Here is a 49889-nt window from a genome sequence, read left to right as displayed (position 1 = left end):
GAAGTTAAGCCTTTCAGCGCCGATGGTACTGCAACCGAGAGGTTGTGGGAGAGTAGGACGCCGCCGGACATACATTGTGGAAGTGGGGTCACCTTCGGGTGGCCCCACTTCTGCATTTCCTGACCTGGTGCGGCGCCGGTTGCTGTGGCATTCCGTGCCCACTGGCCGTCCACAGGGAAGCGCTTCCGGACGTCGTCCACAGGCGCGTGATGCCGAGCTGCGCGGGTGTCGGTCTGCGCCGCGAGCCTTGGTCCCAGGAGGTGCACTGTGGCCAAGACACAGAAGAAGGAAGTGCAGGACCAGGTCGATGACGAGGTCGCCGCGAACGACGTACGCCTGGTGGGCCGGCTGACGGCTGAGCCCGTGGTCGTCGAGCTGCCGAGCGGAGACACCCTGGTGACGTTCCGGGTCTCGGTGCAGCGTGGCGCTGCACCTGGGAGCGCGGTGGCAGGACGAGCCGCGGGCCAGCGGGTCGACTCAGTGCCGTGCACCGCGTGGACCCCGCGTCTGCGGCGTAGCATCGTGGCCTGGCGCCCCGGCGATCTCGTGGAGGTCTCAGGGTCCGTCCGGTGCCGGTTCTACCAGGCGGGCGGAGCGACCCGCTCGCGCGTCGAGGTCGAGGCGTCGGCGGCCAGGATCATGCGTCGGTCAACGGCCGCATGATCGCGCCGAGGCTCGGCTTCGGCTGGAAAGACGTGGCCTTCTCGGGCAGGAGCCCGCCCGACTCTACGAGCGCGCGGACCTGGTCGAAGTCCGGGCTCGGCAGCAGCACGGCCGGTGACGAAGCGCTGGTGGCCGCCAGCGCGTCGTCGACGTTGTGGTGGTGGTCGACGCGCATCGGCTCGCGCGGCAGTCCCGGGAGGACCCGGTCGTGCAGCCAGGACACTGCGGCGTCGCGGTCGAGGTCACCCGGGCTGACGGTGTGCCACGTCGCCCCGTCGGTCAGGACCAGGTGGGTGCTGTCCAGGGCACCCAGCGCCCGTCGCCGGCCGTGCTCGGCGACGCTGGCACCGGCCGCCCTGGCGGCATCCACGAGCCCGTCGAGGGTCGTGCCGGGAAGCGTGCGGTGGATGGCGCCGAGGAACAGAGGAGTGTCGTCCTGGTCGACCAGCATGGCCAGCCCGGTGTCCCATGCGGTGCCGGGGTGCTCCTGCTGGAGGCGGAGGTAGGCGGCGTAGCGGTGGTGCCCGTCGGCCAGGAGGCAGCGGGTCTCGCTCAGCAGCTCGCCGATGCGGGCGAGCAGGTCGGCGTCGCGGATGGCCCAGATGCGTTGACGCTGCCCCGAGCGGTCGAGGTAGCGCCACTCCGGCCTGGCGCGCGTCACGCCGGCCAGCAGCTCGCGCAGCTCGGCGACGCCGTGGTGCACGAGGAGGATGGGCGCGGGGTTGAGGTCCATCTGGTGCATCCGGTCGGCCAGCTCGCCGGCCTGCTCGTGGTGGATGGCTTCGTGGGGCCAGACGGCGCGGTCGGCCATCGACGCGGAGCGCCGCGACATGGCGAGCGCACCGACGAGACCCCGGACGGTGAGTCCGCCAGCGGTGTACTCGTGCACGTAGAGCGCCGGCCCTGAATCGGCGATGGCGCGTCCCTGTTCGATCCAGTCGAGCAGCCGGGCAGCGACGTCGCGATAGGGTCGCGCGAGCGCTCGTGCAGACGCAGGATCGCCGACCCGGGCCGGTGCCAGCATGAGGGCACGGAACGGGAGGAGCTCGAGGGGCTTCGCGACGTACGGCGGTACGTCCCGGGCGAAGTCCATCGGAGCATCGTAGGGGGACACGCGTCCCAGTCCGGAGAGGGGTGGAGCATGCTCGAGGAGACGACGACTCCGATCGTGGAGGCGCACGACCTGGTGATGTTCGACCTGGACGGCGTGGTCTACGTCGGCGACACCGTCGTCGACGGAGCGGCCGAGCACATCGACCGGGTCCGGCAGGCCGGGTGCCACGTCGCGTTCGTCACCAACAACGCGTCGCGTACGCCGGACAAGGTGGCCGCGAAGCTCGAAGGCGTCGGTGTCGCCGCGACCGCCGGTGACGTCGTGACGTCCGCCCAGGCGGCTGCCCGGGTGCTGGTCGACGAGCACGGTGCGGGCGCCAAGGTCCTGCTGCTGGGCGGCGAGGGGCTGCGGGTCGCGCTGCTGGAGGCGGCCCTCGAGCCCGTGGACGAGCCGGACGGCGCGGTCGCGGTGGTCAGCGGCTACGGGCCGGACGTGCGGTGGCGCGACATCATGCGGGTCTCGACGCTCGTGCGCGACGGTCTGCCCTACGTGGCCAGCAACGCCGACATGACGATCCCGACGCCGTACGGTCTCGCTCCCGGGCACGGCGTCCTGGTGCGGACCATCTCCGGCTTCGCCGGAGTGGACCCGGTGGTGGCGGGGAAGCCGGAGAAGCCGCTCATGGAGGAGACGGTGCGGCGCGTCGGTGGCGACCGGCCGATCATGGTCGGCGACCGGCTCGACACCGACATCGAGGGGGCGCACGCGATCGACGTACCGTCGCTGCTGGTGCTCACCGGCGTCAGCTGGCTCGACGACCTCGTCGCGGCCACGCCCGAGCTGCGCCCGACGTACATCTCTCCGACGCTGGAGGGGCTCTTCGAGCCGCACCCGGTGCCGCAGGCTGTCGAGGGCGGCGGAGCCGAGCTCAACGGGTGGAGCGCGGCCGTCGTCGACGGTCGCCTGACGGTCAGCGGGGACGGCGCCGACGCCGACTGGTGGCGGGTGGTCGCCACCGTGTGCTGGCAGCACCTCGACGCGTCCGGGTCGCCGGTGGACCTCGGCGACACGACGCCGCCCGGGCCTGTCCGGCGCCTCGGTGCCGAGTAGGCTCGCCGCCATGGAGCAGCGACCGGAATCCACCGCGGACGGCGCCTCGACGGGCGTCGCGGCCGTCGATCGGGTGCTGGTCGACGTCGCGGCCGCCGCCGGCACGCCGGTGGCGGGACACGTTGCCGTCTTCGAGCGCGCCCACGAGCAGCTGCGCCGCGCCCTCGACGCCCAGCCGGACGCCCAGTCGTCGGCCGACGACACTGCCGACGGCGAGCAGGGCGCCTGAACCGACCGTGCCCCCTCGACGACTTCGACTGGACCAGGAGCTCGTCCGACGCGGCCTGGCCCGTTCACGCGAGCATGCGAGCGAGCTCGTCGCGGCCGGCCGGGTGACCGTGTCCGGAGCCCGCGCCACCAAGCCCGCGACCGGCGTGACGACCGACGTGGCGATCGTCGTACGCGAGGACCCGACGTCGGTGGACTACGTGTCGCGGGGTGGGCACAAGCTCGCGGGGGCGCTCGACGCCTTCGCCGCGCACGGGCTCACCGTCGCGGGCAAGCGGTGCCTCGACGCCGGCGCCTCCACCGGCGGCTTCACCGACGTGCTGCTGCGGGCCGGTGCCCGCGAGGTGGTCGCGGTCGACGTCGGCTACGGCCAGCTCGCCTGGTCGCTGCAGAGCGACGAACGGGTGCACGTGCACGACCGCACCAACATCCGCGAGCTCACCCTCGAGGTCATCGGCGAGCCCGTGGACCTCGTGGTGGGCGACCTGTCCTTCATCTCGCTCGCCCTCGTGCTCGACCCGCTGCTGTCCGTGACGCGCGAGGACGGCGAGCTGGCGCTGATGGTGAAGCCGCAGTTCGAGGTCGGCAAGGACCGCGTGGGCAAGGGCGGCGTGGTGCGCGACCTCGCGCTCCGGGCAGAGGCCGTGACCGCCATCGCCGACCTCGCCGCCGCGCGCGGATGGGGCGCGGTCGCGGTGACCGTCAGCCCGCTGCCCGGGCCGTCCGGCAACGTCGAGTTCTTCCTGCTGCTGCGCCGCGGGCCGGCTGCCGTCGATGCCGACGACATCCGCGCCGAGGTGGAGAGGGCGGCCCCACTGGGGGTGGCGGGTGAGAGGGTGGAGCCGTGACCCTCGAGACCCCTGATCCAACCGGTCGACGGGTCCTGGTGCTCGCCCACACCGGCCGGGCCGAGGTGCGTGAGGTCGCACGCGCGTGCGTCCAGCGGCTCACCGAGCACGGCATCGCCGTACGCCTCCTGGCGGCCGAGGCCGCCGACCTCGGACCGGGCGGCGGCGACGGCCTGGTCGAGACGACGCAACCCGACGACCTCCCGGGCGAGGGCTGCGAGCTGGTGCTGGTCATCGGAGGTGACGGGTCGATCCTGCGGGCCGCCGAACTCACCCACGAGACCAGCACGCCGCTGCTCGGCGTGAACCTCGGGCATGTCGGGTTCCTCGCCGAGGCCGAGCCGGAGGACGTCGAGTTCACGATCGCGGCGATCGTCAACCGCACGTACACCGCTGAGGACCGGCTCACGCTCGGCGTACGGGTGCTGGTGGGCAAGGAGGTCGTCTTCGAGACCTTCGCCCTCAACGAGGCGAGCGTCGAGAAGGCGGCCCGCGAGCGGATGCTGGAGGTCGTCGTCGAGGTCGACGGACGACCCCTGTCGAGGTGGGGCTGCGACGGCGTGGTCTGTGCCACCCCCACCGGATCGACGGCCTACAACTTCAGCGCCGGTGGCCCGGTGGTGTGGCCCGAGGTCGAGGCGTTGCTCATGGTGCCCCTGAGCGCGCACGCCCTCTTCGCGCGCCCGATGGTGGTGGCGCCGACCTCGGTGCTCGCAATCGAGGTGCTGTCCAACACCAGATCGGGCGTGCTGTGGTGCGACGGTCGGCGCACGGTCGACCTGCCGCCGGGTGCGCGGATCGAGGTCCGCCGCGGAGACCGCCCGGTGCGCCTGGTGCGCCTGCACGAGGCGCCGTTCACCGACCGGCTCGTGGCGAAGTTTGGCCTGCCCGTCGCGGGCTGGCGCGGTGCCGCCGAGCGGCGCTGGCGCGACGGCGGCGACCACGATGCTTGAGGAGCTGCGGATAAGTCAGCTCGGGGTCATCGACTCCTCGACCCTCGAGCTCGGTCCCGGACTGACCGTCATCACCGGTGAGACCGGCGCCGGCAAGACCATGGTCGTCACGGCGCTGGGCCTGCTGCTCGGTGGTCGTGCCGATCCCGGCGCCGTCCGCACCGGGGCCAAGCAGGCGCGCGTCGAAGGCGTCGTGTCGACGACGTCACTGGCCGGGTTCCGCGAAGCCGTGGAGGAGTCGGGAGGCGAGATCGAGGACGACCGGGTCGTGCTCGCGCGCAACGTCGCAGCACAGGGCCGCTCGCGTGCCTGGGTCGGCGGCGCGTCGGTGCCGGTGACCGCGCTGGCCGAGATCGCCGAGCCGCTCGTCGCCGTGCACGGCCAGTCCGACCAGCACCGGCTGCTGCGTGCCGGCGCCCAGCGCGCGTCGCTCGACCGCTTCGGTGGTGCGGCGCTGGCCACGACGTCGGAGGCGTACGCCGGTCTCTGGGCCGAGCTCGCCGCGACCGAGCGCACCCTGGCCGAGGTGCTCGGCTCCACCCGCGAACGTGCCCGGGAGGCCGACCAGCTCCGGTTCGGGCTGGAGGAGGTCGAGGCCGTCGACCCCCGGCCGGGGGAGGACGTCGAGCTGGCGGCCGAGGAGAGCAGGCTCGGGTTCGCCGACACCCTGCGCACCGCCGCCGAGACGGCCCGGGAGGCGCTGTCGAGCGAGGAGGGCACCCCCGACGCGCTCGGCACCACCAGCACGGCCCGCCACGCCCTGGACGGCGTCCGCGAGCACGACGCCACCGCGGGCGAGCTGGCCGACCGGATCACCGAGCTCGGCCACCTCCTGGTCGACGTCGCCGGCGACGTGGCGTCGTACGCCTCGAGCCTGGACACCGACCCGGCCCGCCTGGCCGGCGTCTCGGAGCGCCGGGCTGCGCTGACCGCGCTGACCCGGAAGTACGGCGAGACGATCGACGAGGTCCTGGCGTGGGCCGAGGACGGCGCCAAGCGCCTCCTCGACCTCGAGGACGCGGACGGCCAGGTCGGCGAGCTGGAGGCACGGCGCGACCGACTGCGCGCCGAGCTGGGTGTGCTGGCCGCGACGCTCAGCGGGCAGCGGGCGGAGGCCGCGACCCGGCTGGGTGTTGCCGTCAGCGACGAGCTCACGTCGCTCGCCATGCCCCATGCGACCGTGACGATCGCCGTCTCCCAGCAGGAGGCACCCGTTCCGGAGACGCCCGGGGGACCGGTGCTCCGCGTGGACGGTCGCTGGTTGCGGGCCGCGTCGCACGGCGTCGACGACGTCGAGTTCCTCCTGGCCGCCAACACCGGCGCCGATGCCCGCCCGCTGCACAAGGGCGCGTCCGGCGGTGAGCTGTCCCGCGTGATGCTGGCGCTCGAGGTGTCGCTGGCCGAGACGGGCTCGGTGCCGACGTTCGTGTTCGACGAGGTCGACGCGGGCGTGGGCGGCAAGGCGGCGATCGAGGTCGGTCGACGGCTCGCCGTGCTGGCCCGTACGTCGCAGGTCCTGGTGGTCACCCACCTGCCCCAGGTGGCGGCGTACGCCGATCGCCACGTGGTCGTGCACAAGTCCAGCGACGGGTCGGTCACGACCTCCGGCCTGGTGACCCTCGACGAGGCGAGCAGGGAGCAGGAGCTGTCCCGGATGCTGGCCGGCGTCGAGGACTCCGACAGCGCCCGCGCCCATGCCCGTGAGCTCCTCGCCGCCGCCGCGCCCGAGCGGGCGTGCCTCCCCGAAGGGCACCGAACCGGCTGACACCATGGCTCGGTCATGAAGTTCGCAGTCCGCTCCCGCCCCGCCCCCACACTCCCCGGTGTCCACGGTCCCGCCCGGCTCCACCGGCGTACGGCCAGCCTGCTGCCTCGGCTCCAGGCCGGTGACGTCGCCTTCCTCGACCACCTCGACATGGACCGCGACACCGCCCAGGCGCTGATCGACGCCGGTGTCGTCGCCGTCGTGAACGCGAGCCCGTTGATCTCGGGGCGCTACCCCAACCTGGGGCCGGAGCTCCTCGTCCAGGCGGGCATCACCGTCGTCGACAGCGCCGGGCTCGAGGTGTTCGACCGGCTCGAGGACGGGACCGCGGTCCGTATCGATGCAGGCGTGGTGCACGCTGGCGAGACGCTGATCTCGCCCGGCCGTGAGCTCACAGCCGACGTCGTGCGCGCCGAGATGGGCAAGGCCCGCTCCGGGCTGACCGCCCAGCTCGAGAGCTTCACGCACAACACCACCGAGTTCCTCCGTCGCGAGCAGGACCTGCTGCTGCACGGCCATGGGATCCCGCGGACCGCCACCGACATGGCCGGTCGCCCCGTGGTCGTCGCGGTGCGCTCCCACGGCTGGGAGGAGGAGCTGCGCGGGATCCGACCGTTCGTGCGCGAGCAGCGTCCTGTCCTCATCGGGGTCGACCGCGGCGCAGACGCGCTCGCGGAGGCGGGCCATCGACCCGACGTGGTCGTGCTGACCGGTGACGGCGACGACCAGCCCGGCGCGGCCGTGCTGCGCAAGGCACGTGACGTGGTGGTGCTCGTCGAGCGCGGCTCACCCCGGAGCGCGACCGAGCACCTGGAGCGGATGGGCATCCGCCCGCTGCGCTTCGAGACGACAGCGACCACCGAGGACGCCGCCCTGCTGCTGGCGTCCGGGCACCACGCCTCGCTCATCGTGGGCGTGGGCATGCACGCGACCCTCGCCGAGTTCCTGGACCGGCGCCGGGTGGGCCTCGCGAGCACATTCCTGACCCGGCTCAAGCTCGGCCCCGACCTGGTCGACGCGACCGCCCTCCCGCGGCTCTACGACGGCGCCGTACGCCCCCGACACCTGCTGGGCGCGCTGGTCGCCGGGGTGCTGGCGGTCGGCGCGGCCATCAGCGTGACGCCCGTGGGGCAGCAGTGGGTCGACGACGTCTCGCCGGTCGTCTCCCGCACCACCACCGACCTGATCGACAACGTCCGAGGAATGCTCCAGTGATCACCCTGCGTCACCACGTCCTGACCATCGTCGCCGTCTTCCTGGCCCTTGCGGCCGGGATCGTGCTCGGCGGCGGACCCCTCTCAGACGTCGGCCCCGCCGTCACCGCTTCGAGCAACGACCGCGCGGCCACCCCTGCCGACGGCAGTGCCGGGGCCGACTACACCGAAGCCTTCGTCTCGGCCCTCGGTCCGCCGATCCTCAGCACGCGGCTGGCCGAGCGCTCGGTGGCGATCGTCACCGTGCCGGGCGCCGACGAGCAGGTGGTCACGGCGCTGGCCGGGCAGGTGGAGGCCGCCGGCGGCACGGTCACCGCGCGCTACGACCTGGGCGCGGACCTCGTGGACCCGGCCCAGAAGTCCCTCGTCGACACGCTCGGCAGCCAGCTGCTGACCCAGCAGGCCGCCGACGCGGTCACCGCCGACGCGTCGACGTACGACCGCATCGGGCAGCTGATCGGGCTCGCAGTGGCCAGCAAGGTGGCGGAGGGCGAGGACCGCACCCGCAAGGCACGGGCCATCGCCGACGCGGTGAGCGGCGCCGGACTGATGACGCAGCCCGACGACGTCTCGCGGCGCGCCCCGCTCGTGCTGCTCGTGCTCGGCGACGACGCCGGCGACGAGGGCTCGGACGCCATCCTGGCGGGTCTGGCCGAGGGTCTCGCGGCCCAGGCCACGGGCGTCGTGGTCGCCGGCACCCTCGCGGACGGGGGCTCCGGACAGCTCGGGCGGCTCCGCGCCGACCCGGCCGCCGCCAGCGTCGCAAGCGTGGACGGCGTCGACACCGTGGCCGGTCAGGTGGCCGCGATCATGGTCCTCCAGCGCTCGCTCACGACTCCCGGCGGCTCCTTCGGTGCGTCGGGTGCCGACGGCGCCGTCCCTCTCGGGTAGGATCGAGGCCCGTGAAGAACCCCACGCCGACCAAGCACGTTTTCGTGACCGGAGGCGTCGCCTCCTCCCTCGGCAAGGGGCTCACCGCCTCCAGCCTCGGCAACCTGTTGAAGGCGCGCGGACTGCGCGTCACGATGCAGAAGCTCGATCCCTATCTCAACGTGGATCCGGGCACGATGAACCCGTTCCAGCACGGCGAGGTCTTCGTGACCAATGACGGCGCGGAGACCGATCTCGACATCGGGCACTACGAGCGGTTCCTCGACACCGACCTCAACCAGATCGCCAACGTGACGACCGGCCAGGTGTACTCGACCGTCATCGCCAAGGAGCGTCGCGGCGACTACCTCGGTGACACCGTGCAGGTCATCCCGCACATCACGAACGAGATCAAGGACCGGATCCTCGCCATGGGCGGGCCGGACATCGACGTCGTGATCACCGAGGTCGGTGGCACGGTCGGCGACATCGAGTCGCTGCCGTTCCTCGAGGCCGCGCGCCAGACCCGGCACCAGATCGGTCGCGGGAACTGCTTCTTCATCCACGTGTCCCTGGTGCCCTACATCGGCCCGTCGGGCGAGCTGAAGACCAAGCCGACCCAGCACTCGGTGGCCGCGCTGCGCTCCATCGGCATCCAGCCAGACGCGATCGTGTGCCGGGCCGACCGCGAGCTGCCCGACAGCATCAAGCGCAAGATCGCGCTCATGTGCGACGTCGACGACGACGCCGTGGTCACCGCCGCCGACGCGCCGTCGATCTACGACATCCCGAAGGTGCTGCACCGCGAGGGCCTCGACGCCTATGTCGTACGACGCCTCGACCTCCCGTTCCGCGACGTCGACTGGACCACGTGGGACGACCTGCTGCGCCGGGTGCACCACCCGTCGGAGGAAGTCACGGTCGCGCTCGTCGGCAAGTACATCGACCTGCCCGACGCCTACCTCTCGGTGAGCGAGGCGCTGCGCGCCGGCGGTTTCGCCCACGAGGCCAAGGTCAACATCCGCTGGGTCGCCTCCGACGAGTGCGAGACCGAGGCCGGCGCCGCCAAGCAGCTCGCCGACGTCGACGCCGTGCTCGTGCCGGGCGGCTTCGGCGTACGCGGCATCGAGGGCAAGCTCGGCGCGCTGCACTACACCCGCACCCACGGGATCCCGACGCTCGGCCTCTGCCTCGGCCTGCAGTGCATGGTCATCGAGTACGCCCGCAACGTCGCCGGCCTGGGCAAGGCCGGGTCGACCGAGTTCGACCCCGACACCGTGGAACCCGTCATCTCGACGATCGAGGAGCAGAAGAAGTTCGTCGACGGCGCCGGCGACCTCGGCGGCACCATGCGCCTCGGCCTGCAGAAGGCCACGCTCGCCGCCGGCAGCGTCGTGCGGGCGACGTACGGCGCCGAGGTCATCGAGGAACGCCACCGCCACCGCTACGAGTTCAACGACGCCTACCGCGAGACCCTCGCCGAGGCGGGCCTGGTCTTCTCGGGCATCAACCCCGAGCTCGGGCTGGTCGAGTTCGTCGAGCTGCCGGCCGACGTGCACCCCTACTACGTCTCGACGCAGGCGCACCCCGAGCTCCGCTCGCGGCCTACGCGCCCCCACCCGCTCTTCGCGGGACTCATCGGTGCCGCGATCGAGCGGCAGCGCTCCGAGCGGTTCCCGATCGACGAGACCGGGCTCCGCCGCAAGGACGACGAGGACTGACGCGGACGGGCACGAAGCGCCCGGTCAGCCCTTTCTAGCGCGAGGAAGTGCCCGGTCAGAGCTGGCGGGCCTGCAGGATCCGGCGCAGCACGAACGAGTTCGCGCGGAGCTGGTTGCGGGCGTACGCCATCAGGCCGGTGTCGTCCGCGGCCGCCTCGGCGGCGGCGAGGAACGACGCGTCGCCCGCACCGAGGGGGAACATCGACCGGATCGTGAGGCCCTGGTTGAGCAGCCCGCCCTTCAGCGTGTGGAGCTCGTCGAGGTAGCGGTGCGTGTACGGCGCGAGCAGCTCCGCCTGTCCGGGGCGCCAGAAGGTCGAGCCGAGGACCAGGGTCTCGCGGCTAGCGGGCACAGCGTAGTCGACGAAGAACGCGCGCCAGACCTCCTCCTTGGCCTCCGCGTCGGGGCGGGCGGCCAGCACCGCGAGGCGGCGCATCCCGGCGTCGGGGTCCGGGTCGGACTCGAGCAGCCGGGCGACCCGGTCCTCGTCGTGGTCGCCGAGCTCGGAGCGGCGTACGAGGATCCGCCAGGCGAGGTCGAGGTCGGTCGCCTTCGCAGCGGCCTCGTCGAGGACGGACCAGTGCGCGTCGGTGGACGCGGAGGCGGCGAGCGTACGGAGGGCGGCCTGCCGGGCGTCGGGGAGGTCGACGAGCCCGACGACCGTGTCGGCGAGGCTCCGCAGCAGGCCGGGGGACTCGGCGGCCGGCGCCCATCGGTCGGCGACCAGGAGCGCCTGGCCGAGGAACGGCTCGACGAGGGCAGGGCTGGTCTCCGAGGCCAGCGCGCGGGTCAGGGCCGCCGAGACGTCGCGCGGGGCGACGTCGCCCAGCAGCAGCAGCTGGCCGGCGGTCGCGCCGACGAGGGCGCGGTCGAGCGGGTCGGTGAGCTGGTCGATCCGCGTGAGCATCTGCTCGAGCGAGGTGGCGTCGGGCTTGACGGCCGCGAACGTGAAGTCGCCCGCGTTGACCAGCCGCAGGTCACCGGCGGGGAGCTCGACGGGGGTGCGCGAGCCGGTGACCTCGTGCGAGGAGCGGCCGACGGCCACCAGCTGGTCGCCGGACGTGTCGAAGACCGCGATGTCGAGGTGGTGGGGCCGCGGCTCCTGGTCGTCGGTGGTCGTGACGACGAGCTCGTCACCGACGAGCGAGATCACGTCGGCACCGGCCTCGTCGAGCCAGGCCTTGGTCCAGGCCGAGAGGTCGCGACCCGAGGCACGGGCGTAGCAGTCCATCAGGTCGTCGAGGCGAGTGTTGGAGAAGGCGAAGCGGCTGAAGTAGTCGCGCAGTCCCTCCACGAACGCGTCCTCGCCGATGTAGGCGACGAGCTGGTGCAGGACGCTCTGGCCCTTCACGTAGGTGATCGCGTCGAAGTTGGCCATCGCGGCCGAGACGTCGGCGACCTCGCTGCGGATCGGGTGGCTGGCCGGGCTCATGTCCATCTCGTAGGCGGTGCGCTTGGACACGGCCAGGAAGGTGGCCCACTGATCGGTGAACTCCGAGGCACCGGCCATGCCCCAGTTGGCCGCCCACGACGCGAACGCCTCGTTGAGCCAGAGGTCGTCCCACCACTGCATGGTGACCAGGTCGCCGAACCACATGTGCGCCATCTCGTGAAAGATGAACTCGGCGCGGACACTGCGCTGGGCGTGGGTCGGGGGAGTGCGGAAGAGCTGGCCGTCGCCGTAGGTCACGCAGCCCCAGTTCTCCATCGCGCCACCGAGGTTGGGCACGAAGACCTGGTCGTAGCGCGCCTGCGGGAACGGGAAGGCGAAGCGCTCGCCGAAGAACGCGAGGCCCTGGCGGGTGAGGGTGACGAGCTCGTCGAGGTCGCGCTCCAGGACGGGCACGAGCGACTGGCGGCAGTAGAACCCGAGGTCGTAGCCGTCGTGCTCGCGGCGTACCTCGTGGAACGGACCGGCGTTGACCACGACGACGTACGTCGACAGGCGCGGGGTGTCGGGGTAGGTCCAGACCTTGGCGTCCGAGGACTCGGCGTCCTCGATCGACTCGGGCGCGCCGTTGGAGGTGACGACCCACGAGGACGGCGCCGTCACCACGAAGCGGTGCGGTGCCTTGAGGTCGGGCTGGTCGAAGCAGGCCCAGACACGCCGGGCCTCGTCGGGCTCGAGGCTGGTCCAGACGTAGACGAGCTTGTCGGTGGGGTCGACCGTGCGCAGGATGCCCTCGCCGGTCGCGGTGTTGGTGGTGCTGGCCTCGACGACGAGGACGTTGTCGGCAGCCAGTGCCGGCAGCGGCAGGCGCCCGTCGGCGGCCTGCGAGACGTCGACGTCGGCACCGTTGAGGGTCGCCCGGCTGACGTCCATCGCGACGTCCACGAAGGTGGTCGCTCCGGGCTCGCTGCACGTGAAGGTGATGGTGCTTGTCGAGGCGAACACCTCGCCTTCGAGCAGGCCGGTCATGTCCACCGCGATGTCGTAGCGCTGCACCTCGAGGAGGGCCGAGCGGGTCGCTGCTTCGTGCTGGGTGAGGCTCAAAAGGCTCATGCACGTACTCGCTTCGCTCCGTGCGCGCATGAGGCACATGTCGCCCTGGACTGGATGATTCGCTCGCTGCGCTCACTCATGCGCCTGACCGTACCTACTGTGTCCATCCGCGCTAGCGTGCGGGGCATGTCGACCCCGCCCGCAGCCGGGCCCGCAGAAAGTCCTGTCGAACCGCTCGCCGACCGGCCGATGTCCTGGCCCGTGGTGTCGAGCCGGGACCTGCACCGGGACGGCTGGGTGGTCGCGCTGCGCGAGGACGTGATCACCCGTCCCGGGCACCCCGAGGAGTTCAGCCGGCTCAGCCTGGAGCACCCCGGAGCCGTGATCGTGCTGGCCGTGGACGACGAGGAGCAGGTCGTGCTGCTGCGGCAGTACCGCCACACCAGCGGTCACGAGTTCGTCGAGCTCCCGGCCGGCCTCAAGGACGCGGGCGACGAGCCGGCCGTCGAGACGGCCAAGCGCGAGCTGCGCGAGGAGGTCGAGCTCGAGGCGTCGGACTGGCGGCTCCTGCTCAGCACGTACGGGAGTGCCGGGATCAGCGACGAGGTGCATGACATCTTCCTGGCCCGCGGACTGTCCCACGCACCGCGCGGCGACTTCGAGATGCGCCACGAGGAGGCCGAGATGCAGCGCTTCCGGGCACCGATGGCCGACCTGCTGGAGGCAGTGCTCGAGGGCCGCGTACGGCAGGGTCCGCTGGCCCAGGCAGTGCTGGCCTACGCCGTCCTCCGGCAGCGCGGGGCCCTGGACGGCGGCTGAGCGCTCCCGGGAGTAGTCTCGCTCCCGCTGTGAGGCGAGCCACACCCGTGGCCCCTCTTTCATCACGTAGGAGCAAGGTATGAAGGTCGGCGTACCCAAGGAAGTCAAGAACCGCGAGTACCGCGTGGCCCTGACCCCCATCGGCGTGCACGAGCTGGTCCAGCACGGGCACGACGTGGTCGTGCAGAAGACCGCGGGCGAGGGTTCGCTCATCCCCGACGCGGAGTACATCGCGGCCGGCGCCACGATGCTCGACACGGCAGACGACGTGTGGGGCACGGCGGACATGATCATGAAGGTCAAGGAGCCCGTCGCCGAGGAGTACCACCGGATGCGGGAGGGCCAGACCCTCTTCACCTACCTCCACCTTGCCGCGGACAAGCCGCTCACCGAGGAGCTGATGGCGCGCAAGGTCACCGCCATCGCGTACGAGACCGTGCAGCTGCCCTCCGGCGGGCTGCCGCTGCTCTACCCGATGTCCGAGGTTGCCGGCTGCCTGGCACCCCAGGTCGGCGCGTACTCCCTGATGAAGGCACAGGGTGGTCGCGGTGTCCTGATGGGCGGCGTCGGCGGCGTCGCCAACGCGAAGGTCGTCATCATCGGTGCCGGTGTCTCGGGCCAGAACGCGGCCAACATCGCGCTCGGCATGGGTGCCGACGTGACCCTGCTCGACACGGACCTCGACAAGCTCCGGATGTCGTTCTGGCGCTACAACAACCGCGTCCACGGCCTCGCCTCGTCCAAGCTCGCGGTCGAGCAGCAGGTGATGGAGGCCGACATGGTGATCGGCGCTGTCCTGATCCCGGGTGCCGCGGCTCCCAAGCTGGTCAGCAACGACCTCGTGTCGCGGATGAAGCCGGGCTCGGTGCTCGTGGACATCGCCATCGACCAGGGCGGCTGCTTCGAGGACTCCCACGCCACGACGCACGACGACCCGACGTACGAGGTCCACAACTCGGTCTTCTACTGCGTGGCCAACATGCCGGGTGCGGTGCCCAACACCTCGACGTACGCGCTCACCAACGCGACGCTGCCCTATGCGGTGGCACTCGCGGACAAGGGCTGGGCGCAGGCCTGCCGTGACGACGCCAGCCTCGGGCTCGGCCTCAACACCCACGCCGGCCAGCTGACCTACGCACCCGTCGGCGAGGCGGTCGGTATCGAGTCGGTGGGACTCGACAGCGTCCTGGGGTGACATCCAGTTGACTGGCGGGGTGACGCTGGGCCGCGCCGTACGCACGTATCTCGACCACCTCACGGTCGAGCGCGGCCTGGCGGTCAACACGCTCAGCTCCTACCGGCGTGACCTGGGGCGCTACGACGAGTTCCTCGCGACCCAGGGCATCGACGACCTGGACGCGGTCACCGAGCAGACGGTGGCCGCGTTCCTGGTCAGCCTCCGGGAGGGGAGCGAGGGCCACCCGCCCCTGAGCGCCACCTCGGCCGCCCGGACGGTGGTCGCCGTACGCGGCTTCCACAAGTTCGCCGTCTCCGATGGGCTCGCCGTCGCCGACCCGGCCGCGGCGGTGAAGCCACCCACGCCTGCCAAGCGGCTGCCGAAGGCGCTCCCGCTGTCCGACGTCGAGGCGATCCTCGAGGCGGCCGGCGCCCCCGATACGCTCCTGGCGCTGCGCGACCGGGCGCTGCTCGAGCTGCTCTACGGGACAGGTGCCCGCATCTCGGAGGCGGTCGGCCTCGACGTCGACGACCTCGACGCGGTCGACGGCACGGTGCTCCTGCGCGGCAAGGGCGGCAAGGAGCGGCTGGTGCCGGTGGGTGGCTATGCGCGTGAGGCGGTCGCCGCCTACGTCGCCCGCGCCCGTCCGGAGCTGGTCGGCACCGGACGCGGGGGGCCGGCCATGTTCGTGAACTCGCGCGGCGGCCGGCTCTCGCGCCAGAGCGCCTGGGCGGTGCTGGTGAAGGCGGCGGAGCGGGCCGGGGTGACGGCGTCCGTGTCACCCCACACCCTGCGCCACTCGTTCGCGACGCACCTGCTCGACGGTGGTGCCGACGTACGCGTCGTGCAGGAGCTGCTCGGTCACGCGTCGGTGACCACGACGCAGGTCTACACGCTCGTCACGGTCGACAACCTGCGTGAGGTCTTCGCCACGGCCCACCCTCGGGCACGAGAATGACGATCCGCCTGCGGTTGCTCGGGCCGCCCACCTGGGACGGCGCGCCCCTGGTCGGCGCCCGCCCGCAGGCGCTGCTCGCCGCGCTCGTCCTGGAACCACGGGGCCTGGCCGTCGCCCAGCTCGTTGAGCAGGTCTGGGACGACGAGCCGCCGGCGACGCCGGGCAAGGCCCTGCAGGTGCTGGTCTCCCGGCTCCGTGCCGCGACCTCGGCGCGGGTGGTCGACCTGACGGAGAGCGGCTACCGCCTCGGGCTGGAGCCCGAGGAGGTCGACGTGCTGGCGCTCGGCCTGCAGGTCGCCGAGGCGCGTGAGGCGCTCCGGTCGGGCGACGCGGTGCGGGCGGCAGAGGTGGCCGAGCGCGCCCGCTCGTGGCCCGAGCCCGCGCAGGACGACACGACGGGCCCTCTCGCCCGGCTCCGCGCGCTCGCCGCGCGTACGCTCCTGCCGGCCGACGACGTGCTGGGCCGGGCACTGGCGCGCCAGGGCCGCCACGGCGACGCCCTGCCCTTCCTCGAGGCGGCTGCCGAGCGCTGGGTCGACGACTCCGGCGTGCTGGTCGACCTGCTGCGCACCATGGCGGCGATCGGCGGACCCGCCGTCGCGCTGGGCCGCTACGAGACCTACCGCGAGGACCTGGCCGACCGCCTCGGGGTCGACCCCGCGCCTGAGCTCCAGCACCTGCACCGCGAGCTGCTGGCGGCCGACGACCCGGTGCGTACGGGGCTGCGCTACGACGGCGCCGGACTGCTGGGGCGCGAGGCGGACCTGAACCGGCTCCGCGCAGCCCTCGCGTCGTCGCGCCTGGTGACCGTGCTCGGTCCGGGAGGGATCGGCAAGACCAGCGTGGCCCAGGCGCTCGCCCGCGAGTCGGCGCTGCCGAACGTACGCGTGGTCGAGCTGGTGGGCGTGGGCGCAGGGGACGACGTCGTGGCGGCTGTCGGTGCGGGTCTCGGCGTGCGTGGCTCGGTGACGACGAGGCCGGTGCTCACGCCCGCGCAGCAGGCCGACGTACGCGGTCGCATCGCGCAGGAGCTCGACGCCGGGCCGACCCTCCTTGTCCTCGACAACTGCGAGCACGTCCTCGAGCCGGTCGCCGCCCTGGTGGCGTTCCTGCTCGCGACCACCCGCGACCTCCAGGTCCTCGCCACCAGCCGGGCGCCTCTGCGGCTCGCGGCCGAGCGCGCGATGCCGCTCAGCCAGCTCTCCGCGACCGATGCGGAGCTGCTGTTCGTCCGCCGCGCCTCGGCCACCCGTCCGGACGCGGTGCTCGACCCGGCAGCCGTGCGCGAGGTCGTCGCCCGGCTCGACGGCCTGCCACTGGCTGTCGAGCTGGCGGCCGCCCGCGTGCGCTCGATGACCGTGAGTGAGGTCGCGGCCGCGCTGGACGACCGGTTCGCGGCGCTCCGCAGCCGCGACCGCAGCACCCCCGAGCGCCACCGCACCCTCGAGGCGGTGATCGCGTGGTCGTGGGACCTGCTGGCAACCGACGAGCAGCGTGCCCTCGCCTGGCTGTCGGTGTTCCAGGACGGGTTCGACCGGTCCACCGCGACCGCCGTCCTCGGACCCGGTGGGCCCGACCTGGTCGACGCGCTCGTCGAGCAGTCCCTGCTGGTGATGGGCGAGGACAGAGGGAGCTCCCGGTTCCGGGCGCTGGAGACGATCCGGGAGTACGCCGCGTCACGGCTGGCCGCGGCGGGCGAGCACGACGAGGCCATCGCAGCCCAGCGGCGCTGGGCGGTCGACCTTGCGGACCGGTCCGCCGACCTCGTCATCGCCGACGACCAGGTCGAGCTGGTGGACGTCCTGGTGCGGGAGCAGAACAACCTCACCGACGTGCTGCGCCACGGCCTCACCGTCGGCGATCGCGAGGTGGTCGCGCGGCTGGTCGCCCTGCTCGCCAGTCTCTGGACGATCACGGGCGACCAGCCCCGCGTCTTCGCGATCTGCGACCCGTCGACCGAGCTGCTGAGCGGCTGGGAGGTGCCCGACGGGCTGTTCGACCAGGCCGACGAGGCGGCCGGTGTGCTGATGATCCACCTCAGCTGGATGCCGGGCGTCGACCTGGGCGGCCTGCGCGACCTGCTCCTGCAGGGAGACCAGCCGGTCGGCACGTGGGGCCTCATCGCGCACACGGTCCACGTCACCACCGAGCCGCCCGACACTGCGACCCGCCTCGCCGAGGTCGCCGCCCGGCAGTCGCGGCCGGCGCAGGCCGGGGCACTGCTGATGTGGGCCTCGATCGTCGCGGAGAACGTCGGCGACGTCGAGGCCGCACGGGCCCGCGCGGAGGAGGCACTGGCACTCGGGCACCTGCCGCCGTACATCACGGCGTCGCTCCACGCCGAGCTCAGCCAGCTGGCGATGGCCGTGGGGGAGCACCGCCGGGCCGCCCAGCACGCCGAGATCGCCTGGCCGCTCCTCGAACGGGTGCACTCGGTGACCGACGCCTACAGCTTGCGGATGGCCACGGCGATCTCGCCGTTGCTCGACGGCGACCTCGATCGTGCCGAGGCGATGCTCGCCGAGTTCGGCGAGCCCGACGGGGAGACGGCCCAGATGGGCGCCCGGCTGACCTGGCAGACCGCGCAGGCCGAGCTCGCACTCGCGCGTGGCGACCACGCGGGCGCGATCCGGCGCTACGACGCGATCGTCGAGATGGTGGCCGAGGCCGACCCCGAGGCCGGGATCAACCCGTGGCTGATGCTGTCGGCCTCGGCGGCGCTGGTGGCGCGGGCGCGGCACACCACGCATGCTGCGGACCCACGGGCCGAGGAGCTGCGCGACACCCTCGTGGGGACGGGGAACGGGTTGCCCGCGGGGTCGCTGTGGTTCGCCGACCTGCCCCTCAACGGAGTCATGCTGGTCGCGTTGTCGGCCTGGATCCTGCGGTTCGGCCCGCCGGAGCGGCACGAGGACGGCGTACGCCTCCTGGCGATCGCGCACCGGTGGGCCTACAACCGCAGCATCCCGGTGATGTCGTGGGAGTCGATGGTCGAGCTGGCGGAGGCCGTGCTGCCGGGGCGGATCGGCACGCTCGTCGAGGAGCTCGCCGACCGCCCCGGGCCGGACCTGCAGCCGGGCGCCGCAGAGATCGTGGACCGCCTGCGGCGCGCCTGGCTCACATCTTCTTGAAGCGACGCACCGACAGCGGGGCGAAGATCCCCACCACGACGGCGCAGCCCAGGAGCGCCCAGCCCACCGCGCTGGTCACCTGGCCGTCGTTGGCGAGGTCGCGCAGGGCCGTGATGACCAGCGACACCGGGTTCACCTCGGCGAACGCCTCGAGGGGGCGCGGCATCGTGTCGGTCGGGACGAACGCGTTGGACAGGAAGGTCAGCGGGAACATCACGAGCAGCGAGATGCCCTGCACGCCCTGGGCGTTGCGCCCGACCAGGCCGAAGAACGTGAAGATCCAGGCCAACGACCAGCCGGCGATGACGGCGAGCAGGACGGCCCCCGCGACGCCGGCGAACCCGCCGCCGGGGCGGTAGCCGATGGCGATGCCGACGGTGAACGTCAGGACCGCGGCGATGAAGTAGCGCAGCATGTCGGCGACCATCGGGCCGGCCAGTGGGGCGATGCGGGCGATCGGGAGCACCTTGAACCGGTCGAAGACGCCCGAGTCGAGGTCGGTCCGGAGCTGGACGCCGGTGGCGACGCACGCCGTGAGGACCGTCTGCCCGATCAGGCCGGGGATGATGAGCGGCAGGTAGCTGCCCACGTCGCCGGAGATCGCACCACCGAAGATGTAGGCGAACATCGCGGTGAAGATGAGCGGCTGGATGGTGACGTCGAACATCACCTCCAGGCTGCGGCGCATCTTGACCGTCGCCCGCCACGCGAGGGTCATCGTCTGGGAGAACGTGTCGGCCAGGCTGACGCGCGTGGGGAGGTCGTACGTCTCCGGCGCGCCGCGCTCGAGGGTGGTGGTCATCGCGATGCCTCCATCTGGTGGGTCGGGGTGGTCGGGTCGGCGGCGTCGCCGGCGTCCTCGGTGCCGGCGTCCTCGCCGGTGTCGTGGCCGGTGAGCGCGAGGAACACCTCGTCCAGCGAGGGCTTCTGCACGGTCACCGACTCGATGGCGACGCCGCGGTCACGCAGCGCGACGAGCAGGTCGACCGACTGGTCGGTGCGCTGGAGGGCGACGGTGACCCGCCGCGTCTCGGGAGTGATTGCGGGGGCCTCGCCGAGGAGCTGCTCGGTGAGGTCGGCGGTGGCCGCGAGGTCGGCCGCGTCGACGAGCTGCAGCTGGAGGGTCGAGCGCCCGACCGACGACTTGAGCTCGTCGGCGGTGCCCTCGGCCACCTTGCGGCCGTGGTCGATCACCGCGATGCGGTCGGCGAGCTGGTCGGCCTCGTCGAGGTACTGGGTGGTCAGCAGGACGGTGCTGCCCTCGGTGACCAGCTCGCGGATGGTGTCCCACATCTGGCCGCGGGTGCGCGGGTCGAGCCCGGTCGTCGGCTCGTCGAGGAAGATGAGCGGGGGACGGGTGATCAGGCTCGCAGCCAGGTCGAGGCGCCGGCGCATGCCGCCGGAGAACGCCGAGATCGGCTTGCTGGCCGCCTCGGTGAGGTCGAACTGCTCGAGCAGGTGCGCCCCGCGCTGGCGCGCCTCGGTGCGCCCGAGGCCCTGGAGGCGGGCGAAGAGCCAGAGGTTCTCGGTGGCGGTCAGGTTCTCGTCGACCGACGCGAACTGCCCGGTGACGCCGATCAGCTGGCGTACGAGGTGGGGCTCGGCGCTGACGTCGTGGCCGAAGATCTGCCCGGTCCCGCCGTCGATCGGGAGAAGGGTGGCGAGCATCTTGAGCATGGTGGTCTTGCCGGCGCCGTTGGGGCCCAGGACGCCGAAGACCTCGCCGCGCTGGACCTCGAGGTCGATCCCGTCGACGGCCCGGTGGTCCCCGAACTGCTTGACGAGCCCGGTCGCCCGGACGGCGGGCTGCTGGTTGGGTGAGTTCATGTGACGAGCGTGCGCCCTGCCGGTTTCACCGCGGTTGCATCGCACGTACGTCGGCGCAACCGCCGACGGTCACACGGTGACGAACGCCCGGACGGGGAAGGTGCCGAAGCCTTCGATCGCCGGGGGAGCGGCGGTGAAGCAGGCCCCGGTCGGCGGGACCTCGGCCAGGTTGGTCAGGTGCTCGACGACATGGATGCCGGACGCGAGCAGGAGGCTGTGCACCGGCCGCTCGCCGCCGCTCTCGGTGTCGTCGATGTTGACCGAGTCGATCCCCACCAGGGCCGCTCCCGCGGCGACCAGGTGCTCGGCAGCTTCGCGGGTGAGGTGCGGCGCGCCACGGCCGTACGCCTCGGTCCCGAAGCGGCTGCTCCAGCCGGTGTCGACGAGGACGGCTGCGCCGGCGAGGTCCCGCCCCTCCAGCGCAGCGGCGTCGATCCCGCGCCGGTCGGCGGTCCAGGCGTCCTGGAGGTGGAACACCTCCGTGCGCAGACCCACGAGGGTGGCCAGGTCGAGGCCGGCGAGGTCGGGGCCGTCGGCGTAGCGGTGGTAGGGGGAGTCCAGGTAGGTGCCGGTGTTGCCGATCATCGTGATGATTCCCATCGTGAACTCGGTGCCCTCGGCGTAGTGCGCGCGGGACTCCTCGTGCGTCAGGTGGGCCGTGATCGTCGGCGCGGGGAGTCCCGGGTACGTCGTCAACCCGGCGCGGATGGGGTGGCTGAGGTCGATGACCCGCGGGCTCGTCATCCGCGCATCCTCGCAGCGCCGCGACCGCCACCCGCGGGTGTCCCACGGCCGGGTGGAAGGATCGACCCATGCCCGAGACCCCGCTGCGCCTCGACACCCGGGTCCCGACCGGCACCGACCCCGACGCGGTGTACGACGCCTTCACCGGCTGGGTCGCCGACCAGGGTCTCGAGCTCTACCCGCACCAGGACGAGGCGGTCATCGAGCTGCTCGGTGGCAACCACGTCATCCTGGCCACCCCGACGGGCTCCGGGAAGTCGCTGGTGGCGATCGGCGCGCACGCGGCCGCGCTGGCCCAGGACAAGGTGAGCTTCTACACCGCACCGATCAAGGCGCTGGTGAGCGAGAAGTTCTTCGCCCTCATCGAGGTCTTCGGCGCGGACAACGTCGGGATGCTCACCGGCGACGCGGCGGTGAACCCCGACGCCCCGATCATCTGCTGCACTGCCGAGGTGCTGGCCAACATCGCGCTCCGCGAGGGTCGCTCGGCCGACGTCGGTCTGGTCGTGATGGACGAGTTCCACTTCTACTCCGAGCACGACCGCGGCTGGGCGTGGCAGGTACCGCTCCTCGAGCTGCTCGACGCGCAGTTCCTGCTGATGTCGGCGACGCTGGGCGACGTCTCCTTCTTCGTCGAGGACCTCAAGCTCCGCACCGGGCGGGACACCGTGGTCGTTGACGATGCCGAGCGACCCGTCCCGCTGAGCTTCCGCTGGTCGATGGAGCCGCTGGACGACACGCTCGAGGAGCTGGTGACCACCGGCCAGGACCCCGTGTATGTCGTCCACTTCACGCAGGCCGCCGCGGTCGAGCACGCCACCAACCTGCTGAAGTCCCGGATCGGCTCGTCGGGTGGCGGGCCGAAGGTCGACAAGGACGCGATCGCCGAGAAGATCGGCGCCTTCCGCTTCGGCGCCGGCTTCGGCAAGACGCTGTCGCGGCTGGTCCGCAGCGGCATCGGCGTCCACCACGCCGGGATGCTCCCGAAGTACCGCCGGCTCGTGGAGACGCTGGCCCAGGCGGGGCTGCTCCGCGTCATCTGCGGCACCGACACCCTCGGCGTCGGCATCAACGTGCCGATCCGCACGGTGCTGTTCACGGGCCTGGCCAAGTTCGACGGGACCAAGCAGCGGGTGCTGCGGACGCGGGAGTTCCAGCAGATCGCGGGCCGCGCGGGCCGGGCGGGCTACGACACGGCCGGCTACGTCGTCGTACAGGCTCCGGACTTCGTGATCGAGAACGAGCAGGCGAAGGTGAAGATCGCCGCCCGCGTGGCCGCAGGCAAGAAGAAGTCCAAGGTGCAGCTGAAGAAGGCGCCCGAGGGCACCGTGGTGTGGACCGAGCAGACCTTCGACAAGCTCGTCGCCGGCGTGCCGGAGCGGCTCCAGAGCCGGATGAAGGTCGACAACGCGATGCTCGTCAACGTCGTCTCCCGTGAGGAGGACGCCTTCGGGGTGCTGCGTCGCCTGGTCACCGACAACCACGAGGACCGGCGCGGGCAGCTGCGGCTCGCCCGCCGCGCACTGCGCCTGTCGCGCTCGCTCGTGCGCACCGGCATCGTGACCCGGCTGCCCGAGCTCGACGAGCACGGTCGGCGGTTCGTGATGACGGTCGACCTGCCCGACAACTTCGCCCTCAACCAGCCGCTCGCGCACTTCGCGCTCGCCGCCTTCGACGTGCTCGACCCCGAGTCGGAGACGTACGCCCTCGACGTCGTCTCGATCGTCGAGGCCGTCCTCGAGGCGCCGCGCCAGATCCTGATGGCACAGCAGCACGCCGCGCGCGGTGACGCGATCGGCGAGATGAAGGCCGACGGCCTGGAGTACGACGAGCGGATGGCGCTGATGGAGGAGATCACCTGGCCGCAGCCGCTGCGCGAGCTCCTCGAGGCGCTCTACGAGACCTATCGCCAGACCCACCCGTGGCTCCCCGACGACGCGTTCTCGCCGAAGTCGATCGTGCGCGAGATGTGGGAGCACGGGATGGGCTTCACCGACTTCGTCGGCCGCTACCAGCTCGCCCGCTCCGAGGGGCTGGTGCTGCGCTACCTCACCGACGCCTACCGCACGCTGCGCAACTCCGTTCCCGACGCCCACCACGCGCCCGAGGTCGAGGACGTCATCGAGTGGCTGGGAGAGACGGTGCGCCAGACCGACTCCTCGCTCCTCGATGAGTGGGAGGCGCTCTCGGACCCCGACCACGCCTCCAGCGCTGTGGCCCACCACGAGCCGCCGCCCCCGCCGCGACCGCTGTCCCGGCAGGAGCGGCCCTTCCGGGTCATGCTGCGCAACGCGATGTGGGCCCGGGTCGACGCCGTCTCCCGCGACAATCTCGAGGTGCTCGTACGCCTCGAGCGTGCGGCGGCCGACCGCACCGACCCGCCGCGGCAGGTCGTCATGGGTCGTTCGGTGTGGGACGCAGCCATCGAGGCCTACTACGCCGAGCACGACACCGTGCTGACCGACGGCGACGCCCGCGGACCCGACCTGCTGGTGGTGGGGGAGGAACGCTCCGGCGAGCCCGTCGGCGCCGAGGAGGGCACGACCTCCCGGCTGCGCGACGTACGCCAGACGCTCCACGACCCCGAGGACCACCACGACTGGGTGATCGAGGCCGTCGTCGACTGCGACGCCACCGACGAGGCGGGCGAGCTGGTGCTCGCGACGACGGCGATGCGGCGCCTGGGCTGACCCCGCCGGACCGGCTCGGTAGTGCACAGACTTCTGCACAGGCGGACCCGACCCTGTGCAGGGGACCGGGGGGCTGTGCACAGATCCAGACGTCTGCCTGTGGGTCCAGCAGTCGGTGTTGGTGAGGGTGTCCGCGCGGTCCTAGAGTCCGCGCGGGGCCGGTCGGCGAACTGTCGACGTGTCGACAAAGATTGACGGTCTCGACGTGTTCCAATCGGAGCTCAGGCAGACGCGAGAAGGAGCGGACATGAGTGGTGCAGGGTTCAGTGGGTCCGGGTTCGGTAGCAGCGCCTCCGAGATGCCGCCGATGTACCGACCTCGCAACGCGCCCGCACCGTCGACCTTCCCCCGAGACGAGCCATCCGTGACCCAGCCGCTGCCCTTCGAACGCAGCACCGTCGAAGAGCCCATCGTGACCGCGACCGGCGCCACGGCGCTCGACGCCCCCATGGGCCCGACCGGCCGGCCGATGCCGCACTTCCCGGAGCCGACCCCGCTGACCCGGCACGGAAACGCGCGCGTGATCTCGATGTGCAACCAGAAGGGCGGCGTCGGCAAGACCACGTCGACGATCAACCTCGGTGCCTCGCTTGCCGAGCTCGGTCGCAAGGTGCTGCTCGTCGACTTCGACCCGCAGGGCTCGCTGTCGGTCGGCCTGGGGCTCAACCCCCACGAGATGGACATGACCATCTACAACCTGCTGATGGACCGCGAGACGACGCTCGGCGACGTCATCGTCGGGTCCGGGGTCGAGGGCATGGACCTGCTGCCCTCCAACATCGACCTGTCAGCAGCCGAGGTGCAGCTGGTGCACGAGGTGGCCCGCGAGCAGACACTCCAGCGGGTGCTCGCCCCGGCGCTCGAGCACTACGACATCATCCTCATCGACTGCCAGCCCTCGCTCGGCCTGCTGACCGTCAACGCCCTGACCGCCTCCCACAGCGTGATCGTGCCGCTCGAGTGCGAGTACTTCGCGCTCCGCGGCGTGGCCCTGCTCAAGACCACGATCGACAAGGTCCGCGAGCGGCTCAACCCCAAGCTCGAGATCGACGGCGTGCTCGGCACGATGTTCGACGGCCGCACGCTCCACAGCCGCGAGGTCATGGAGCGTCTCGTCTCGGCCTGGGGCGACACCGTCTTCCACACGGTCATCCGCCGCACGGTGAAGTTCTCCGACGCGACCGTCGCCGGCGAGCCCATCACGTCGTACGCCTCGTCCTCCACGGGTGCCGACGCCTACCGCCAGCTGGCGAAGGAGGTGCTCACCCGGTGGCCCGCCGAGTGAGCATGCCGGCCGCGGACGACCTGTTCCGGCCGACAGTCGACGCCGACCAGGTCGCTCCGGAGCAGCGGCCGCGGCGGGTCCGCGCGGTCGCCGACGACGCCGAGACCGTCGACGCCGGCCTGAAGCGGCCGAGCGGCCGGGTGCGCCACGACGAGAAGATGACGGTGTACGTCACCTCCGACGAGCTGCTCGACATCGAGCACGCCCGGCTGACCCTGCGTCGCCACGGCCTTGCTGTTGACCGCGGCCGGCTCGTCCGCGAGGCGCTCGCGCTCGTGCTCGCCGACCTGGAGGCCACCGGCGCCGACAGCCCCCTGGTGCAGCGGCTGCTCGACGAGTGAGTGCCACGACCGACCTCGCGACCGGCGCGCTCGAGCCGGGCAGCGAGGCGCCGGCGTTCGCCGTACGCCTGGACAACTTCGAGGGTCCCTTCGACCTCCTGCTCGGCCTGATCGCCAAGCACAAGCTCGACATCACCGAGGTCGCGCTCTCGCAGGTGACCGACGAGTTCATCGCCCACGTGAAGGCCATCGGCGGTGCCTGGGACCTCGAGGTGACCACGTCGTTCCTCGTCGTGGCGGCCACCCTCCTCGACCTCAAGGCCGCGCGGCTGCTGCCGCAGGGCGACGTCGAGGACGAGGAGGACCTCGCGCTGCTGGAGGCGCGCGACCTGCTCTTCGCCCGGCTCATGCAGTACCGCGCCTTCAAGCAGGTCGCGTCGGTCCTGCAGGAGCGACTCGCCGCGGAGTCGCTCAGCCACCCGCGCGCCGTCGGGATGGAGGAGCGCTACGCGACGCTGCTGCCGGAGGTGCTGATCGGGATCGGCCTCGAGCAGTTCGCCCAGCTCGCCTCCCGGGCGATGGAGCCCAAGCCCGTGCTCGAGGTCTCCCTCCAGCACATCCACGCGGCGAAGGTCAGCGTCCGTGAGCAGGGCCAGCTCGTCGCCGACCGGCTGCGTCGCAGCGGCACGATGACGTTCCGCGCCCTCTGTGGCGACTCGCCCGACCGGCTCACCACGGTCGCCCGCTTCCTGTCGCTCCTCGAGCTCTTCCGCGAGGGTGCGGTCTCCTTCGACCAGGTGACCCCGCTGGGCGAGCTGACCGTGCGCTGGACCGGGGCCGTGGACGGCGACGTCGAGATCACCGACGAATTCGACGGCGCGGCACAGGCCGACGATGATGCACCCGTGGAGGACGAGTGAACGACCAGCCCGAGACCGACGTCGACACCCTCGCGGTGGCCGTCGCCGAGCTGCGCCCGGCGCTCGAGGCGATCCTGATGGTCTCCGACGAGGCCCTCGACAAGGTGCGGCTCGCGTCCGTCGTCGGCCACCCGGTGGACGACGTCGAGCAGGCGCTCCAGGCCCTCGCAGCCGAGTACGCCGAGCAGGGCCGCGGCTTCGACCTGAGGTCGGTCGCCGGTGGCTGGCGCTTCTACTCGCGCCCGGAGTACGCCGGCGTCGTCGAGTCGTTCGTCCTCGACGGCCAGCAGGCCCGCCTGACGCAGGCAGCGCTGGAGACCCTGTCGGTCGTGGCCTACAAGCAGCCCGTCTCCCGGGCCCGCGTGTCGGCCATCCGCGGGGTCAACGTCGACGGCGTGATGCGCACCCTCCTCACCCGGGGCCTGGTCGAGGAGGCCGGCCACGACGAGCAGAGCGGCGCCAACCTCTACCGCACGACCTCGTACTTCCTCGAGCGCATCGGCGTCACGTCGATCGACGAGCTCCCCGAGCTCGCGCCCTACCTCCCCGACATGGACGACCTCGAGGACGAGCTCGCCAGCGTCGCCGGGCTCGACGCGCCCGAGGCTGCCCCAGCGGAGGCACCGGCCCCGGTCGAGGCGCACCCCGACTCCACGGCCGACGCTGCACCCGAGGGCCACCACCCGTCACCCCACAGCGGTGCGGGCACGGAGCCTCACGGCGGGACCGACACCGCATGAGGCCGCACGACCAGCCCGACAACCCGCAGCCCGCCTCCCAGCGTCCCGAGGTCGACGAGGACGGACTGATCCGGCTCCAGAAGCTGCTCGCGCAGTCCGGGGTCGCGAGTCGCCGCAAGTGCGAGGAGCTGATGCTCGACGGCCTCGTCGAGGTGGATGGCGAGATCATCACGCGGCTCGGCACCAAGGTCGACCCGCGCACGGCGGTCGTACGCGTCGAGGGCAAGCGGCTGCCGCCGATCAGCGACAAGGTCTACCTCGTCCTCAACAAGCCCCGCGGCGTGGTGTCGACGATGAGCGACCCCGAGGGTCGGCGCACCTTGGGTGACCTCGTCGCCGACCGTCCCGAGCGTCTCTTCCATGTGGGCCGGCTCGACACGGACACCGAGGGCCTGATCATCCTCACCAACGACGGCGACTTCGCCCAGCACCTCGCCCACCCGTCGTACGAGGTCGACAAGACCTACATCGCCGAGGTCGACGGCGAGATGCACGTGCGCACTGTCCGGCAGCTGCTGGCCGGCGTCACCCTCGACGACGGCCCGGTGACCGTGTCCCAGGCACGGGTGCTCGGCGGCGACCCGCGTCGCGAGGGCAGCAACCGTTCGATCGTCGAGCTCACCATCCACGAGGGCCGCAACCGCATCGTGCGTCGGCTGCTCGAGCACGTCGGTCACCCGGTGCGCCGGCTCACGCGTACGCAGATCGGGCCGGTGACGCTCTCCCGCCTCCGGGCCGGCGACATGCGTGAGCTGACCATGGCCGAGCTCGGCGAGCTGATGGACAGCGCGCAGCTCTGACCCCGGCGTACGGTGGCGCCATGGCCACCGTGCACCCCGCGCTGACGCCGTACGTGCGCTCGACGGTGGTGTACGACGTCGACTTTGCGGCGCCGGGCGTGCACATCGGGATGCCGTCGACCGGGTTGACCATGGTGCTGCCGCTCGAGGAGCCCCTGGCCGTGTCGTGGGACGACGCCCCCGGCACGCGCACCACGACGTGGACGTCGGTGTCCGGCCTGCACACGCGGGCCGCAGCCGTGCACCACGGCCACCACCAGCGAGGGATCCAGCTCGAGGTGACGGCCGCGGGCGCCCGCGCCCTGTGGGGCGTCCCGGCCAGTGCGCTGGCGGGCCACCTCCTCGAGCTGTCGGACCTCGACCGCGCCTTCGTCGACCTGCCCGAGCGACTTGCCGGCCAGCGCACCTGGCCGGCGCGCCTGCAGGTGCTGGAGGAGGCCATGCTGCTCGCGCTGCGCCGGCACTCCCAGCCGGGCCCGCGCCCGGAGGTCGCCCGGGCGATGGCGTTGCTGACCCGTGGTGCGCGGGTCGCCGACGCGGCCCACGAGGTGGGCTACAGCCGCCGCCGGCTCTCGGTGCTGGTCCACGACGAGGTCGGGGTCACCCCGAAGACCTACCAGCGGTTGGCGCGGTTCTCCTCGGCGCACCGCCGGATGCGCGACGCCGTGCTGGCCGGGCAGGTGTCGGTCGCCGCGGTCGCCGCCGAGTCCGGGTACGCCGACCAGGCCCACCTCGCCCGGGAGTGGTCGGGCTTCGCCGGGTGCAGCCCCACGGAGTGGGTGCGGCGGGAGTTCCCCAACGTTCAAGCCACCGGGACGGCTGCCGCGGCAGGGTGAGACCGAGGCCGGATCCACCGGCCCGACGACGAAGGAGGACCCGTGGCAGACGTCTCCGGCACCACCCTGTGGCACACGTTCTCGGTGCGTGACGCCGACGCGATGATGGCGTGGCTCCGTGCGATCGGCTTCACCGAGCACCAGACCTACCGCGACGAGGACGATCCGTCGGTGGTGGTCCATGCGGAGTGGGCCTGGCCCGGTGGCGGCGGGATCATGTTCGGGTCGGACCGGGCGGACAGCGCGATCGCCGGCACGGGTCCGGCAGCTGCGTACCTCGTCACCCCGGAACCGGACGCGGCCTTCGAGTCGGCCGTGGCTGCCGGCGCCACCGTCGTCCGCCCCATGGTCGACCACGACTACGGCGGTCGCGGCGGCAGCGTCACGGACCCGGAGGGCAACCACTGGTCCTTCGGCAGCTACCAGCCGGCCTGACGCCCCGACTCGCCTCGGCAGTCGAGACGCCCCGAGGTGCCGGGGGAGCGCTGGCCTAGGGTTCTCCCGTGGCAGTGAGGGCAGTCCGTGGGGCGACGCAGCTGGAGCAGGACACCCGCGAGCACATGCTCGACCGGGTGGCCGAGCTCGTCACCGACGTGATGGCGGCCAACGACCTGGTCGTCGACGACTTCATCTCGATCATCTTCACCGCGACCAGCGACCTCGTGAGCGAGTTCCCGGCGTACGCCGCCCGACAGCTCGGCTTCTCCGACGTCCCGCTGGTGTGTGCGCGCGAGCTGGAGATCGAGGGCTCGATGCCGCGCGTCGTGCGACTGATGGCGCACATCGAGACCGACCTGCCGCGCGCGTCCGTCACCCACGTCTACCTGCACGGCGCGGCCAACCTGCGCCGCGACCTGAGCCGGACCACGAGCCATGACTGAGGACGCACTCCCGCCCCTCACCGGCCCGGTCGAGGTCGTCGGGGCGGGTCTCATCGGCACGTCGATCGCGCTCGTGTGCCGCCGCCTCGGGCTTGATGTCGTGCTGCGGGACACCTCGGCCAAGCACATCCGCACCGCCACCGGTCTCGGCGCCGGACGCGCCGCGACGGCGGCCGACCGGCCGCAGCTGGTCGTGGTGGCCGTCCCGCCGGCGGAGATCGCGGGCGCGGTCGTCGACGCGCTGTCCCGGACGGACGCGGTCGTCACGGACGTCGGCAGCGTCAAGGCCGCACCCCTTGCCGCGGTGGCCGACCGGGTGCGGGCGAGCGACCTGGCGCGCTACGTCGGCTCCCACCCGATGGCCGGCAGCGAGCGCTCCGGCCCGCTGGCCGCCAGCGCGGCCCTCTTCGACGGGCGCCCGTGGGCGGTGACGCCCCACGCAGGGGCGGACCCGCGCGCGGTGGGCCTGGTCGAGTCGCTCGTCCTCGAGTGCGGAGCGGCCCCGCTGCTGATGGACCCCGCGGAGCACGACCGTGCCGTCGCGCGGATCTCGCACCTGCCCCACCTCGCCGCCGTCCTCGTCGCCGGCCGGCTCGCGGCGGCACCGGCGGAGCACCTCGCCCTCTCCGGGCAGGGCGTCCGCGACGTGACCCGCGTGGCCGCCAGCGACCCGGCGCTGTGGCAGCAGATCCTCGAGTCCAACGCGGACGCCGTCCTCGACCTGCTGGGAGAGGTGCGCGCCGACCTCGACGCCCTGATGTCCGCGGTCGCCGCCGGGTCCGGACCCGGCGCCGGCACCGACCTCGTCGACATCCTGGCCCGCGGCAACGCCGGCACCGCGGCGATCCCCGGCAAGCACGGCGGCCCGGCGCGACCGACCCGCTCGGTCTTCGTCTCGGTGCCCGACCACCCGGGCGAGCTGGCGCGCCTCTTCGGCGACGCCGGCGAGATCGGCGTCAACATCGAGGACGTCCACATCGACCACGACCCGGGCCGCCCGGTCGGGCTCACCGAGCTCGTCGTCGAGAAGGGCCGCGCCGAGCACCTGCTGGCCGCTCTCGAATCCCGCGGCTGGACGACCCACCGGTAACCTTCTCGCCCGTGAGCAGCGTCGAGAACCCCCCGGACCAGCCGTCCCTCGTCGTCGCGGTCGACGGCACCTCCGGCTCGGGGAAGTCGAGCACCTCGCGCGGCGTGGCCGACCGGCTGGGCCTGCGCTACCTCGACACCGGAGCGATGTTCCGGGCGATCACGTGGTGGCTGCTGCGTGAGGGCATCGACGTACGCGACGTGGCGGCGGTCGCGGCCGCTGCGGACCGTCCGCGCCTCGCGTCCGGCACCGACCCGCTGGAACCCACCATCACGATCGACGGCGTCGACGTGTCCGTGGAGATCCGGGGCGAGGAGGTCACTGCCGCCGTGAGCCCGGTGAGCGCCGTGCCCGAGGTGCGCGCGCGCCTGCTCGACCTGCAGCGCGAGGTGATCGGCGCCGGCGGCATCGTGGTCGAGGGCCGTGACATCGGCTCCGTGGTGTGGCCGCAGGCCGAGGTGAAGGTCTACCTGAGCGCCGACCCCGACGCCCGGGCGATCCGCCGTACGGCCGAGCAGGGCGGCACCGACGTGGCCACCACCCAGCAGTCCCTGCTCGAGCGCGACCGGATCGACTCCGGCCGGGCCACCGCGCCGTTGACGATGGCCGACGGCGCCGTCCACGTGGACAGCACGCACCTCACCCTCGACGAGGTCATCGAGACCATCGTGGCCCTGGCCGCGCAGGCCCGCCCGTGACGGGGACCGACCTCCCGCTCAGCAGCGCCGAGCACCCCAGGACCCGCCTGCTGGGCGTGATGCGCCCGATCGCCGCGCGGGTGATGCGGCTGCGGTGGCCGGTCACCGTCCACCGTGCCGAGCTGGTGCCGGCCGAGGGTGGCGTGATCCTCGCCGCGAACCACATCGGCCTCGTCGACGGCCCGATGCTGGCGACGTACGCACCGCGCCCGGTGCACGCCCTGACCAAGCAGGAGATGTTCGACGGCTTCGTCGGCGCCTTCCTGCGCGGCACGGGACAGATTCCGCTCGACCGCCGCGCCGCCGACCCTGCAGCGATCCGCACGGGCCTGCGCGTCGTGCGCGACGGGGGAGTGCTCGGCATCTTCCCCGAGGGCACCCGCGGCAACGGCGACCTGTGGCGCTTCCACCACGGTGCGGCCTACCTCGCGCTGGTGACGGGTGCCCCGGTCGTGCCGGTCACCTTCTTCGGCACGCGGGTGGGCGACGGTTCGAAGGCGCTGCCGGCCAGCGGCGGCGACATCGACATCGTCTTTGGCCGACCGTGGCGGACGACACAGCAGCCGTGGCCCCGCACCCGGGAACACGTGGCCGCCACCTCGGTGTTGTTACGGGGGCACATGCTCTCCGAGCTGGACAGCGCCCTCGCACAGACGCGCCGATCCTTGCCCGAGCCCCTCCGTGCGGGACAATCCGATGACGACCCCGACACCGGGCTCGTCGAGCCCTCCACAGAACTGTAGAAGTCATGAGTGAGTACGACGCCCTCAGCGTCGAGCCAGGTCCAGACGAGCCGACCGGTCCGACCCCTGTCCTGGCTGTCGTGGGCCGGCCCAACGTGGGCAAGTCCACCCTGGTCAACCGCATCATCGGCCGCCGCGAGGCCGTGGTCGAGGACCGTCCCGGCGTCACGCGCGACCGGGTCTACTACGACGCCAACTGGAACGGTCGCGCCTTCACCGTGGTCGACACGGGTGGCTGGGACCCCGACGCGCGCGGCATGGCCGAGGCCATCCGCGCCCAGGCAGAGGTGGCCGTCACGCTCGCCGACGCCGTGCTGTTCGTGGTCGATGCGATGGTCGGCATCACCGACGCCGACGAGGCCGTCGTACGCATCCTGCGGGCGTCGGGCAAGCCCGTCGTCCTGGCGGCCAACAAGGTCGACGACCAGCGCACCGAGGCCGAGGCGTACGGCCTGTGGAACCTCGGCCTGGGCGAGCCGTTCTGCGTCTCCGCGCTCCACGGCCGCGGCTCGGGCGACATGCTCGACGCCATCCTGGCCGCGCTGCCCGAGACCCCCGCGCAGTCCTTCGAGGAGGTCGGAGGTCCGCGCCGCATCGCCATCGTCGGCAAGCCCAACGTCGGCAAGTCCTCGCTGCTCAACATGCTCGCCCAGGAGGACCGGGTCGTCGTCGACAACGCCGCCGGCACCACGGTGGACCCGGTCGACGAGCTGATCACGCTGGGCGACCGCACCTGGCGCTTCATCGACACCGCCGGCATCCGCAGGCGGGTCAACCAGGCGTCCGGCCACGAGTACTACGCCTCGCTCCGCACCTCGACCGCGATCGACCGGGCCGAGGTGGCCGTGCTGGTGCTCGACGCCAGCGAGACGGTCTCCGAGCAGGACATGCGCATCATCCAGACGATCCGCGACGCGGGCCGGGCGATGGTCATCGCGTTCAACAAGTGGGACCTCGTCGACGAGGAACGTCGCTACTACCTCGAGCGCGAGATCGAGCGGGACCTCGTCCAGCTGAAGTGGGCGCCGCGGATCAACTTCACCGCCCGCACCGGCTGGCACGTGGACCGGCTCGTGCCGGCCATCGACAAGGCGCTCGAGGGCTGGGAGACGCGCATCGGCACCGGCGCGCTCAACACCTTCCTCGGCCGCCTCGTGGCCGAGCACCCGCACCCGGTGCGCAGCGGCAAGCAGGCCAAGATCCTGTTCGCGACGCAGCCGTCGGTGGCGCCGCCGACGTTCGTGCTGTTCACGAGCGGCAAGCTCGACGCGTCGTACGAGCGCTTCATCGAGCGCCGGCTGCGCGAGGAGTTCGGCTTCGTCGGCACGCCGATCGTGATCACCCAGAAGCCGCGCGAGAAGCGCAAGCGCTGAGTCTCAGGGCGTGAGGCCGGTGGCGCGCAGCCAGTCCATCGGGTCGATGGGGCTGCCGCCGCCGGGCCGGACCTCGAGGTGCAGGTGCGGGCCGGTGGAGTTGCCGGTCGAGCCGACCGTCCCGATCGGGTCGGCCACGTCGACGACCTGGCCGGAGTAGACCGAGACGTCCGTCTGGTGGCAGTACCAGACTTCGGTGCCGTCGCCGAGCGTGACGATCGTGCGCAGTCCGTACGCGCCGGAGTACGCCACCTCGGTGACCGTGCCGGCCGCCACCGCGACGATCTGGTCGCCGAGGTAGGTGCCGAAGTCCTGCCCGCCGTGCTCGGCCTCCCACAGCGGGCCGGTGAGCCCGAAGCCGGCGGAGACCCGGTACGACGCCAGTGGCAGCACCGCGGTCACCGCGCCCGGGTCGCCCGTGTAGCCGTACTGCGCCAGCACGGCCTTGCGACCCACGAGCGCGCGGTCGCGCGCGTCGGCCTGGCGGTAGAGCTGCACGAGGCTCTGCTGGCGCTCGCGCACCTGGAGGGCGAGGTCGAGCGCGTCGGCCTGGCGGGCGCTCTCGCGGACGACGGTCTCGGGCGCGACGGCGTCGGCGCGCGGAGCGGCCAGGTTCAGCCCGATGGCGGCAGCGACGACTGCGACCGCCAGGCCGGCACGACGAGGTACGGATGACACTGAACAGAACCCCCCACAGGTTGATGCTTCAATCCTGTGGGGCATCGGCAGGCGCTGTGGGCGTTTTGAGCCAAATGGCTCACAAGGGCTAGTGCGTACGGCCGATCGGCATGAGGGCACGCACCGATGCGAGCGGGCGGGCCGATTCCGTTGCCCCGACAGGGCTGCGGTAGTGTTCCCCTCGCTCCGCAGGCCTCGCGCCGGGGAGCATTCGGGCTGTGGCGCAGCTTGGTAGCGCACTTGACTGGGGGTCAAGGGGTCGCAGGTTCAAATCCTGTCAGCCCGACCGAATCGAGCAGGGGCCGTTCCCTCGGGAGCGGCCCCTGTTGCGTTCCCCCGAAGATCCCACGTGGCGTGGAGGCCGGACCAGACCTGACCGGTCCCGCCGACCAACGGACCGAACGGCCGGCGCACGCCGCTCGCCGAGCGTGACGGGTGGGCGGCCGGGCGCGTTGGGTCCGTCGGTCGGCGTAGGGGCAGGGTCAGTCGCCCAGGGTCGTGGGGTCGGTGTTGGCTCCGCAGACCACGACAGCGACCCGCTCGCCGTCAGCGGGCTCGTAGGCACCGCTGAGCAGGGCGGCGTACGCCGTCGCAGCGCCGTGCTCGGAGGCGATGCGGTACTCGCGCCACAGATGCGCCCGGGCAGCGACGATGTCCTCCTCACCCACGAGGACCGAGATCGGGCTCTCGGCCTCCTGCGCGGCGAAGGCGAGATCGCCGACCCGGCGCGCGCCGAGGGAGTCGGCCGCCACTCCGGACACCTCGACGGCGACTGGGTGGCCGGCGGCGATCGCGCTGTGAAGCGTCGGGATCCGTTCCGGCTCGACCGCGACAACGCGCGCCCGCCCTCGTACGGCTGCTGCGACGCCGGCGTACAGCCCGCCGCCGCCCACAGCGACCACGATCGTGTCGATCGCGGGCTCGTCGTCCAGGACCTCCTCGGCCAGGGTGCCCGCACCGGCTGCGATCTCGGGCTGGTCGTAGGCGTGGGCGAAGGCCGCACCCTCCGTCCGGGCGAATGCGTGGGCGGCCTCGAGAGCCTCGGCGTACTCCGATCCGGCCCGCCGCACGTCCGCGCCGTAGGCGGTGATCCGCTGGACCTTGACCTCAGGAGCCGCCTCCGGAACGAACACCGTCGCGCGGATGCCGAGCTCGCGGGCCACGAATGCGTGGGCGAGGCCTGCGTTGCCGCCGGATGCGACGACGATGCCGGCGTCCCCGAGCTCACCGTGCTCGATGGCGGTGAGCTGGCGGTTGAAGGCGCCCCGCGTCTTGAACACGCCACAGTGCTGGAGGTGCTCGCACTTGAGCCAGATCCGGTCTCGGCCAGCAGGCCCCAACAGGGGAGTGCGACGTACTCGTCCCGCGATGCGGTCCTGGGCAGCGAGCACGTCGTCACGGGTGAGCGTCATGGCGCCAGTATCCCGACGCCGCCGGCGTGCCTAGGATCGCGGCACGGTGACGAGGGGGCATTCATGGGCAAGCGGCAGGCAGGCATCACGGCGGGTGAGCTGATCGCCGAGCTGGAAGCCGATCCTGAGCACCAGGCTCGTCGGCGAGAACGTGAGGCCGCTGCGGACGAGGAGCACGCCGTCCTGCGAGAGGTCGAGAAGCCCGTCGTCGCGGACCTCGCCGCCATCGGCGTCGAGGTGGATTCGCCGTGGAACCTCTACCGCGACCCGGACGCGCGCGCCCGGGCGGTTCCGGTGCTGCTCGATCACCTCGACCGCGACTACCCGGACATGCTCTCCCACGTGCTGAGCCACGTGGCCGTGCGCGAGCACTACGACGACCTGCTGTCCTTCCTGTCCGACGAGTCGCTCGGCAGCACGCGGATCTCGTTCATCCGTCCGGTCAACCGCATCGGCAACCGCATCGAGCAGGGCAAGGGCCGTCAGGTGATCGAAGGGTTGGTGGATCACCCACAGCTGTCGGCCGAGGCGCGCGCCGTCCTGGCCGGCCGGTCGCGCAACTCCTGATCCGCGACAGTCAGCGGATCGTCAGTGTCGCTGCCGTCACGCAGACGACAGCGCAGACCGCGCCCCAGCCGGCGAGCCTGAGCAGCGGCACCTGCAGCCCGGCCGAGCGGCAGCGTTGCAGCCAGAGGAGCGTGGCGAGCGAGGCCCACGGCGTGACCAGTGCCCCGGCGTTGACGCCGACCAGCGTCGCGACGAGGCGGCGTACGTCGTCCGACGCGGCGGGCTCCACGACGAGGTAGGCCGGGAGGTTGTTGACGAGGTTGGCCGCGACCGCGGAGGCACCGGAGAGGTGGAGCAGGTCGATGGGGCGGGTGCCGGTGCCGACCGCAGGCGCCAGCCAGTCGAGGAGACCCTCGGTCTGCGCCGCCCGCAGCAACCCGGCGACCAGCAGGAACGCGCCCGCCATCAGCCACGGCGGCCGGACCTCCCGCAGGAGTCCCGGGGCCCGCCACAGGGTGGCGATGAGCAGCACGGCGGCCGCTGCGACCGACACCACGGCCGGCTCGACGCCCACGGCGAAGAGCGGACCGATCGCCACCGACACCACGCCGGCGATGACCAGCAGCACCCGGTCGTGGGGCTCGGCCGGCGGGTCGACGGCGTACGTCCCGCGCAGCGCCCGCCGCTGGAGGATCGCGATCAGCACGAGCGTGGCGACGATGGCAGTGATCGCCGGGAGCGCCGCGGTGCGCACGTAGTCGCCGTGACTCGCACCGAGGTCCTCGAACCGGTGCACCGCCAGCAGGTTGGTGAGGTTGGAGACCGGCAGCAGCAGCGACCCGGTGTTGGCGACCCAGAGCGTGGTCAGCGCGAACGGCATCGGCGCGATGCCGGTCTGGCGCGCGATGGCGAGGCCCACCGGCGTCAGCAGGACGGCGGTCGTGTCGAGGCTCATCACGATGGTGCTCACCACGGCGAGCAGCGCGAAGAGGAGCCACAGCAGCACGACGCGGTGCCGGGCGCGGCGGGCCATCGCGTGGGCCGCGACGTCGAAGACGCCCGCCAGCTGCGCGATCTCGGCGGTGACGGTGATCGCGAGGAGGAAGACCGCGACGGGGAGCACCTGCACGACGAGCGGGTGGAGGACCTCAGGCACGTGGATCAGGATGACGGGTCGGGCAGCGGCTCGGGCAGCGGCTCGGGCAGGGGGCCGAAGTCCTGGTTGCAGGTCCAGCCTGCGCATTCGACGAGCTCGGTGCGCCGCAGCTCGAGGGCGGACTGGACCGCGGCGTACGCCGGGTCGTCGATGCGGTTGACCATCTCGTCGGGGTCGAGGAGGCGGTCGTAGAGGAAGCCGTCGCTGCCGTCGGTGCCGTAGAGGTAGCGGTCCGTGCGTACGCCGCGGTGCGACCAGCCGTCGCCGAGGGTGCGACCGGTCTGGATCAGGGTGGTGTCGCGGAAGGGCTGGTCCTCGCCGCGCAGCGTCGGCGCGAGCGACGTCCCGTCGACCTGCCACTGCGGCGAGGTGCCGGTCAGCGCTGCGAAGGTGACCGGCAGGTCGACGAGCGTGACCGGCAGGTCGGAGGTGGACCCCGGCGCGATGCCCGGGCCGCGCACCAGCAGCGGGACCTGCAGCGCCTCGTCGGTCAGCACGTCCTTGCCGATGAAGCGGTGCTCGCCCATCGAGTAGCCGTTGTCGGAGGAGAAGACGATGTAGGTCTCGTCGAGCACGCCCTCCTCGTCGAGCGTTTCGATGAGCGAACCGACCGCGCGGTCGACGGCCTGGAGCGCCTGCAGCCGGGCGGTGTTCTCCGCGGCGACCTCGTCGCGGGACACGGGGGAGAGGTGGCGCAGGTACGCCGGCTGGTCGCTGACGTCGGCCTCGTCGAAGGCGGGGTCGTCGAAGGCCGACGGCCGCTCGTCGAGGAAGAGATCCTTGTCCTGCGGGGCGGCGGGCGGAAGGCCGCGCCCGCCCTCCGGCGTGATCCGGTAGTGCGGTGCCAGGTGCCAGGCGTACAGGACGAACGGGTCACCTGCCGCGGCGAAGTCGCGCACCGCACGGTTGGTGTGGTCCTCGATGACCGACGTGATGTAGCTGCCGGTGTAGCGGTGCGGCTCGCCGTCGCCGGTCATGGAGAAGTTGACGTAGTCGTAGACGCCGCGGGTCAGCGCGTCCCAACGCGACCAGCCCGCGGGCCGCTCGTCGCGGGGGCCGTAGCCGTTGAGGAACTTGCCCACGAAGCCGGTGAGGTAGCCGGCGTCGGTGAACCACGAGCTCGCCTCCTGGGTGGGGTCGAGCGCCTGGAAGCCGCCGTGGACGCCGCGGTTGTGCTGCACGCCGTTGTTCTGGGCGTACTGGCCCGTCGCGAGCTGGGCGCGCGCGGGGCAGCACAGCGGGTGCGGGGAGATGGCGTCGGTGAACTCCATCCCCTGGTCGGCCAACAGGCGGCGCGTGATCGGCATGTGGTCGAGGTCGTCGTCGCGCATGTCGTCCGTGAGGACGAAGACCAGGTTGGGGCGGTCGTCAGCGGATCCTGTGGGGTCCTGCGTCGTCTGCACCATCCGCACCGAGCCCGCCGACGTGGACGCCGCCTGCGATCCGCCATTGGCGGTGACCGTCGCGAGGGTGGCGACGAGAACGACCAGGAGAGCGGCCGTGATCGACTGGGCCCACGCTCGCATCTAGGTCTATTTCCTCGCCCCTGACCAGGAGGGTCCGGATGACGCGCCCCCGATGTGGGGCCAGACTAGGTGCCCGAGGGCCGGCTTCCCAAAGCGACACGACGAGTGGGTCGAAGGTGCCACCGACCGGTAGTCTGTGGCTTCGCCGCCGCCCAGACAAAGGAACCTCCCGCAGCGCCATGGACGGAAGTCAAAGTCCCCGCACGACCGCACTGATCGTCGGGTGCGCGTCGTGACCCCCCTCCTCCTGCTGCTCGTCTCGCTGGCCCTCGTGGCCGCGTGCGGCCTGTTCGTGGCCGCCGAGTTCTCCCTCGTCACCGTCGACCGCCCGAGCGTCGAGCGCGCCGCAGCCGCGGGCGACGAGGGCGCCCGCGGCGTCCAGCTGGCCCTCCGCTCCCTGTCGACGCAGCTCTCGGGCGCGCAGGTCGGCATCACCGTGACCAACCTGGCCATCGGCTTCCTCGCGGAGCCGGCGATCTCCGACCTCATCGACGGCCCCCTGGGCGCGGCAGGCGTGCCGGACGGCGTCGTGGTCCCGCTGTCGCTCGCCATCGGGCTGGCGGTCGGCACCGTGGTGACGATGATCTTCGGCGAGATGGTGCCCAAGAACATCGCCATCGCCCGCCCGCTCGAGACCGCGCGTACGACCCAGGGCTTCATGCGCGGCTTCACCGCCCTCTCCAAGGGGCCGATCCGGGCGCTCAACGGCTCGGCCAACGCGATCGTGCGACGCCTCGGCATCGAGCCCCAGGAGGAGCTGCGCTCGGCCCGCAGCTCCCAGGAGCTCGCCTCGCTGGTGCAGCGCTCAGCCGACCAGGGCACGCTCGACGCCGACACCGCCGAGCTCGTGGAGCGCTCGGTGGAGTTCGGCACCCGCACCACCGGCGAGATCATGACGCCACGGGTGCGCACCACCACGGTGGAGGACGGCGACCGGGTCTCGTCGGTCATCGACCTCGCCCGCCAGACCGGCCACTCGCGCTTCCCGGTGCTCGACGCCGAGGACACTGTCGTCGGCACGGTGCACGTCAAGCACGCCGTCGCCGTGCCGGTCCACGAGCGCTCGACGACCCGCATCAAGCACGTCATGGTGCGCCCGGTCGTCGTGCCCGACAGCCTGCGGCTCGACCCGCTGCTCGCGCTGCTGCGCCAGGACGGCTTCCAGATGGCCATCGTGCTCGACGAGTACGGCGGCCACGCGGGCATCGTGACCCTCGAGGACGTGGTCGAGGAGATCGTCGGCGACATCTCCGATGAGCACGACCGCCTGGGTGCGCGGATCCGCCAGCGCCGCGACGGCAGCTGGACGCTCTCGGGCCTGCTGCGCCCCGACGAGGTCGAGGACGTCACCGACGTCGCGCTGCCCGACCACGAGGACTACGACACCGTCGCCGGACTGGTGATGCGCGAGCTCGGCAAGATCCCCGAGCCGGGCGATCGCGTCGAGGTCCCGGTGCCCGACCGCACCGACCCCCACGAGCCACGTGAGCGGCTGGTGACCCTGACCGTCGAGCGGATGGACGGCCTGCGCATCGATCGCCTCGACCTGCGGATCGTCGCCAGCGACGACCTGACCTCCAGCCAGGAGGCCGACGATGAACGGTGACCTCTTCGGCGTCGTCCTGGCCGTCGTGCTGCTCGCGCTCAACGCGTTCTTCGTGGGCGCCGAGTTCGCCCTGCTCGCGGCCCGTCGCAGCCAGATCGAGCCGTACGCCCAGCAGGGGTCACGTGCCGCCCGCACCACGCTGCGCGCGATGGAGAACATCTCGATCGTGATGGCCGGCGCCCAGCTCGGCATCACCGTCTGCTCGCTGGGCCTCGGTGCCATCGGCGAGCCCGCGGTCGCCCACCTGCTCGAACCGCTCTTCCACGCCGCCCGCCTGCCCGACAACTTCCTCCACCCGGTCTCCTTCGTGGTGGCGATGTCGATCGTGGTCTACCTCCACGTCGTCCTCGGCGAGATGGTTCCCAAGAACATCGCCCTCGCCGGCGCCGACCGCGCCGCGATGGTGCTCAGCCCGCCGATGATGGTGGTCGTCACCGTGCTGCGTCCGGTGATCGCCGGGATGAACATGGTCGCCAACGGCGTCCTGCGGCTCCTGCGCATCGAGCCGAAGGACGAGGTCCACTCGAGCTTCACGCGCGAGGAGGTGGCCGCGCTCGTCGAGGAGTCCCGCGGCGAGGGGCTCATCGAGGCCGAGGAGTACGACCGGCTGGCCGGCGCGCTCGGCTTCACCGAGAAGTCCGTCGAGTCGATCCTGATGACGCCCGACACGCTCGCGACCGTCGCGCCCGGCTCCACCGTGGCCGACGTGGAGGCGGTGTGCGCCGCGACGGGCTTCAGCCGGTTCCCGGTGGCGACGCCCGACGGCGCGCTCCTGGGCTACCTCCACATCAAGGACGCCCTCGAGTCCGACGACGACAAGCGCTCGCGGGTCATCGAGGACAAGTGGATCCGGCCCTTCGCCACCGTGCACCCCGAGGACCTGCTCCACGACGCCCTCGAGAGCCTGCAGGTCAAGGGCGCGCACATGGCCCGGGTCGTACGCCGTGACGGCGAGGTCGTCGGTCTCGTCACGCTGGAGGACGTCCTCGAGGAGCTCGTCGGGGAGATCCGCGACGCGGCCCACCACGACGTCCCGAGCGTCGACGCCCGCTGAGCCTGCACGCTGAGCACCATCGTGCTGGATAGGGTCTGAGGCGTGTCCGAGGAAGCGTCCCGCATCTGGACCGTGCCCAACATCATCAGTGTGGTGCGGCTTGCTGGCGTACCCCTTTTCCTGTGGCTCGTCCTCGGCCCGGAGGCGGACGCGATCGCCCTGGTCGTGCTGATGGTCGCGGGCTTCACCGACTACCTCGATGGCTGGCTCGCGCGACGCCTCGACCAGTTCTCCAAGCTCGGCGAGATCCTCGACCCGGTCGCCGACCGCCTCTACATCCTCGCGGTCGTCATCGGCCTCTACCTGCGCGACATCATCCCGTGGTGGGTGGCCCTCGCGCTGCCGCTGCGCGACCTGCTGCTGTGGGGGCTGGTGCCGATCCTGCGCACCCGCGGCTTCTCCGCGCTCCCGGTCCACTTCCTCGGCAAGGCCGCCACCTTCAACCTCCTCTACGCCTTCCCGCTGCTGCTCCTCGGCGAGGGCGACGGCATCGTCGCGACCCTCGCCCGTACGTTCGGCTGGGCCTTCGCGTGGTGGGGGATCGGCCTCTACTGGTGGGCGGGCGTGCTGTACGCCTGGCAGGTCCGCACCCTCCTGCGCGACACCCCACGGCGTACGTCGCCGGCGAACGACCATGGCTGACACCCGAGAGCGGCCACCCGAGCACGCGCTGCCCGAGCACGTCACGACCCCGTTGCTGACGCTCATCACCGCGCGGTCGATGGACGAGGACTACGCCCACGTCGCCCAGAAGCGGGCGGCCGCGGGGGAGAGCGTGGTCCCGCGGGCCAGGCCGCACTGGGTGAGCCTGGTGGCCGTGGCCGTCCTCGGCGTCATGGCCGCGGTGGTCGTCGCCCAGACCAACCGCGAGGCCGGCGTCGACGAGCTGAGCCGGGCTGCCCTCATCGAGCGGATCGAGGCGCAGAGCGGCCAGCTCGCGGACCTCCAGCGCGACGTGGGTGAGGTGACACGGGCCAACCAGGACGTGGCGAGCAACAGCACTGTGGTCCAGGGGCAGCTCGAGGACCTCTCGACCCGGGTGCGCCGGGCCGAGCTCAACACCGGCTTCGCGCCCGTCCACGGGCCGGGGGTCCGCTTCACCATCGACAACCGGCCCGGGATCGACGTCGACACCGAGATCCGGGACGAGGACCTCGCCACGCTGGTCGACGGCCTCTGGGCGGCCGGCGCCGAGGCCATCGCCATCAACGACCAGCGGCTCAACGTGCTCGGTGGCATCCGCAACACCGGCCGGGCGGTCCACGTCAACGGCCGGCCCGTCCTCGCGCCGTACGTGGTGTCGGCGATCGGCGATCCCCGGACGCTGGAGGCGCGCCTGCTCCAGACCAGCGAGGGCCAGACCTGGTTCGGCCTCGTCGACCTCCTCGACACCCTGTATTCGTCGGAGAATGTCGACGACATCCGCCTGCCGGCTGCTCCCGAGCGACCGCTGCGTGATGTGATCGAGCTCAACGCCGATCCCGCCGGCGTGCAAGAAGGGGAGGGAAGCGCGCCGTGATCGCTGCGCTGGGTCTGCTGATCGGCATCATCGCCGGGCTGGTGTTCGCCCCCGACGTGCCGCTGGCCCTCCAGAACTACCTGCCGATCGCCGTAGTGGCCGCCCTCGACGCGGTCTTCGGCGGGCTTCGCGCCTACCTCGACGGGATCTTCGACGACAAGGTGTTCGTCGTCTCCTTCGTGAGCAACGTCGTCATCGCGGCGGCCATCGTCTACCTCGGCGACCAGCTCGGCGTCGGTGCTCAGCTGACCACCGGAGTGGTGGTCGTCCTCGGCATCCGGATCTTCTCCAACGTCGCCGCGATCCGCAGGCACGTGTTCCATGCCTGACCCGCTGTCCCCGCCCGACGCCCCGTCCCGTCACCGAGGGACCGACGACGGGCCGCCCGAGGGGCGGATGCGGCGCGCCGTCACCCAGCCGTCGCGACGGCAGGCGGTGGTGGCGGTCCTGCTGGCGGTGCTCGGCTTCGGCTTCGTCGTCCAGGTGCGCGACACCGCGGCCAACGACACCTATGCCGGGCTGCGCGAGAACGAGCTGATCCAGGTGCTCGACGGCCTCACCGGCACCGCCGAGCGGGCCAGGCGCGAGGTCGACCGGCTCGATGCCCGCCGCGACGAGCTCCTCGACGAGAGCACGCGCCGCGCCGCGGCGCTCGACGAGGCGGAGCAGCGGGTCCGTACGCTCAACATCGTGGCCGGACTGGTGCCCGTGTCCGGCCAGGGCCTGCGCGTGACCATCACCGAGTCCACGAGCCGCGTCAGCGTCGGTGCCCTGCTCGACACGGTGCAGGAGCTGCGTACGGCCGGCGCCGAGGCGATGGAGTTCGGCGACGAGATCCGGCTGGGTGCCAACAGCTCCTTCGAGGACGCCGTCGGCGGGATCGAGCTCGACGGGCGGCTGCTCGAGTCGCCGTACGTGCTGGACGTGATCGGCGACCCGCACCTGCTGCGCACGGCGCTCACCTTCTCCAGCGGTCCGGTCGAGACGTTCGCCCTGGACGGCGCCACGGTGAAGATCGAGGACGTCGAGACGGTCGAGGTGACCAGCGTGCGCGACCCGTCACGACCTGAGTATGCGGAGCTCGGCACGGGCCAGTAGCCTGCCGGTCAGTCCCACCCCCACGCCAGCTCGACTGCAGGAGGAGCCCGATCGTGTATCCCGAGAACCTGAAGTACACCAGCGAGCACGAGTGGGTCCGCAGCCCCGGCGACGCGGAGGGCTCGGTCCGGGTCGGCATCACCGACTTCGCCCAGGATGCGCTCGGCGACATCGTGTACGTCTCGCTGCCGCAGGTCGGCGACAGCGTCACCGCGGGCGACACGTGCGGCGAGCTCGAGTCCACCAAGTCGGTCAGCGACATCTACGCGCCGGTCACCGGCGAGGTGGTTGCGACCAACGGATCGCTCGACTCGACCCCCGAGCTGGTCAACAGCGACCCGTACGAGGCCGGCTGGCTCTTCGAGGTCAGCGTGTCCGACCCGTCCCAGGTCGAGGGGCTTATGGATGCTTCTGCCTACCAGGCAAGCATCGCGGGCTGATTCACCGCCGCGTCGACTTGCGCGGCTGATAGGTTCGAACCAACCGTCAACCTCAACTCTCGGCTGAGGGTTGGGCGTCGATCCGTCGAGGAGTTTCCATGCCGTTCTGCACCTCTTGTGGCAAGCAGAACCCTGACGATGCCCGCTTCTGTGCCCAGTGCGGCACCAGGCTGCTCGCCGGGGACGACACCGGCGCCAACCCGGCTGCGAGCGGTCCGTCGGGGGCCAGCCAGGTGGAGTCCACCGCCACGATCACGTTCGGGGTGCCCGACCAGCGCGAGTCCTCCGACCGCCAGCTGAGCCCGGTCGACGCCGCGGCGGTCGATGCGCTCCCCGAGGGCCACGCCCTGCTGGTCGTCCAGCGCGGCCCGAGCGCGGGCAGCCGCTTCCTCCTCGACACCGACGTCGTCGGCGCCGGACGCCACCCCGACAGCGAGATCTTCCTCGACGACGTGACGGTGTCGCGCCGGCACGCGGAGTTCCGGCGTACGGGCCAGGGCTTCACCGTCGGCGACGTGGGCAGCCTCAACGGCACGTACGTCAACCGCGACCGGATCGACTCGGTGACGCTCAACGACGGCGACGAGGTCCAGATCGGCAAGTACCGCCTGGTGTTCTTCTCCTCCCACCCGGCCAGCTGATCCGTGAGTGCCTCGACGCCCGCAGGCGCGAGTCGCGGCGCCCGGTTCAACATCGGGCAGGTCCTCGACCAGCTCCGCGGCGACTTCCCCGGTGTCACCATCCCCAAGATCCGGTTCCTCGAGGACCAGGGCCTCGTCAAGCCGGAGCGCACGGCTGCGGGCTACCGCAAGTTCTCCGCCGACGACGTCGCCCGGCTGCGCTACATCCTGCTGATGCAGCGCGACCACTACCTGCCGCTCAAGGTCATCGGTGACCACCTCGACGCGATCGACCGCGGGCTCGAGCCGCCGGCGATCGAGTCGGTCGTGCCGACCGTCCCGCAGGTCGCGCTCAGCTCCGACGGGCTGCCCAGCCCCGAGTCGTTCCGCCGCAGCAGCGACCTGCGGCTCTCGCGCCGCGAGCTGCTCAAGGTCGCCGACATCTCCGAGGAGCTGCTCTCGCAGCTCGAGCAGTTCGGCCTGCTGAGCGCCCGCACCGGCACCGGCCACTTCGACAGCGACGCGCTGGTCGTCGCCCAGACGGCTCGCGAGCTCGCCGACTTCGGCTTCGAGCCCCGCCACCTGCGCGCCTTCAAGACCTCCGCCGACCGTGAGGTCGGCCTGGTCCAGCAGGTGGTCGCACCCCTGGCGCGTGGTCGCGACGCCGCGGCCCGCGGGCGGGCCGAGGACGCCACCTCGGAGATCGCGGCGCTGTCCGTACGCCTGCACGCCACGCTCGTGAAGGTCGGCCTCGACCGCGGCTGATCGCTCGGCCGACGCACCGCCCGGTCCCATCAGGGCGTCTGAGTAGGGTGGGGCCATGCGCGAAATGGACGTCGTCGGAGTCCGCGTCGAGATGCCCTCGAACCAGCCGATCGTGCTGTTGCGAGAGGTGACGGGGGAGCGCTACCTCCCGATCTGGATCGGTGCGGTGGAGGCGACGGCCATCGCCTTCGCCCAGCAGGGCGTCACGCCTCCGCGTCCGCTGACCCACGACCTCATGCGGGACGTGCTCGAGGCCACGGGCCAGCAGCTCGAGGAGGTGCGGATCATCGACATGCAGGACAACGTGTTCTTCGCCCAGCTCGTCTTCGCCGGTGGCGCCGAGGTCGGTGCCCGCCCGTCCGACTCCATCGCCCTCGCCCTGCGCACCGGCACCCGGATCGTCTGTGCCGAGTCCGTGCTGGACGAGGCCGGCCTCGCGGTGCCCGCCGAGCAGGAGGACGAGGTCGAGCGGTTCCGCGAGTTCCTCGACCACGTCTCGCCCGACGACTTCGAGTCTCCCTGATCCCTCTGGTAACACTTACCCTCAACCTGAGGTTGAGGGTTGCGACACGCCGCCCCGTGGATGGACAACCCGAACTCTCGGGCTTACCTTGAGATGTCTTCGTTGTAACTCCACCGCTGTGGTTGTCGGTTCGACCGGCACCGTGCGGATCCTTCCCCCAGGAGTTGCTGCTCAGCGGAGGAACCGACCTGGAGGGTTTGGCTGTGGGTAGCAACGAGAACGAACAGGGCGCCGACGCCGCTGCGGCCAAGGCCGCTGCCGACGCCGCCGGTCTCGCCGAGGAGCAGGGACTGCTCTTCGCCGACGACGTCTCGCCCCTCCCGAGCGACACCGGCTACCGCGGCCCGACCGCGTGCAACGCCGCCGGCATCACCTATCGCCAGCTCGACTACTGGGCCCGCACCGGCCTCGTCGAGCCGAGCGTGCGCGGCGCGGCCGGGTCTGGCTCGCAGCGCCTCTACTCCTTCCGCGACATCCTGATCCTCAAGGTCGTCAAGCGACTGCTCGACGCGGGCATCTCGCTCCAGCAGATCCGCACGGCGACGACGCACCTACGTGAGCGCGGCACCGACGACCTGACCCGCGTCACCCTCATGAGCGACGGCGCCTCGGTCTACGAGTGCACCAGCAACGACGAGGTCATCGACCTGCTCCAGGGCGGCCAGGGTGTCTTCGGCATCGCCATCGGCGGCGTCTGGCGCGAGATCGAGGGCACGCTCGCCGAGCTGCCCAGCGAGCGTACGTCCGCCGAGGAACCGGCCAGCACGGTCGCCGGTGACGAGCTCGCCGCCCGTCGCGCCGCCCGCCAGACGGGCTGATCAGCACCTCGATCAGCACCAGAACCCTCCGACGAAGCCGCCCGACGACCGGGCGGCTTCGTCCATTTCTGTTGCGTATCGCTAAACTGGAAACGCCGACATCCCGTGCGGGAGAGTCGTTGCGGCCACGTCCTCGGGCAGGTCGCAGTGCGCCGAAGGGGCAATTCCTCCCGGAACCTCTCAGGCACCAGGACCGCACGGGTTGGCACTCTGGAGGCCACCGGGCCGACAGATGGGAGGTCATCCGAGTGACCTCAAGGAGTGCCCGTGCCGGACGCCACCTCGCCCTCGACCGCCACCTCGACCGAGACCACGCTGGGTGAGTTCGTCGCCCGCCACATCGGGCCCGACGACGCCGACGTCGCCCGGATGCTCGAGGCGATCGGCCACGAGTCGCTCGAGGGCCTGATGGCCGCAGCCGTCCCCGGCGGGATCCGCACCGCAGCGGCCCTCGACCTCCCCGACCCGCTCGACGAGGAGGCCACGGCGCGCGCCCTGCGCACCCTCGCCTCGCAGAACCGGCCGGCCGAGGCGATGATCGGGCTGGGCTACCACGCGACCATCACCCCCGCGGTGATCCGCCGCAACGTGCTCGAGGACCCGTCCTGGTACACCGCGTACACGCCCTACCAGCCTGAGATCTCCCAGGGCCGGCTCGAGGCGCTGATCAACTTCCAGACGGTCGTCGCCGACCTCACCGGCCTCCCGACGGCCAACGCCTCCCTCCTCGACGAGGCCACCGCCGCGGCGGAGGCGATGACGCTCGTACGCCGGGCGCAGCGCAACGCCGCCGGGCCGTTCGTCGTCGACGCCGACGCCCTCCCGCAGACCATCGACGTGGTGCGCACCCGCGCCGAGGGCATGGGCATCGAGGTCGTGGTCGCGGACCTGACCGACGGGCTGCCCGACGGTGAGCTCTCCGGCGTCCTGGTCCAGTACCCCGGCGCCTCGGGCGTCGTACGCGACCCGCGGGCAGTGATCGACGCAGCCCACGAGCGCGGCGCGCTGGCCGTGGTGGCCGCCGACATCCTGGCCCTGGCCCTGCTCGAGGCGCCCGGCGCCTTCGGGGCCGACGTCGTCGTCGGCTCGTCCCAGCGCTTCGGTGTACCCCTCTTCTACGGCGGTCCGCACGCCGGCTTCATGTCGGTGTCGAAGGGTCTCGAGCGGCACCTGCCCGGCCGCCTGGTCGGCGTCTCGGTCGACGCCGAGGGCCGCCCGGCGTACCGCCTGGCGCTGCAGACCCGTGAGCAGCACATCCGCCGCGACAAGGCGACCTCCAACATCTGCACCGCCCAGGTGCTGCTGGCCGTCGTGGCCTCGATGTACGCCGTCTACCACGGCCCCGACGGGCTGCGCCGGATCGCGCAGCGCACGCACGACCACGCGAGCCGCATCGCCGCCGCGCTGCGGGCCGGGGGAGTCGACGTCGTCAACGACACCTGGTTCGACACCCTGACCGTGTCGGTCCCCGGTCGCGCCGGAGAGGTCGTCGCGGCCGCCCGTACGGTCGGACTCCACCTGCGCCTGATCGACGAGGACCGGGTCGGACTCTCGACCTCCGAGCGCACCAGCCCGTCGACGGTCGCCGCGGTGCTCCGCGCCTTCGGCGTGCCCTCCGGCGCCGACGACGTGGAGTCCGGGCTGCCCGAGGCGCTGCGTCGCACCACGGAGTTCCTGACCCACGAGGTCTTCAACTCCCACCACAGCGAGACGCAGATGCTGCGCTACCTGCACAAGCTGTCGTCGCGCGACTACGCACTGGACCGCGGGATGATCCCGCTCGGCTCGTGCACGATGAAGCTCAACGCCACGACGGAGATGGAGCCGGTCAGCCTGCCCGGCTTCGCCGACCTGCACCCGTTCGCGCCCGCCCAGGACGCCACCGGCTATCGCGAGCTCGTAGACGACGTGGAGCGGTGGCTCGCCGAGGTGACCGGCTACGACAAGGTGTCGGTGCAGCCCAACGCAGGCTCGCAGGGCGAGCTCGCCGGCCTCCTGGCGATCCGCGGCTACCACGGGGCGAACGGGGACACGGCGCGCGACGTCTGCCTGATCCCGTCCTCGGCACACGGCACCAACGCGGCCTCCGCGGTGATGGCCGGCATGAAGGTCGTGGTCGTGAAGGCCTCCGACGACGGCTCGATCGACCTCGACGACCTGCTCGCGAAGTGCGACCAGCACGCCGAGACACTCGCGGCGATCATGGTCACCTACCCCTCGACCCACGGGGCGTACGAGGACTCGATCACCGACCTCTGCAAGATCGTCCACGACCACGGCGGCCAGGTGTACGTCGACGGCGCCA

48 protein-coding genes, 1 tRNA gene, 1 rRNA gene and 1 riboswitch (1 of these 51 only partly in view) are annotated in these 49889 nt (G+C 72.0%); of the genes, 41 read left to right on the top strand and 9 right to left on the bottom strand.

Annotated features, from left to right (window positions below; all coding sequences use genetic code 11):
* Both rrf and EUA94_RS16470 read left to right on the top strand, forming a co-directional pair.
* Positions 1 to 69: ribosomal RNA gene (rrf, locus tag EUA94_RS23155) — 5S ribosomal RNA — on the top strand; the annotation flags it as partial.
* A 198-nt stretch (positions 70 to 267) separates the two neighbouring features.
* Positions 268 to 663 carry a single-stranded DNA-binding protein gene (locus tag EUA94_RS16470; RefSeq protein WP_242494926.1) on the top strand — a complete coding sequence of 132 codons (396 nt, stop codon included), beginning with the start codon at positions 268 to 270 and terminating at the stop codon, positions 661 to 663.
* Here the strand turns inward: EUA94_RS16470 and EUA94_RS16465 are convergent.
* Entirely contained in the window at positions 638 to 1756 is a 1119-nt protein-coding gene (locus EUA94_RS16465; protein ID WP_129427977.1) for a DUF1015 family protein, read from the bottom strand. The two genes, EUA94_RS16470 and EUA94_RS16465, sit on opposite strands and share 26 nt — an antisense overlap.
* A gap of 48 nt (positions 1757 to 1804) precedes the next feature.
* On the opposite strand from EUA94_RS16465, the gene EUA94_RS16460 reads away from it, so the two are divergent.
* The 8 genes from EUA94_RS16460 to EUA94_RS16425 are packed head-to-tail and all read left to right on the top strand — an operon-like array spanning position 1805 to position 10426.
* The gene (locus tag EUA94_RS16460) at positions 1805 to 2827 is read left to right on the top strand and encodes an HAD-IIA family hydrolase (protein WP_129427976.1); all 1023 of its coding nucleotides are present in this window, start codon (positions 1805 to 1807) and stop codon (positions 2825 to 2827) included.
* 10 nt (positions 2828 to 2837) lie between these two features.
* Positions 2838 to 3056 (top strand): hypothetical protein, encoded by a 219-nt coding sequence (locus EUA94_RS16455; RefSeq protein ID WP_129427975.1) that lies wholly within the window; start codon positions 2838 to 2840, stop codon positions 3054 to 3056.
* A gap of 7 nt (positions 3057 to 3063) precedes the next feature.
* Entirely contained in the window at positions 3064 to 3903 is an 840-nt protein-coding gene (locus EUA94_RS16450) for a TlyA family RNA methyltransferase (protein ID WP_129427974.1), read from the top strand.
* A complete protein-coding gene (locus EUA94_RS16445; RefSeq protein ID WP_129427973.1) occupies positions 3900 to 4856 on the top strand; it encodes an NAD kinase in 957 nt (318 codons plus the stop codon). Before EUA94_RS16450 ends, EUA94_RS16445 begins: the two co-directional genes overlap by 4 nt.
* Positions 4849 to 6621 carry a DNA repair protein RecN gene (gene recN / locus EUA94_RS16440; RefSeq protein ID WP_129427972.1) on the top strand — a complete coding sequence of 591 codons (1773 nt, stop codon included), beginning with the start codon at positions 4849 to 4851 and terminating at the stop codon, positions 6619 to 6621. Before EUA94_RS16445 ends, recN begins: the two co-directional genes overlap by 8 nt.
* Positions 6622 to 6636: 15 nt before the next feature.
* Positions 6637 to 7836, top strand: coding sequence for a putative cytokinetic ring protein SteA (gene steA, locus EUA94_RS16435; RefSeq protein ID WP_129427971.1), 1200 nt, complete (start codon positions 6637 to 6639; stop codon positions 7834 to 7836).
* Positions 7833 to 8726 (top strand): copper transporter, encoded by an 894-nt coding sequence (locus EUA94_RS16430; RefSeq protein WP_165356937.1) that lies wholly within the window; start codon positions 7833 to 7835, stop codon positions 8724 to 8726. Before steA ends, EUA94_RS16430 begins: the two co-directional genes overlap by 4 nt.
* A gap of 11 nt (positions 8727 to 8737) precedes the next feature.
* Positions 8738 to 10426, top strand: a complete 1689-nt coding sequence (locus EUA94_RS16425) for a CTP synthase (protein WP_129427969.1) — start codon at positions 8738 to 8740, stop codon at positions 10424 to 10426.
* 55 nt (positions 10427 to 10481) lie between these two features.
* Here the strand turns inward: EUA94_RS16425 and pepN are convergent, their stop codons facing one another.
* Positions 10482 to 12929: an aminopeptidase N gene (gene pepN / locus EUA94_RS16420; protein ID WP_129427968.1), complete on the bottom strand. Its 2448-nt coding sequence runs from the start codon at positions 12927 to 12929 to the stop codon at positions 10482 to 10484.
* Positions 12930 to 13055: 126 nt separating this feature from the next.
* On the opposite strand from pepN, the gene EUA94_RS16415 reads away from it, so the two are divergent.
* The 4 genes from EUA94_RS16415 to EUA94_RS16400 all read left to right on the top strand — a co-directional run bounded on the left by EUA94_RS16415 (position 13056) and on the right by EUA94_RS16400 (position 18954).
* A complete protein-coding gene (locus EUA94_RS16415; RefSeq protein WP_129427967.1) occupies positions 13056 to 13688 on the top strand; it encodes an NUDIX domain-containing protein in 633 nt (210 codons plus the stop codon).
* 79 nt (positions 13689 to 13767) lie between these two features.
* Positions 13768 to 14883 (top strand): alanine dehydrogenase, encoded by a 1116-nt coding sequence (gene ald, locus EUA94_RS16410; protein WP_129427966.1) that lies wholly within the window; start codon positions 13768 to 13770, stop codon positions 14881 to 14883.
* A 19-nt stretch (positions 14884 to 14902) separates the two neighbouring features.
* The gene (gene xerD / locus EUA94_RS16405) at positions 14903 to 15823 is read left to right on the top strand and encodes a site-specific tyrosine recombinase XerD (RefSeq protein ID WP_242494925.1); all 921 of its coding nucleotides are present in this window, start codon (positions 14903 to 14905) and stop codon (positions 15821 to 15823) included.
* A complete protein-coding gene (locus tag EUA94_RS16400; RefSeq protein WP_129427964.1) occupies positions 15820 to 18954 on the top strand; it encodes an ATP-binding protein in 3135 nt (1044 codons plus the stop codon). The genes xerD and EUA94_RS16400 overlap by 4 nt, the downstream gene beginning before the upstream one ends.
* On the opposite strand, the gene EUA94_RS16395 is transcribed toward EUA94_RS16400, so the two are convergent.
* From EUA94_RS16395 to EUA94_RS16385, 3 genes are all read right to left on the bottom strand, one after another.
* Complete coding sequence (locus tag EUA94_RS16395; protein ID WP_129427963.1) at positions 18941 to 19756, bottom strand: ABC transporter permease; 816 nt, start codon at positions 19754 to 19756, stop codon at positions 18941 to 18943. The two genes, EUA94_RS16400 and EUA94_RS16395, sit on opposite strands and share 14 nt — an antisense overlap.
* The gene (locus EUA94_RS16390; RefSeq protein WP_129427962.1) at positions 19753 to 20781 is read right to left on the bottom strand and encodes an ATP-binding cassette domain-containing protein; all 1029 of its coding nucleotides are present in this window, start codon (positions 20779 to 20781) and stop codon (positions 19753 to 19755) included. The genes EUA94_RS16395 and EUA94_RS16390 overlap by 4 nt, the downstream gene beginning before the upstream one ends.
* A gap of 69 nt (positions 20782 to 20850) precedes the next feature.
* Positions 20851 to 21525: a cyclase family protein gene (locus EUA94_RS16385; protein ID WP_129427961.1), complete on the bottom strand. Its 675-nt coding sequence runs from the start codon at positions 21523 to 21525 to the stop codon at positions 20851 to 20853.
* A 68-nt stretch (positions 21526 to 21593) separates the two neighbouring features.
* On the opposite strand from EUA94_RS16385, the gene EUA94_RS16380 reads away from it, so the two are divergent.
* The 13 genes from EUA94_RS16380 to der all read left to right on the top strand — a co-directional run bounded on the left by EUA94_RS16380 (position 21594) and on the right by der (position 33862).
* A complete protein-coding gene (locus EUA94_RS16380) occupies positions 21594 to 24215 on the top strand; it encodes a DEAD/DEAH box helicase (protein ID WP_129427960.1) in 2622 nt (873 codons plus the stop codon).
* 448 nt (positions 24216 to 24663) lie between these two features.
* Positions 24664 to 25500, top strand: a complete 837-nt coding sequence (locus tag EUA94_RS16375; protein ID WP_242494929.1) for a ParA family protein — start codon at positions 24664 to 24666, stop codon at positions 25498 to 25500.
* A gap of 2 nt (positions 25501 to 25502) precedes the next feature.
* A complete protein-coding gene (locus EUA94_RS16370) occupies positions 25503 to 25841 on the top strand; it encodes a hypothetical protein (RefSeq protein WP_129427987.1) in 339 nt (112 codons plus the stop codon).
* On the top strand, positions 25838 to 26701 hold the full coding sequence (locus tag EUA94_RS16365; RefSeq protein WP_129427958.1) for a segregation and condensation protein A: 864 nt from the start codon (positions 25838 to 25840) through the stop codon (positions 26699 to 26701). The genes EUA94_RS16370 and EUA94_RS16365 overlap by 4 nt, the downstream gene beginning before the upstream one ends.
* Entirely contained in the window at positions 26698 to 27441 is a 744-nt protein-coding gene (gene scpB / locus EUA94_RS16360; RefSeq protein WP_242494924.1) for an SMC-Scp complex subunit ScpB, read from the top strand. Before EUA94_RS16365 ends, scpB begins: the two co-directional genes overlap by 4 nt.
* Complete coding sequence (locus EUA94_RS16355; RefSeq protein WP_129427957.1) at positions 27438 to 28241, top strand: pseudouridine synthase; 804 nt, start codon at positions 27438 to 27440, stop codon at positions 28239 to 28241. Before scpB ends, EUA94_RS16355 begins: the two co-directional genes overlap by 4 nt.
* 20 nt (positions 28242 to 28261) lie before the next feature.
* On the top strand, positions 28262 to 29077 hold the full coding sequence (locus tag EUA94_RS16350; RefSeq protein WP_129427956.1) for a helix-turn-helix domain-containing protein: 816 nt from the start codon (positions 28262 to 28264) through the stop codon (positions 29075 to 29077).
* Between the two features lie 42 nt (positions 29078 to 29119).
* Positions 29120 to 29512: a VOC family protein gene (locus EUA94_RS16345; protein WP_129427955.1), complete on the top strand. Its 393-nt coding sequence runs from the start codon at positions 29120 to 29122 to the stop codon at positions 29510 to 29512.
* 68 nt (positions 29513 to 29580) lie between these two features.
* Positions 29581 to 29958: a chorismate mutase gene (gene aroH / locus EUA94_RS16340; protein WP_129427954.1), complete on the top strand. Its 378-nt coding sequence runs from the start codon at positions 29581 to 29583 to the stop codon at positions 29956 to 29958.
* Entirely contained in the window at positions 29951 to 31048 is a 1098-nt protein-coding gene (locus tag EUA94_RS16335; RefSeq protein ID WP_129427953.1) for a prephenate dehydrogenase, read from the top strand. The genes aroH and EUA94_RS16335 overlap by 8 nt, the downstream gene beginning before the upstream one ends.
* A gap of 11 nt (positions 31049 to 31059) precedes the next feature.
* Entirely contained in the window at positions 31060 to 31746 is a 687-nt protein-coding gene (cmk, locus tag EUA94_RS16330; protein ID WP_129427952.1) for a (d)CMP kinase, read from the top strand.
* Positions 31743 to 32489 (top strand): lysophospholipid acyltransferase family protein, encoded by a 747-nt coding sequence (locus tag EUA94_RS16325; protein WP_129427951.1) that lies wholly within the window; start codon positions 31743 to 31745, stop codon positions 32487 to 32489. The genes cmk and EUA94_RS16325 overlap by 4 nt, the downstream gene beginning before the upstream one ends.
* A 5-nt stretch (positions 32490 to 32494) precedes the next feature.
* A complete protein-coding gene (gene der, locus EUA94_RS16320) occupies positions 32495 to 33862 on the top strand; it encodes a ribosome biogenesis GTPase Der (RefSeq protein WP_129427950.1) in 1368 nt (455 codons plus the stop codon).
* Between the two features lie 3 nt (positions 33863 to 33865).
* Here the strand turns inward: der and EUA94_RS16315 are convergent, their stop codons facing one another.
* A complete protein-coding gene (locus EUA94_RS16315; protein WP_165356936.1) occupies positions 33866 to 34540 on the bottom strand; it encodes a M23 family metallopeptidase in 675 nt (224 codons plus the stop codon).
* 212 nt (positions 34541 to 34752) lie between these two features.
* Between EUA94_RS16315 and EUA94_RS16310 the strand changes: the two genes are divergently transcribed.
* Positions 34753 to 34826 (top strand) — tRNA-Pro (locus EUA94_RS16310).
* Between the two features lie 196 nt (positions 34827 to 35022).
* Here the strand turns inward: EUA94_RS16310 and EUA94_RS16305 are convergent.
* Positions 35023 to 35952: a threonine/serine dehydratase gene (locus EUA94_RS16305; protein WP_129427948.1), complete on the bottom strand. Its 930-nt coding sequence runs from the start codon at positions 35950 to 35952 to the stop codon at positions 35023 to 35025.
* A 63-nt stretch (positions 35953 to 36015) separates the two neighbouring features.
* Here EUA94_RS16305 and EUA94_RS16300 point away from each other — a divergent pair, with 63 nt between their 5' ends.
* Complete coding sequence (locus EUA94_RS16300) at positions 36016 to 36519, top strand: hypothetical protein (RefSeq protein WP_129427947.1); 504 nt, start codon at positions 36016 to 36018, stop codon at positions 36517 to 36519.
* A 10-nt stretch (positions 36520 to 36529) separates the two neighbouring features.
* Here the strand turns inward: EUA94_RS16300 and EUA94_RS16295 are convergent, their stop codons facing one another.
* Both EUA94_RS16295 and EUA94_RS16290 read right to left on the bottom strand, forming a co-directional pair.
* Positions 36530 to 37615, bottom strand: coding sequence for an SLC13 family permease (locus EUA94_RS16295; protein WP_207210583.1), 1086 nt, complete (start codon positions 37613 to 37615; stop codon positions 36530 to 36532).
* Positions 37616 to 37620: 5 nt separating this feature from the next.
* Complete coding sequence (locus EUA94_RS16290) at positions 37621 to 39141, bottom strand: sulfatase family protein (protein ID WP_129427945.1); 1521 nt, start codon at positions 39139 to 39141, stop codon at positions 37621 to 37623.
* Positions 39142 to 39373: 232 nt separating this feature from the next.
* On the opposite strand from EUA94_RS16290, the gene EUA94_RS16285 reads away from it, so the two are divergent.
* The 12 genes from EUA94_RS16285 to gcvP form a co-directional block, all read left to right on the top strand.
* Complete coding sequence (locus EUA94_RS16285) at positions 39374 to 40747, top strand: hemolysin family protein (protein ID WP_129427944.1); 1374 nt, start codon at positions 39374 to 39376, stop codon at positions 40745 to 40747.
* Entirely contained in the window at positions 40737 to 41801 is a 1065-nt protein-coding gene (locus EUA94_RS16280) for a hemolysin family protein (protein ID WP_129427943.1), read from the top strand. Before EUA94_RS16285 ends, EUA94_RS16280 begins: the two co-directional genes overlap by 11 nt.
* A 42-nt stretch (positions 41802 to 41843) precedes the next feature.
* Positions 41844 to 42443 (top strand): cardiolipin synthase ClsA, encoded by a 600-nt coding sequence (gene clsA / locus EUA94_RS16275; RefSeq protein WP_129427942.1) that lies wholly within the window; start codon positions 41844 to 41846, stop codon positions 42441 to 42443.
* Positions 42436 to 43320, top strand: coding sequence for a DUF881 domain-containing protein (locus tag EUA94_RS16270; protein ID WP_129427941.1), 885 nt, complete (start codon positions 42436 to 42438; stop codon positions 43318 to 43320). Before clsA ends, EUA94_RS16270 begins: the two co-directional genes overlap by 8 nt.
* Positions 43317 to 43649 carry a small basic family protein gene (locus tag EUA94_RS16265; RefSeq protein WP_129427940.1) on the top strand — a complete coding sequence of 111 codons (333 nt, stop codon included), beginning with the start codon at positions 43317 to 43319 and terminating at the stop codon, positions 43647 to 43649. The genes EUA94_RS16270 and EUA94_RS16265 overlap by 4 nt, the downstream gene beginning before the upstream one ends.
* On the top strand, positions 43642 to 44418 hold the full coding sequence (locus tag EUA94_RS16260) for a DUF881 domain-containing protein (RefSeq protein ID WP_129427939.1): 777 nt from the start codon (positions 43642 to 43644) through the stop codon (positions 44416 to 44418). The genes EUA94_RS16265 and EUA94_RS16260 overlap by 8 nt, the downstream gene beginning before the upstream one ends.
* Before the next feature lie 53 nt (positions 44419 to 44471).
* On the top strand, positions 44472 to 44858 hold the full coding sequence (gcvH, locus tag EUA94_RS16255; protein ID WP_129427938.1) for a glycine cleavage system protein GcvH: 387 nt from the start codon (positions 44472 to 44474) through the stop codon (positions 44856 to 44858).
* Between the two features lie 98 nt (positions 44859 to 44956).
* Positions 44957 to 45499, top strand: a complete 543-nt coding sequence (locus tag EUA94_RS16250; protein ID WP_129427937.1) for an FHA domain-containing protein — start codon at positions 44957 to 44959, stop codon at positions 45497 to 45499.
* 3 nt (positions 45500 to 45502) lie between these two features.
* Positions 45503 to 46243 carry a transcriptional regulator FtsR gene (gene ftsR / locus EUA94_RS16245; protein ID WP_129427936.1) on the top strand — a complete coding sequence of 247 codons (741 nt, stop codon included), beginning with the start codon at positions 45503 to 45505 and terminating at the stop codon, positions 46241 to 46243.
* Positions 46244 to 46298: 55 nt separating this feature from the next.
* Positions 46299 to 46766 (top strand): bifunctional nuclease family protein, encoded by a 468-nt coding sequence (locus tag EUA94_RS16240; protein WP_129427935.1) that lies wholly within the window; start codon positions 46299 to 46301, stop codon positions 46764 to 46766.
* A 203-nt stretch (positions 46767 to 46969) separates the two neighbouring features.
* Entirely contained in the window at positions 46970 to 47584 is a 615-nt protein-coding gene (locus tag EUA94_RS16235; RefSeq protein WP_129427934.1) for a MerR family transcriptional regulator, read from the top strand.
* 98 nt (positions 47585 to 47682) lie between these two features.
* Positions 47683 to 47790, top strand: a riboswitch (glycine riboswitch).
* Positions 47791 to 47953: 163 nt separating this feature from the next.
* Positions 47954 to 49889, top strand: partial view of an aminomethyl-transferring glycine dehydrogenase gene (gcvP, locus tag EUA94_RS16230; protein ID WP_242494927.1) — the 5' portion only. 833 nt of this gene lie beyond the right edge of the window; 1936 of the gene's 2769 nt are visible here — the first part of the coding sequence; its start codon is at positions 47954 to 47956; the stop codon falls past the right edge of the window.

Origin of the sequence: Nocardioides zhouii (assembly GCF_004137345.1) — a bacterium.
Lineage (GTDB): Bacteria > Actinomycetota > Actinomycetes > Propionibacteriales > Nocardioidaceae > Nocardioides > Nocardioides zhouii.
The sequence above is the reverse complement of the archived record's forward strand: the minus strand, read 5'-3'. Positions and strand labels throughout refer to the sequence as shown.

Bases quoted from the DNA above. Each gene is read 5' to 3' on its own strand.
- EUA94_RS16465 (WP_129427977.1), bottom strand. From the start codon at position 1,756: ATGGACTTCGCCCGGGACGTACCGCCGTACGTCGCGAAGCCCCTCGAG.
- EUA94_RS16460 (WP_129427976.1), top strand. From the start codon at position 1,805: ATGCTCGAGGAGACGACGACTCCGATCGTGGAGGCGCACGACCTGGTG.
- EUA94_RS16455 (WP_129427975.1), top strand. From the start codon at position 2,838: ATGGAGCAGCGACCGGAATCCACCGCGGACGGCGCCTCGACGGGCGTC.
- recN (WP_129427972.1), top strand. From the start codon at position 4,849: ATGCTTGAGGAGCTGCGGATAAGTCAGCTCGGGGTCATCGACTCCTCG.
- steA (WP_129427971.1), top strand. From the start codon at position 6,637: ATGAAGTTCGCAGTCCGCTCCCGCCCCGCCCCCACACTCCCCGGTGTC.
- pepN (WP_129427968.1), bottom strand. From the start codon at position 12,929: ATGAGCCTTTTGAGCCTCACCCAGCACGAAGCAGCGACCCGCTCGGCC.
- EUA94_RS16415 (WP_129427967.1), top strand. From the start codon at position 13,056: ATGTCGACCCCGCCCGCAGCCGGGCCCGCAGAAAGTCCTGTCGAACCG.
- ald (WP_129427966.1), top strand. From the start codon at position 13,768: ATGAAGGTCGGCGTACCCAAGGAAGTCAAGAACCGCGAGTACCGCGTG.
- EUA94_RS16400 (WP_129427964.1), top strand. From the start codon at position 15,820: ATGACGATCCGCCTGCGGTTGCTCGGGCCGCCCACCTGGGACGGCGCG.
- EUA94_RS16395 (WP_129427963.1), bottom strand. From the start codon at position 19,756: ATGACCACCACCCTCGAGCGCGGCGCGCCGGAGACGTACGACCTCCCC.
- EUA94_RS16390 (WP_129427962.1), bottom strand. From the start codon at position 20,781: ATGAACTCACCCAACCAGCAGCCCGCCGTCCGGGCGACCGGGCTCGTC.
- EUA94_RS16385 (WP_129427961.1), bottom strand. From the start codon at position 21,525: ATGACGAGCCCGCGGGTCATCGACCTCAGCCACCCCATCCGCGCCGGG.
- EUA94_RS16380 (WP_129427960.1), top strand. From the start codon at position 21,594: ATGCCCGAGACCCCGCTGCGCCTCGACACCCGGGTCCCGACCGGCACC.
- EUA94_RS16375 (WP_242494929.1), top strand. From the start codon at position 24,664: ATGGGCCCGACCGGCCGGCCGATGCCGCACTTCCCGGAGCCGACCCCG.
- EUA94_RS16370 (WP_129427987.1), top strand. From the start codon at position 25,503: ATGCCGGCCGCGGACGACCTGTTCCGGCCGACAGTCGACGCCGACCAG.
- EUA94_RS16355 (WP_129427957.1), top strand. From the start codon at position 27,438: ATGAGGCCGCACGACCAGCCCGACAACCCGCAGCCCGCCTCCCAGCGT.
- EUA94_RS16350 (WP_129427956.1), top strand. From the start codon at position 28,262: ATGGCCACCGTGCACCCCGCGCTGACGCCGTACGTGCGCTCGACGGTG.
- EUA94_RS16335 (WP_129427953.1), top strand. From the start codon at position 29,951: ATGACTGAGGACGCACTCCCGCCCCTCACCGGCCCGGTCGAGGTCGTC.
- der (WP_129427950.1), top strand. From the start codon at position 32,495: ATGAGTGAGTACGACGCCCTCAGCGTCGAGCCAGGTCCAGACGAGCCG.
- EUA94_RS16305 (WP_129427948.1), bottom strand. From the start codon at position 35,952: ATGACGCTCACCCGTGACGACGTGCTCGCTGCCCAGGACCGCATCGCG.
- EUA94_RS16300 (WP_129427947.1), top strand. From the start codon at position 36,016: ATGGGCAAGCGGCAGGCAGGCATCACGGCGGGTGAGCTGATCGCCGAG.
- EUA94_RS16290 (WP_129427945.1), bottom strand. From the start codon at position 39,141: ATGCGAGCGTGGGCCCAGTCGATCACGGCCGCTCTCCTGGTCGTTCTC.
- EUA94_RS16280 (WP_129427943.1), top strand. From the start codon at position 40,737: ATGAACGGTGACCTCTTCGGCGTCGTCCTGGCCGTCGTGCTGCTCGCG.
- EUA94_RS16270 (WP_129427941.1), top strand. From the start codon at position 42,436: ATGGCTGACACCCGAGAGCGGCCACCCGAGCACGCGCTGCCCGAGCAC.
- EUA94_RS16260 (WP_129427939.1), top strand. From the start codon at position 43,642: ATGCCTGACCCGCTGTCCCCGCCCGACGCCCCGTCCCGTCACCGAGGG.
- EUA94_RS16250 (WP_129427937.1), top strand. From the start codon at position 44,957: ATGCCGTTCTGCACCTCTTGTGGCAAGCAGAACCCTGACGATGCCCGC.
- EUA94_RS16240 (WP_129427935.1), top strand. From the start codon at position 46,299: ATGCGCGAAATGGACGTCGTCGGAGTCCGCGTCGAGATGCCCTCGAAC.